Source organism: Thalassoglobus sp. JC818 (assembly GCF_040717535.1).
Taxonomy (GTDB): Bacteria; Planctomycetota; Planctomycetia; order Planctomycetales; family Planctomycetaceae; genus Thalassoglobus.
In genome coordinates this window covers 980,413-1,038,083 of the sequence record NZ_JBFEFI010000001.1, presented here as the reverse complement: position 1 = coordinate 1,038,083, position 57,671 = coordinate 980,413, and the positions used below count along the sequence as shown (strand labels likewise).

Sequence of the window (57,671 nt, the reverse complement as noted above, 5' to 3'; positions counted from 1 at the left end):
TAGTCATGGGCTGTCTTCCACGGGCCAAATTCGTTTCCGTTAAGCACATGTTGGTCGCCATACTCGGGGTAGTCCGAGGTCCTTCGGAAATCGCAATAGCTTCCAACAAAGCTAACAACGCGGCGAAAGAGATCGTTGCGGTGCCAGGCGGCAGTGAAGGCACAACTGGCCCCCGAGGAACTTCCACAAATGGCGTAATCCCAGGGGTCGTCAGAAATGGTGTACTTCTCTCGAACGACGGGAAGAATTTCTTCATCAAGGAAAGTTGCAAAACGAGGAGTGCAGGTATCGTATTCATTGCTTCGATTACTCCCGCCACTGGGCATGGTGCCAGGATTGACAAAGACAGCGATCATCACGGGGATTTTGCGAAGGTGAATGAGATTGTCGAGCACGGTGCAGGCGTTGCCTTCCCCACGGATAAACCCCCCTCCGTCATTGAAGACGATGAGCTTGGCAGGTTTGTCAGGATTGGCTTCATACTGAGCGGGAACATAAATCCACCAGTCGCGTTTCACTCCAGGAAACTGAGTTTTTCCCGTGTGCGTCGGCATCTGTGTGAGCGTGCCTTGGGGTGTTCCTGGCTGTTCGAGACTCTCTGGAAGCCACTCGTAGCTTTCGAATCCGAAGCGTCCTTCTCGTCCCCCACCAATTCGTTTTCCGTTGACATCAAAGCGAAAGTGGACCGAAGAAAAATTCGGGAACTCTTCTGCCCAGACCCACAATCCGGTATCGGGAAGTCGACGCATTTGCCATCGACGATTCTTTTCAGCGACGATGGAGACATCATCAGTTACGGGAGCTTCGAGAGCCCATAACGCGATACCTCCGCCGTTTTCGGTCCTCTGAATGAGCACACGATGCGTTCCCTTCGAGAGATCTTGTCCCTTGTAACGATTGCGAACATAGTCTGCGATCTGCTTGGCGGTCTCCGCATCGAGGTCGCCGTGATGCAGGACTTGGTGAATCTCGGCAATCGAAGTCACAGCTGCATGACTGGATCGAGGGGCAGCTGCGAAGCAGGTCATCGCAACGAGTAGAATCAATGTCGATGATTTCATGGACAGTCTCTGGAAGTTGTTGAGCATTATGATTCGCTAACCGGCTGGAGGACCGAAGACGTTTTCGATCTGCGGATCCTGTAGATCTAACCGGTACATGATTTGATTGTAGTTATATCTCGGCGTAGCTGGCGCCGATGTAAACATGTTGGTGTACGTGCCTTCGAAGTAAATCACGCGACCAGAATCTTCACTTAAGAATGGGTGCTGGCAGCTGTTGTAGAAAGACTGGCGGTGATGCGTCAGGATTTTGATTGCATGCTTGTACGGACCTTCCGGACGAAGGGCTTCTGAGTACCAGATTTCTCCGAGGTGGGACGGAGCATTTGGCCGAGTGCTAAACTCACTGGCGATCATCACCCATTGTCCACGAAACTCATTCCAGTACACGGACCCGGTATGAAGACGAATTCGTCGACCGGGCTTGTAGGCGTCCTCAGGTAGATACCATGCTTCGTTCGCGGTGATTTGTCCGTTCTCAAGCCATTCGGATTCCATTTGCGAATTCACTGGCGGGCTGTTTTGCCATTGCCAGTCCAGTTTGCCTTTTTGATTCCGTCGTGGCTGGGGCTTTTCCGAATCAGAGGACGTGTCGATACATGACCAGGATTCATATGCGTTCGGATTCATGACCGATTCATAACTGGCCGGGACACGGGTGACGGGGATTGGAATTCCGGAGTAAAGCCATTCCTTTCCGTCTGTGTTCACTTGAACTGGATGATTTTTGAGAAGCTGCCATCGCTGATTTTTGCTGAGAGACGTTGTTCTTCGAAAAACCTGTTCCTCAGAATCAAAGGTCAGCATTCCATGTGCGATTTCATTAGCAAGGTCTCGCCGCTGTGAAAATGAAGCGACGAGTTTTTCAGTCTCTTTGTGATCTTTGACAACGCAGACTCCTTCGATCCAGACCACTCCTTCTGGGTCGTCGAATTTCACCATCGGTCGGACGAATCCCGATTCGTTTTCGAAGTACGTCAGTTCGATCCCTTGATCAGGGGACCAGCTCGCCTGTTCGGGAAGAGGAGATGTGGCTCCGGCGGTTCGAAACATTCCAAGCGGATACGATAACCGGGAAGTGTCTCCCCAGAACCAATAGAGTTGATTCTGAAACTTAGCGACCTGAACCGAATCTTGTCCGACGACACCAGACTTCGCCGGGGATGATGGAACTTCCGAAGTCTTTTCGAGAAGAATGGAATCGCGGAGTAGATCGGCGCCGGTGTTCCGATAGAGACGCTCGGCGATGTTGTCTCGCCTGAGGCGAATCGTTCGACTCGCGCCAGCTTTGATTTTTACGCGAACTCCTTTCGTGCCGAATCCATCGACTGGAACTCGATAGCCGTGCGTTTCGAGTTCAAAGAAAACCGTCTGCCCATCGTGACCCGGTTCGTAGTACGCAATACGTCCCTGGTTGTCGGAAACGTAGCGAACTCCGTGAGTCGTTGTGGCTGTGATCAGCGGAATCGGGCGATCTGTTTCAGCGTCTAAGAACTGAATTTCGCAGTACTGCGAAGAGGACGTGTTTGTCGTTTCTGGCGTTTCCGTGATTGCTTGAGCGGTCGCATATTTCGGGACAGTAAGCAGCACCAATAAAACGAACACAAGCACGAGTTGAACATCGTGAACGGGAGACCGATGGTTTCGATATCGCTTCGACAACAAACTCGCCATTATCAGAAACTCCGCGTTCGTGCAGATTGAATGGATCGGCGTAAAACCATGTTCGTGGATTTGCTGCAGTCAGTGAAACACCCTTCTTATGTTGAACGGTGCGCTGAGATTGCAGTTTGCGGTTCAGAACTGGTTCAAGCGGTTGGGTACGACCAGCTTCCACGGTACTCGCGGCGGAGCATCGAGTTCGCTTCCTCATCGTTGAGGATTTTCTCGTGCTCTCCATCCCAGTCGAGGCTGCGACCGGTCTTGTAAGAGATCATTCCCAGCAACGACAGGTTCGTGGCGAGGTGACCAACTTCTGCGTTAGCGACGGGAGTATTGCCGGTTTCAATACAGGAAAGGAAGTCTCGCCAGAGCGGCGGGACGTTGTGCCCATCTTTCTCGTTGTCGAATTGTGGAGGAGTGTGAATCGGTTGGTCGCCGTTTTTGGCTGGGTAGAAGGTCCAACCATCACGCCAGCCCATGTGAAAGACACCTTTGGTGCCATAGAAGAAACACCCGAAAGGATGTCGGTCCGCACCTCTGCCGCCGAAGCGATGATGTTCCCATGTGGCAGTGAAACTCTCGAACTCATACACAGCTGTCTGATGATCGGGAGCGTCAGTTGTTTGTTCCTCATCATTCAAAACTGCAGGACCAGCGATGGGACGCCCGCCGGTTGAGTAAATTCGCTTGGGAGCTTTCTCGTCTGTCCACCATAGAACTTGGTCGAGCCAGTGAACTCCCCAGTCTCCCAGAGTTCCGTTTGCGTAATCGAGGAAGTTACGAAATCCCCCCGGATGGATCTTTCTGTTGAACGGTCGAAGCGGCGCGGGACCGCAATACAAATCCCAGTCGAGATCACGCGGCGGGGTGCTGTTGGGAGTCGGCGATTCCTGTCCTCCTCCTCCGTGGACGAACATGCGGACCATGCCGATGTCTCCCACCTCGCCCGACTTCAGAAATTCCATGCCTGAAACATGGTGTGGTCCAATTCGGCGATGCAGTCCGACTTGAACGACTCGATCGGTTTGCTCCGCCACGTTGACGATCGCGCGACTTTCCTTGACAGTATGGCCGGTCGGTTTCTCGACGAAAACGTGAGCTCCATGTTCGAGGGCAGCAATTGTATTCAACGCATGCCAGTGATCGGGAGTGGCAATGATGACGATGTCGATCTCTTCCTGATCAAACATCTCGCGGTAGTCCTGATAGAGATTCGGTTCATCGGCGGTCATTGCTGAGATTTCATCCGCACAAACTTCGGCCTGCGCCAGATCAACATCGCAGAGGGCCACCACCTTTGATTGACCCGCTTGAATCGCTTCTTTGAGGATGTTCGTTCCCCACCACCCTGAACCGATTAAAGCCGTGCGGTAAGTTTTGGGCTTCGACATCCCGTGCAGATACGGGGCTCCGAATCCGACCGTCGCAGTGGTAGCAATCGACGACTTCAGAAAGTTTCGGCGGTTCATAGACATTATTGAGTGATCCAGAGTGGATGAGGGAAGCGACAAGTCAAATCACGACGCGATGGAAATTGTGCTGTACTTCGTTCCGCGCTCGACGGGAACGAATTGGACGAAGCTTTAATGGTTGAACACAAATTCTCGGCTCGTCAGAAGTGCCCAGAAAAGGTCTTCGATGATGGCTCGTTGTTCCTCAGCTGGAGCATCCTGGAAAATGACAACGAATGCCGAGCGTTCTTTGGGCTGAGGATAACGCGACAAACAGCAGAGATAGACGTTGTCAATCAACGTGTCGACCGACATTCCATTTTGAAGTTGAGCGTACAGCGACTGAACTCGACTTTCAGTCATCTGGAGTTTTTCGTTGATCGTCGATCCGTTCGACATGTGCAGAACCTGAACCATGCTGGGCTCATTGGACCGTTCACACTCACAAACAATGTTGCGTGTGTTGCGTCCAAAGGTCTTCAGGAAATAGGACTCAACGGCAGAATCATAGAGTTGAATGGCTCGCGTTCCGAGAGGGTAGAAGTCAGTTGCTTGCCGGTCTGCACCGGGAAAGCCAATGAAATCGAACTTGGTCGGCACGTCGACCGCCTGCACGATGGAATCGTGAATGACTTCTGCAATCAGCCGTCTGGGGAAGTAGCGGGAATAAAAACGGGTGTCAGCTTCGTTGCCTTCCACAGGGAGACTTGATCGCTGATACGTATTCGATTGCAGGATCTGCCGCATCAGTGACTTGAGATTGAACTGTTCATCGACGAGATACTGGGCTGCTGCGGCTAGAAGCTCTTCATTGCTGGCGGGGTTCGACGATCGCATGTCGTCCACCGATTCAACGAGTCCAACTCCGAAGTAGTTTGCCCAGACGCGATTCGTGATCGATTTTGCGAAGTACGGATTTTCAGGCGACGTCATCCACTCAGCGAGTGGAACTCGTCGATCTTCCGTTTTCTCGAACGGAATCGGTTCTCCATCGAGCGGGGTCGGCGGCTGAGGTTGACCGGTTCGCGGTTGAACGAGTTCTCCGCGGTCGCTGACGAAGACCGTGCGGAGTCCATCCCCATTTCGTGAGTCACCACCCCAACCTTTGGCTTTGACGCGTGAGAAGAGATTCGCCATCCCGTAGTACTGGTCGTTCGTCCATTTTTCGAGCGGGTGGTTATGGCATTTCGCACATCCGATACTCAGCCCCATAAATGCCTGACAGGCATTCTCGGTCATATCTTCCGGCGTCTGGTAGAGAGAATAAAAATTCGTCGCACCGTTCTGGAATGTGCTTCCGGTCGCAGTCAGGATTTCGGTGACGAGTTGATCCCAGGGAGTGTTGTTGGCGACGTGTGCATGAATCCATTCGTAGTAAGTCTTCACTGCTTGAGGGCGGAGCAAAGTTCCGTTCAGCATCAACACGTCTGACCATTTGTAGCTCCAGTAGTCCACAAATTCCGGACGTTCAAGCAGGTGTTCAATGACGTCGTCCCGTTTGGTTTCGCCTGTGTTGGCGAGAAATTTCTGGACCTCTTCGGTCGTGGGTGGAAGCCCGATGGTGTCGAGATAGACACGTCGAATGAACGTCATGTCATCGCATTGAGGTGATGGAGGCAGGTTGAGTCTCGCGAGCTGTTCATTCACATGTTTGTCAATGAAATTGCGTGCACTCAGATTGGCAAACGTGTCAGCTGGAAGTTTGTTGTCGTACGGCACGGTGATCCGTGCGACGGAAATTTTCGAAGAGAACCAGCCGACGATGGCACCTTCGCCGGGTCCGACAATTTCAACTCGTCCGGTTTGGTCGACAGTGCAGACTGCTTCGTTGGTCGAAGTCCACTTAACCCACTGGGTGACATCACGCTCGGTCCCGTTGTGATAGTGTGCTTCGCCTAAGAGTTGTTGTTGCTCACCGGGACGGAGTTGTACGCGAGACGGGATGACTTCGATCGTCTCGATCATCGGATCGTCTTGACTCGGCGCGGTCGCGCCGGATGCAATCCATTCAGAGAGAATTCTGTAGTCCCGCGAATCGGTGTCGATTCGCAGGCCCCCTTTGTGAGGCATCGCACCTGTTGGTTTGGCCAGCAATAAGCTTCGCCCTGGGTCCTGGAATTCGACTCGGCGGCCACGATCCTGCTTCGTAATGTTGAAGTGGTCGGTCTCTGCATCGTAGCCGTGCAGTGAAAGCCGAAAGCCTCCCTTGCCAGCGAGTGCTCCGTGGCAAGAACCCATGTTGCAGCCAGATTTCGTCAGAATAGGCAGAACGTCGTTTCGGAAGCTCCATCGAAAGTCTGACATCATTCCCGAAACTTCGACGGGAATGGAAGCAGAGTGTCCACCAGACTTCACTGTGACGGTTGTCTTGCCATCAGCGTGCGGAGTGAGCTTTCCTCTTCGCGAGACGGTCACGACCGATTCGTCAGCCACGGACCACTCAATCTCTTCGGAAATTTGCCGGCCGAGAGTTTCTCCGTTCTTTTCCTGGACGAGAAGCTGAGCGGAAGATTCAGGGCCGTCGAGCGAAACTTGCGAGGGAAGAATTGCCAGATTCTCTTCGGCGGACAAGTTCTTCGAAGCGAACAGGATCATCATCGCAGCGATGATCATCAGATTCGTTTTCGAAATTCGGTAAATCATAAGAGTAGCTCTTCAATCAGGCGGGACATCAACGACTGGTGATTTGGGATGACCAATCGGAATTGGTAGATGGATATCATAGGAGATTTTTTGAGGTAGTTGGAGTCAATCGAACGATCGATTGGAGTCTTGTCGTGAAGAGGGTGAAGAATCGCGGAAATCTTAACTTTTCAGAAAGATTCACACCGGACGGGCATCTCAATCTCTCCGTCGCAGAATTTCGCACGAGTAAACGCGTGATTCACTGAAAGAAACGCATTCAGGTGAGTGCAGAGAGGCTGCGAAAATGGTCTAATCTCACCCGTGTGAGGGGCACAACGTGGAACGCTGTGCGTGAGTTCGTGAAAGGGACAGGTTGATGAGCGAGACAAAATTTTTCGATCGTGAATTGAGTTGGCTGGAATTCAATCAACGGGTACTCAACGAAGCACTGAACGACGAAGTCCCCCTGTTCGAACGACTGAAGTTTCTCGCGATCACGAGTTCGAATCTTGATGAATTCTTCCGCGTTCGTGTCGGAGCGCTCACAACGCTGATTGAGTCAAAGTCGACGTCTGTGGCTCCGTCCGGACTCTCTCCACATCAGCAGCTAGCCGCGGTCCGCGAACGCGTCGACCAGATCATTCGCGATCAATACGATTGTTTTTTGAATGAGCTTGTTCCAGCTCTGCATGATGCAGGAGTGCAGGGCGTTAAGGATGAGTTGCTGAATTCCGAACAGGAAGATCATCTCCGTCAGATTTTCGATCGCGAAGTCCTGTCGGTTCTCACTCCCATGGCTGTCGGGCGAGGTAACCCGTTCCCACTGCTGGCCAATCAGATGATGGCGATGTGTGTCCGGCTCGCACCGATCGAGACGCCGGATGACAAGTTGGGTGAAGAACTCGGCATCGAGAGCGGCGGAAAGCAGGATCCTTCTGACGATTCGCAGGAACGTTACGCGGTGATTCCGTTTGGAAGAACGCTGTCAAGATTCTATTCACTGCCGGGTGAGGGCAACTCGAACCATGTTTACATGCTTTTGGAAGATGTCGTCTCGCGATTTATTGAAGACTTCTTCCCGGGGGAAACGATTGTCGAGTGTCAGCCGTTCCGTCTGACTCGCAACGCCGATGTTGAAGTGCAGGAACTGACGCCGCACGGACTCGCTGTGAATATGGCGGACGTGTTGCGAGCGCGCACGCGGGCAGATTGTATTCGTGTCGAGATCGATGCATCCGTGTCATCGGAGATGGTTGAGTTTCTCATTTCCGAAGTCGATATCGAACCGGATCAACTCGTGAAGCTTTCCGGTCCACTCGACTTGGGAGCATTCATGGAACTCGCCACTCGCAGCGGATTTGAACAGCATCAATACGAACCGTGGCCCCCGCTGAACTCTCCTGACATCCCTGCCGAAGAGACAATGTTTGACGTCATCTCCCAGCGGGACGTCATGCTCTTTCATCCGTATGAAAGCTTTGAACCGGTCGTGCGACTCATTGATGAAGCAGCTGCCGATCCCGATGTGATCGCGATTAAGCAGACCCTTTACCGAATCAGTCGCAACAGCCCGATCATTCGAGCACTTAAGCGAGCTGTCGACAACGGCAAACATGTCACGGTTCTACTTGAGTTGAAAGCCCGTTTCGACGAAGAGCGAAACCTCAATCAGGCCCGCGAACTGGAATCGATCGGTGCACAGGTGATTCACGGGGTGAAGGGGCTGAAGACTCACGCTAAGGTGTGCATCATCGTCCGTCGAGAGCCGGAAGGAATTCAGCGATACGTGCACTTCGGGACCGGAAACTACAACGAGTCGACCGCGAAGATTTACAGCGATGTCTCTTTGTTCACAACTGACGAAGACCTCGGTGTGGACGCGATCGCCTTCTTCAACGCGATCTCCGGATATTCTCAACCGCCGCATGTTTACCGCAAAATCGAAACAGCTCCATTGCTTCTGCGGAGTGCGATCAAAGAAATGATCGATGCCGAAGCGGAGCGGGCAGCGAACGGACAGAATGCCAGAATCAAGGTGAAGCTGAATGCGCTCACGGACACTGTTTTGATTGAGTCGCTTTACAAAGCTTCACAGGCCGGTGTGAAAATCTTTCTCAACATCCGTGGAATCTGCTGCTTGAAACCGGGAGTTCCGGGAATGAGTGAGAACATTCGCGTGACGAGTATTGTCGACAGATTTCTCGAGCACGCCCGCATTATTTACGTGCATCACGGGGGAGATCCGAAGGTCTACATCTCCAGCGCAGACTGGATGCCGCGAAATCTCGATCATCGAAAAGAACTACTCGTCCCGGTCGAAGACCCGAAATGCCGCCAGCGTCTCATCCACATCATGCGAGTCTTTGAACGAGACAACGTGAAAGCAGCGACGCTCCAGCCTGATGGTTCGTACACTTACGAAAAATCGGATGATGATCCGGAATGTCGCGCACAGGAATTTCTCTACCGGGAAGCACGCCACGCGACTCGCGGAATCGCGAAAAAGCAGCGAACCATGTTCGAGCCTCACAATCTCTAGTTTGAGATCACTTCGGCGGACTCCCGACAGTTTTCAAGCTTCAGTGTCACTTCTCTCTCAATTGGTGTTCACGACAAGAGAGCTCGTGCGAGGTCATTTGAACGGCAAAAGATCCAAATCTTTCGATGCATCTCACCAATACTGAGTCGGTTCGCCACAGTTTGAACTCGCGTTCGAGATCAGTAAGAATGGAAACATGAACGATAACCTTGAAGAATACGTCTCCCAAGTCGCACATCAGGCGAAGGCAGCCTCGCGTGCCCTCGTGACAACAACTGGCGGACGGAAGAACGACTGGCTTCGTCTCTCTGCGGAAAGAATTCGAAGTCAGGAATCTGCTCTCCTCGCAGAAAACGAGCGCGACATCGCCAAAGCTCCAGAATTTGGGCTGACAAGTGCCCAGATTGACCGGTTGCGCCTCACGCCCGAGCGGCTGGAAGGGATCGCACAGGCGCTCGAAGAGGTCGCTCAGCTTCCCGATCCAATCGGCGAAATTATCGACAGCAATCCGCGTCCGAACGGATTGCTGGTCACGAAAGTTCGCGTCCCGCTGGGAGTGGTTTTCTTCATCTATGAATCACGCCCAAACGTCACTGTCGACGCAGCCGCCCTCTGCGTGAAAAGTGGAAATGCGGTGATCTTGCGTGGGGGAAAAGAAGCCTTTCACAGCAACATGGCATTCTACCGGCTCCTCTCCGAAACACTGGGTGAATGCGGTCTTCCCCAACATGCTGTCCAACTTGTCGAAACGACCGATCGGGCTGCCGTGGGAGCGTTTCTCAAGTGTCATGAAAGTATCGACGTCGCCATTCCACGCGGTGGCAAATCGTTGATCGAGCGTGTCACGCAAGAAGCAACGATGCCGGTGATCAAGCACTTCGACGGAGTCTGTCACGTTTACGTCGACCGGTCCGCAGATCTGCAGGTTGCGCGGGATATCCTCATCAACAGCAAATGTCATCGAACCGGAGTCTGTAACGCGGCCGAGTCTTTTCTCGTTCACGAAGAAATCGCCGACGAGTTTCTCAAACTGGCTGGGCCAGCCTTGTTGGAAAAGGGCGTCGAAATTCGAAGCGATGATCGTGTCCGATCCATTATTCCCGAAGCACTCGTGGCGACCGAAGAAGACTACCGGACTGAATATCTTGATCTCAAAATCTCAGCAAAAGTCGTCAACAGCATCGATGAAGCCATCGAGCACATCAACGAATACGGATCACATCATACTGATGTGATTGTGACCACAAATTTCAATTCCGCACGCCGGTTCACCAGTGAAGTCGATTCCGCAGCTGTGCTGGTGAATGCCAGCACCCGGTTCAATGACGGAGGCGAATTCGGGCTTGGGGCAGAAATTGGAATCAGCACAGACAAGTTCCATGCACGCGGACCGTGCGGTCTGAAAGAACTGACAAGCTACAAATACGTCGCTTATGGAGATGGTCAAATTCGCTGAATTTGACTGGTACTGAGTGGTCAAAATGCTCCCCTTCGATCAGTTCGGAGGGGATGTCTTTGTCGGTTCGGGTCGAGCTTCCGTTTGCTTCGGTCGAACAGTTCGAGGTTTCACGAACATCGTGCGATAAAGACCTGCCGGATATCGAATCATTCGCAGCGGTGTTACTCCGATCAGCGATGTCACGACCTGAATCGTGTCGTGCGAAGTAGGTTCATGAATCCGCGAAACGATCGGAATCGCAGCAACTCGCAGAAGCAGGCTGACCGCAAAACAGACGTGGTATCCCGTGAAAAGATGCCCTCCGAGCGACACGGACCAGCCTTGATTGAGTGAAAGGATCGCTCCGACGATGGTCGCTGTGATCCCACCCACAATCCCTGCCATCGCAGTGCCAGACGCGATAAACATCGTCCGGTTCTCCGCTGGCGAATTCTTAAGCAGGAATCCATTCGTCGCGATTGCGAATCCAGCATTCAGGGCTGCATCGACCATAAAGACCGGCACCAGAATGTAGAAAGCGGTCGTTGGGTCTTGGGGGATGGCGAGCAGAGCGATCATGTTGATCGTCTTGCAGATCACACACAGAACGAGCAGTGGCTTGTTGCCAAAGTGATTGCTCAGTCGGCCAAGCCAGCTGGCTGTCAGTGCTCCGCCGATCCAGGACCAGGTCCAAAGTGCCAGCACCGCATGCAGACTCATCCCAACATGATCGAGGAGATAGAGGCTGATGAAAGCTGCCCCGATCATTGTCGCAAAGTGCCAGAAGCACATGAATCCGATGAAGGATCGGAAACCGCGATGGCGAAATGGGGCCAGCAGGACAGTTCGGAGACGTGGTTGAGGAAGTTTCGTTACCGGAGGTTCGTCGACTTTCAGGAAGATCAAAACGTCGATCAGTCCCAGAATTCCCGCTCCAGCAGCGAGGACGGGATACCCGATACGGACTCCGAGGTCTGCTTGAGAGAGGAGCAGAGCAGCCACACACAACGATCCCGCTGCCGACCACTGCAACCATCTTTGACGATGCCCCCAATAGGTATTCAGGTCGTAGTGGGGCAAATAGTCTCCCATCCACGACAGCCAGAGCGGAGCACAAAAGTGTTGCAGCGCCTGGTTACAAGTAATCGCAGCGAGGAAAATCCAGATCCACGTCGTGTCTCCGAGTTCCGGCCAAATGATTGGTCCGAAGACGATCGGAATCAGAAACGCACGTTGAAAGAGCGAACAAACCACCCACAACGATCGACGGTAGTTGAGGTGATTGGCGATGATGGCCGCCAGAAACTGAAATCCCAGAAGCGCGACCGGAATCGCATTCAAGATGCCAACGTGTAGACCGGTTCCACCAAGTTCTCGGACATAGTCGATCGCTGCCGCTGACAGGGTCAGCTGGGTATAGGCCATCCCCAGGCAGCCAGCGATGATGATGTTTCTCTTGGCAGTTTCGAGGGGCCACACAGTGAGAACGTCCCATTCGGGTAGGCGGGGCAATCCGGCAGTTCAATTCTGGAACTGAGAAGGAGTCTGTTCTATCTCGTCCAGTCACTCTTCTGGAAGAGCCATTTTCAGAAGTCTGAAAAATTGTCCACATTCACGCAGATGGATGTTCCGTCGGCGGAGTCAATTGCTGACTCGATGCTTTCTCCAGAGCGTCAAGCAACGCGAGGCTGGCGAGCACTTCTTCGCTGACGACTCGCTCAGCACCCACTTTCTTAAGCTTGGAAACTGTACCCTGATAGCGGCAGCGGACAAGCACAAAACAATCGCTATTGAGCTTTCTGACCATCTGGACGATTTGAGTCGACATCTCGTCCGATGGGACACACACCACAATCAACCCGGTTTCGCGAACGAGTGCGAGTTCCAGAATTTCCGCCTGAGTTGCGTCTCCCGCAACGGTTCGAAATCCAAGCTGGGCAAATGGATAGAGGTTGATGGCACTCAGGTCGACGAGGCAGACATCATGTCCCATTGTTTCCAGTCGAGAGGTCACTTGTTTCCCAATCGGACCGGCACCAACCACGATCGCCCGACGTTGTGTTCCCAGAACGACTTCCTCTTCACGTTCAGTGTCGACCGAAGTCGCTGTGTCCTTCGTCCGACGAAGTCCCAGCGATAACAACATCGGAGTGACAATCAATGAGCAAATCGCCAATGTCACCAGTCGTCGATAATCGCTCACGGTGACAACCCCCGCTTCACGACCGAGAAGCGTGAGGACGAATGCAAATTCCCCGATGTGAGCCAGGCCGATTCCCATCCCGGCGGACTTCTGCCAACTCAGACCGGTGAGTTTCAGTGCAATCGTGGCTGCTAAGGCTTTCAAAGCGATGAGCCCGACCAGCATGAGTGCGGTTACGACTGGTTCGTCGATCAGGAATCGAGGATCGAAAAAGAGCCCGAGACTCGTGAAGAAGATCGCGGAGAATGTTTCTCGAAACGGAAGGACGAGTGCATCAATCTGCTTCGACCATCGGTTTCCGTTGAAAACCAACCCGGCTGCAAAGGCGCCAATCGCCGGGGGAAGTCCGAGCAGGTATGCGACGAGAGCGAGTCCGCCGAGCGAAACGAGAGTGAAGAGCACAACCAGATCCGGACTCCGAAATCTGGCGAGTCCCGGAATCACGAATTCTCCCAGCAACCTTCTGAGTCCAACGATTCCAAGCACAAAGCAGAGAGATTTCAACGCAAGCTGCACGTAATCAAAGAGTCCCGGCGGTTCTCCTTCGCCGGTCAGTAACGGGACCATCAACAGCAACGGAATCAGAGCCATGTCTTGAAAGAGGAGAATTCCAATCGCTCTGCGTCCGTGCGGCTGACTCACTTCTCCCCGTTCTGACAAGGCTTTGAAGACCAGAACCGTCGAACTGAAAGCGACCGCAGGGCCGATAATCAGCGCGCTCGACCATCCCATTCCAATCGAGACGAGAAAGGCGATGACCGGAACGGCCACCAGGAGCATTTGCACTCCACCCCCGATCAGAAGGTTGGTGCCCAACTTAAGAAGTTCGTCGAGCGAGAACTCCAGACCGATCGCAAAGAGCAGCAGGAACACGCCCGCTTCCGCCAAGTATTCGAGCTGATGGTGTTCGTCGTGAATCCAGCGAAGTCCCCCTTCGCCGAGGCAGGCACCGACAAGGAGATATCCAACCAGGACCGACAGCTGGATTCGTCGACAAATGAGTCCGGCAATCAGTCCCGCTGTCAGGATCAGTAAAAGATCATCAATGATTACGCCGGACATTCCATTCCCGTTTCATGTTGTCGGACATCCGTCCCGGCTTTTCATTGCGAACGCTGAAGCTCTCGGCGAGTGGGATTGTCCTGAAATCGATGTTTCCTCGCCAGTGCGGAAAATCTCTGATCACGACTCAGAACGCAACCCATCACACTCACGAGAACGATCTGTTCCGCGTCATTCGCCAACGTGCCATTTGCATTTGCCGATGAGATCAAGGAGCGCGTCGAAGTTCTGCGTTTGCAGTTGTTTTTCAGGTACCGCAGTGAGAATTGGCGAGAGAACCTTCGTCGCGGCGAGCAACGTGTATTTTCGGCAACATCGAAATCATTGCAAATCTAAGAATTTTCGGAATCTCGTGAAATTGTTGACCTAAGCTTCGATCGGGCTACGCCCCTCAAATCCCCCCGATGAGTGAATTCGTTTTATCCGTTTCTGTTTGATCTGGAAATATGATTGGACCGGCGAGGTTTCATCGTCAGGTGCCGATTGGTCTAGGGGAGCCTCGTCGTGAAGGTCGAGTTGAATTCTTTGAGTGACTTACTGAAGGCAACGTGTTTCGAAGACGAATTCAAGACAGCGAAAAAAAGAAAGCACCATCGGAGTAACTCACAGCTGGAATCTTTAGAGTCTCGTGAAATGCTGTCGGGAACAGCAGCTGCTGCCACTACGAACAATGCACCAACGGACGTTCGCCTCACTTCTACCGACATTGAGGACTCAGCTCCGGACAATGCCATTGTCGGAATTCTGATCGCCGTCGATGCTGATGTCTCTGATACGCATACATTCACACTGGTCGACGATGCGGGCGGAAGATTCCACATCGACGGTCGGACACTACGCATCACCGATAGCTCGTTGATCGATGCTCAAAGCAACTCATCACACACGATTCAGATCCAGGTGACCGATGCTGCCGGGGCCCAACTCGGTGCTCCCAAAGAGTTCACGATTCAGGTCCTCGGTGGAGCCAATGCCGCACCGGTCGTTGCGAATCCTCCAGGTACACTGGAATTCACACAAGGAAATTTTCAGGCGACATACGACCTATCGGACCTCTTCTCCGATCCAAACGGAGATCCACTGACACTGACTGTCGAATCGAGTTCGAACCCATTCTTCTTTCTGGCATCGATCGAGGGTTCAATTCTGACTGTTCGAGTTGCAGATCCCAACCTGATGGCATCAGTCGATTTGACGATTCGTGCGACCGATCCATCCGGAGAATTTGCCGAACATCAACTGACAGTCGCTGTCACAGAACCGAGCTCCACTCCGCCGATCGTTGTCAATCCGATCGACGATTTGAATGTCGATCAAGGAGTTCAGACGGTTGTCGTCGACCTCTCCAACGTCTTTAGTGATGCGGAAGATGCCAATCTCGATTTGAGTGTTTTTCGAAATACAAACTCGTCGCTGATTCAGACATCCATTCAAGGGACCCAACTGACGATTTCGTTCGCCGATCCATCGCTTCTTGTGACAGGTGATTTGACGATTCGCGCAACAGACTCGTCGGGACTGTTTGTCGACGAGACGTTTGCAGTCACAACCATCGAAGTCTTTAACCAACCACCGGTTGTGGTTGGGACTCTTCAGGATGTAAATGTCGACGAGGACGCCGAAGACGTTGTCATCGATCTTTCCGGTCTGTTTTCAGATGCGGAAGACGCCATTCTCTCGATCACCATCGAAGGCAACACGAATTCAGGATTGGTTTCGACAAGTATCGTCGGCGAGGAATTGCGATTGCAGTTTGCAGAGAATGGATTCGGCGACGCACAGGTCACGATCCGGGCAACGGATTCACAAGGAGACTTTGTTGAACACGTTCTGAATGTCGTCGTGAACTCGGTCAACGATCCACCAGTGGTTCAATCGCCGCTCGACGACGTGAGTGTCGACGAAGATGCTTCCCAGACAGTCATCGACTTGGGAAGCCTGTTTCAGGATGTCGAAGACCAAAGCCTGACACTGACTGTGCAGTCGCTTTCAGAAACAGGAGTGATCGAGACCAGTCTGGACGGGAACCAACTGACACTCAGTTACCTGCCGAATCAATTCGGTGTGGTTGAAGTGACCATCCGGGCGACTGATTCCGATGGAGAATTTGTCGACCACACATTCCTGGTGACCGTTCATTCGGTGAATGATCTTCCGACTGTTGTTTCACCGATTAACGATGTCTCCGTCGAAGAAGGAACAGCCACTTCTACGATTGACCTTTCCGGAGTCTTTACCGACATCGAAACCTCTGGCCTCGCTTTGACAATTGTCGGGAATACCAACAGCGGGCTCGTTGGCACGTCACTTAATGGATCGCAGTTGACGTTGAATTACCTCGATGGCCAGGTCGGAACGACCGAAATTACTGTTCGTGCGACTGATGCAGACGGCGGTTACGTCGAAGAAACCTTCGAAGTGACAGTCAACGCCGATCCCGATCAGGGGTCTGGTGAGGATGATTGCGAGCAGCACAACTTTTGGAAGCGAGTTCGGAGAGTCATCGTGCATGTCGCCAATGTCGTTGAAGAGCACACCGGTCATTCACTGAATGTCCGTGGCTTGTACTCACACATCCAGCAGAGTTTTTGCCGCATCCAGAACCTTGCAAGAGGTTTCTCAGGATTCCGCTGGTAGAGTCGAAGTTTCCTCCGTCGCCGGCAGGTTAGGTCAATGGCCCGCAGTCACATTGACTAGCCTGCTGGCGCCCCAACGGGAGAGACATCCAGAATCTCCGCTGTCGTGCGATCGATCGTGTCGCAGAGTGATTCGAGATTGAGATCGTCAAGATCGGTGCCGAATGGTTCTTCGACATCGTCAGCGATGGTTTCCAATCCGATCATGACGTAGCCAACAATCATCGTGACTGGAATCGTTAGGAGACCGAAGTCTTCAACCAATCCCCAAGGCAAGGACAGCAGGTACAGAAGTAAGCACTTGATCGCGTAGGACCGATACGAACCCGCGATCAATGTGTTTCGAATTCGCTCACAGCCTCCGCAGACATTCAGAAAGTCGTGTGAGTCGGTATCGCAGATTCGAAGCTCATCCGACGAGAGCCGGTTTTGATGAAGCAAAGCAGTCATCTGAGCGTAAATCTGTTGAGTGATCCATGCAGGAACATGCTTGGGATCTTCGGATGCGTCCGTCCATCCGGGAATCTCACGCAATTTTGCTTTCGATCGGAGATGGTCTTTCAAAGCGTAAGCAAAGCCAGCGATCGACTTCTGAAGATGTTGTCGTTCCCCATGTTCGAGGGCAGCGAACTGGTTGACTTTGATGGCCAGATTGCGGCTGATATTGACCTGCTTGCCCCAGAGTGTGCGGGCTTCCCACCACCGGTCGTAAGCGCGGTTTGTTCGGAACACGAGAATGATCGACAAGATCGCTCCGAAGAGAGCGAAAATGTCAGACGGCAGATCGAGCAGAGTCGCGAATTGTGAATACTCTTTCAAAACCGCGAAGGAACTATACAGCCCCAGAATGAGAACGAAGATCCAGATTCGCCGCAGCGTATGAGCTGTTTCGATGAGGCGATGAATGTCTCGCTTCGCCGTGAATCGCCACTTCTGAAGGCTTTGTTCGCTCATGACTTTTCAGTGACTGGGCAATTTCCGTGATATCGGAAGCTCAACGAATCGTCGCTTCAAGCGCCGAAGTGTCTTATCAATTCACGCGGCAATCATGATCGATTGCTCGTGAACTCGTCTCTCTGTCGCCGAACAACAAACGCGACTCTACACGACGAGTTTCGGAAACGGTTCACGAGCCGACCAACTGACAGCTTCAACACTATTCGTCGGTCACGCAGCCTTCGCTAGCGCTCTTCACATTCTTGATGTACTTGTAGAGCGTTCCACGCTGGGCTTTGAAAGGAGGAGCCGACCATTTTGCTCGACGTTGCTCAAGTTCTTCCGCCGAGATATCGACGTTGATTTCATTCGATTCTGCGTCGATGGTGATTGAGTCCCCGTTTTGAAGCAGGGCAATCGGGCCACCGTCTTGTGCTTCCGGCGTCACATGTCCAATGATGAAACCGTGCGATCCGCCGGAGAATCGACCGTCTGTCATTAATGCGACTTTGTCTCCCAACCCGGCACCCATAATTGCAGAAGTTGGAGTCAACATCTCCGGCATACCGGGGCCGCCTTTAGGACCCTCATACCGAATCACGATCACCTCGCCCCCTTTGATCTCTCCGTCCTCGAGACCTTTGAGCATGTCTTCTTCGCTATCGTAGCAGAGAGCGGTTCCGGTGAAGATCAAACCTTCTTTCCCGGTGATCTTGGCCACTGACCCTTCAGGGCTGACGTTGCCGCGCAGGATTCGCAAGTGCCCCGATTTCTTGATCGGATGCTCGACGTCGTGGACGATCTCCTGACCTTCATCGAGAGCCGGAACTGATTCGAGATTCTCAGCGAGTGTTTTTCCGGTGACGGTGAGACAATCGCCGTCGATCAGTCCTTTGCCAAGCAGATACTTCAGCACAGCGGGCGTTCCACCCACGCGGTGCAGATCTTCCATGACATATTTTCCGGACGGTTTGAGATCGGCCAGATAAGGAATCCGATCAGAGACAGCCTGGAAGTCATCGATTGTCAATTCAACGTCTGCACTGCGAGCAATCGCAATCAAATGGAGGACCGCATTCGTCGATCCGCCGGTCGCCATGATGAGAACAATCGCGTTTTCCAGCGACTGACGAGTAATGATGTCGCGGGGTTTGATGTCTTTCTCGAGGAGGTTTCGAATCGCTTTCCCTGCGTCGAGACACTCCTGCAATTTCGCAGGGTCTTCGGCTGGAATCGATGAGGAATACGGAAGCGTCATTCCCATTGTCTCGATCGCTGATGCCATTGTGTTTGCGGTGTACATTCCGCCGCAGGCTCCGGCTCCCGGACATGACCGTTTCACGATTTCCTTACGCTCTTCGTCGGTAATGCGACCAGCCAGGTACTCACCGTACGACTGAAATGCGGAAACAATGTCGAGTTTCTCATTGTTCAAACCGCAGCCCGGCTTGATCGTTCCACCGTAAACCATGATCGACGGTCGATTCTGACGCGCCATGGCCATCACCACGCCGGGCATGTTCTTATCGCAACCGGGCAGAGCGATCAGAGCATCATACCACTGTGCTCCCATGACCGTTTCGATGGAGTCAGCAATCAAATCCCGGGACTGCAGGGAAAAACTCATTCCCTCGGTTCCCATTGAGATTCCGTCGCTGACGCCAATTGTGTTAAATCTCATACCCAGTAAATCGGCTGCATCGACGCCTTCTTTGACCTGAGCCGCCAAGTCGAGCAGGTGCATGTTGCACGAATTGCCTTCGTACCAGCAGGAAGCAATTCCGACTTGAGCTTTGTTCATGTCCTCCTCAGTCATGCCTGTTGCATAAAGCATGGCCTGAGAGGCGCCTTGGGAACGAGGTTGGGTGATTCGTGCTGAGTATTTGTTCAGTTCTGGCATTGGTCGATACTGCAAACGTCAACGGGTTTTGTTGGGAAATCGAAAGTGTGACGACTTGCAGTGCATGAGTCGAGCGAACAAAGAAAAGTTCGCATTTCAAATTCAGAATTGGACCGAACTTGCGGGCTTCGAGCGACACTTCAGGGGTTGCGGGGAGCTATCTCGCGAGTCGGATTCCCGTAAACTGCCAGCGTTTGTCCGGATGGAAGAAGTTGCGATACGAGGGGCGAATGTGCGTTCTGGATGTCGCACATGATCCGCCCTTTAAGACCCACTGGCTGCTCATGAACTTTCCGTTGTATTCCCCAATCGCACCGGGAGCTGGCTGATACCCCGGGTAAGCGACGTATGGACTTGCCGTCCATTCCCAGACGTCTCCGTAAAACTGATGAATCCCGCTCGCTGTCTGCCCGGACTTTTGCGCTTCAGGATGCCAGGCAATGGGGTGCAGGAAATCATCTTCTGCAAAGTTTCCAACGAAGGAATTCGATTGAGCAACTGACTCAATTTGCCCAACGGTCTCCCACTCCGCTTCAGTGGCGAGTCGACAGTTGGACCATCTCGCGAAGGCGTCTGCTTCGAAATAGCTGACATGAGTGACCGGAGCATGCGGATCGAGCGGCCGCATGCCCCCCAAAGTGAACTCTTGCCATTCTCCATCGATGCGTTCCCAGTACAGCGGTGCTTTCCAGTGACAGGCCTGTACCTGATCCCAACCTTCGGAAAGCCACAGCGACGGGTTCTGATATCCGTCGGACTCGACAAACTGCAGATACTCACCGTTGGTAGTTAATCGACTCGCGAGTTCAAAGTCGCGATTCAGCACTTCGTGCCGAGGCGATTCGTTGTCGAAATGAAATCCGTCGCCTTCCACTCCAATTTCGGTGATGCCGCCAGCGAAGGAAATCCAGATCAAGGGGGCAGTCTCGCTGGCTTTGAACTCGTTCAGATTCACCCGGTAGGCGGGCCGGAGCGGATTGCAACTGAGAACGTGCTTGATGTCGGTCAGCATCAATTCCTGATGTTGCTGTTCATGATTGATTCCGATTTCGATTAAGTCGCCGACCTCGTTTGACGGAGGTTGTTGCAGAAAGTCCTCGAGAGCCTGATCGACATAGGTTCGATACTCAAGAACTTCGCGGACTGTTGGTCGAGACAGAACACCGCGCTGCATCCGGGGATGGCGTTCCCCGACCGCGTTGTAATAAGAGTTGAAGAGAAATGAGAACTGGGGATGGAAGACGCGATACCCCGGCATCGACGGCTTCAGAATAAACTGCTCGAAGAACCAAGTGGTGTGTGCGAGATGCCATTTCGTGGGACTCACGTCAGGCATCGTTTGAATCACGAAATCTTCGGTTTCCAGTGGATCGACGATCTTCGCTGAAAACTGGCGGACTGCCATAAGCCGATCGAGGAGACTTGCAATCGTTTTGGTTGAGTCGTTCATCGATGTTCCTGACAGGCTGGCGTTGTCGTCGTACAACCGTATCGCAATAGAAATTGAAAGTAAGCACGTCCGTTCATCGATCACAGCGAAGTGATGAAGCGGCGAACGGCTTTTGGCTTGCCTTAACCGCTGCTCGGAGTTTCCGAAGCTGTTGATTCGCCTGGAGTCAACAGAAGGACTGCAAACCAGTCATTCGTGTCGGTCCAGGATTGGGCGACATCAAAGTCCGCTTCGGCAGCGAGCGTTCTAAAGCGATCGATCGTGTACTTGTGCGAATGCTCAGTGCAGATGAACTCGCCCGATTGGAATCGGAACTCCCGATCCGCAACGGTGACTGTCTGATCTGTCAGACTGACGAGATGCATTTCGATTCGATGTGCTGTCTCGTTGTAGACAGCTCGATGTTCGAATTGATTCAAATCGAAGTTCGCGTTCAACTCCCGATTGATTCGTCGCAGCAAGTTGAGGTTGAAGGCTGCCGTGACGCCTTCGCGATCGTTGTAAGCGTTCAACAAAACGGAGCGGTCTTTCTCGAGGTCGACTCCGATTAGCAGGTCGGATTGTTCGTCGACACGACGGATTCGCTGCAGCAATTCGACAGCTTTATCGTGAGTCAGGTTCCCAATCGTTGATCCGGGGAAGTAGGTCACCGATCCGGAATAGTCGACATTGAGTTCTGGAATAGAGATCTCTTGCATAAAGTCCCCGCAAACGGGATGGATATGCAGGTGCGGAAACTCTTCGCTCAGTTTGGTGACCGCTTCTTCGAGCGCAGATTCTGAAATGTCGAACGGGACGTAAGCAGCTAGATGTGACAACGACTGCAACAACAGACGAGTTTTGACACTTGCTCCGCTACCGAGTTCGAGAAGAACATGATCGGGACCGATCGTGCGACTCATCTCTTCGATGTGAGTCTCCATGATCGAGAGTTCCGTCCGGGTCGGATAGTACTCGTCGAGCTGGCAGATTTCTTCAAAGAGTTCAGAGCCCAACTTGTCGTATAAGTATTTCGAAGGAAGAGTTTTCTGATCTTGCCCCAAGCCGATAATGACGTCTTCGAGAAATTCGACATCGTGAGCGACTTGCAATTGTGAACCTGGCATCCATTTCCTCCGACGAGCGCGATAGTTGTTCCGACTTCCCCATCCTGCACGCTAACTCTTTCACGACAACCCTTGATCGACGGGAATCTCTCAAATTCATCAGTTCTTCTTACCAAGTGTGAACTGTCTCACACCCGACTCGAATTCTCTGCGGTTGTCGATCAATTTGCTCAAGCAACGGGCTGTGAGAAAGCAGAGAGACGTTCTCAAGCTGATTGCAGCGTCATGACTTGTTGGTTGACGGTGGCTCCAACTCAGGCGGGGGCATTCAGGGGGATTTGACTGTGTCGAGGTGCATAAGCAACTCTCTGACCAATTCTGGATTTTCTTCCCAGAGGTTTTTGGTTTCTCCGAGATCATTGGAAAGATTGTAGAGCTGACCCTCAGGAAGTCCCGGCTCGTGTTTCACTTTCTTCGGAGGACTGAAGCCTCCCGAACCAAGATGATTGATCAGCTTCCAGGGTCCTTTTCGCACGACAGTTCCGCTGTGGTGGAGGACAATTGTCTCTCGCGGGCTGGTCGCAGCTTCTCCGGTCATGGAGTCGAGGAAGCTCACGCTGTTCGGACCAGCTGTGGCAGGCAGTTCCACGTTCAACAAATCTCCGACAGTTGCGATGAGATCGACGAACCCGATTAAGTGGTCACACTCCGATCCCGGAGCAACTTTTCCCGGCCAGCGAACGATGAACGGCACCCGGTGTCCACCTTCCCAGGAATCGCCTTTCATCCCGCGCAGTGGTCCTGCGGAGAAATGCTGGAAGCGTTCTTCATCTTCGTCATACCAAACCGGTCCGTTGTCACTTGTGAAAATGACCATTGTCTCATCCGACTTTCCGCGACGTTCCAGCTCGTTGAGAATTCGGCCTACGACATTATCAACATGTGCCACGAATTCGCTGTAGAGTCCCGCCTCTCCGCTGCCGCGAAATTTCTCAGCTGGAACCCATGGAGTGTGTGGCGATGGGAGTGTGACGAACAGAAAGAATGGTTTGTCATTCCCACTGATTTTCTCCAGTGTGCTCTCTGCTTCGGATGCAAACCGGTCCAGAACCTGATCGTGCTGAAAGTCGGGAGCGATTGGTCCGCCCCTCCAGAAAGCTCCCTGAATCGGACTCCAGCCTTCAGTGTTGTTGTCACCCACAGTCTCCGTCGGAGCGGCAGTGGCCCGATCGTCTTCCATGTAGAAGTACGGTGGGATATCGAGAGAGGCATGCATCCCGAAGAACGAATCGAACCCTCTGTGTACTGGTCCGCCCAGGAGCGGCTTGGAATAGTCGTAGTCTGGACCATCTTCAAAACCAAGATGCCACTTCCCGACCATCGCTGTCTGATATCCGTTCTGCTGCAATAGCTGCGGAACCGTCAGTTGGTCTTCCGGGATGACTGCTTGTCGTCGCCAGTCAAGCTTCGCGAGAAACGGATACTTGCCAGTCAACAGCCCGAATCGTGACGGAACACACACCGAGCCCGCCGTGTGTGCGTCTGTGAATTTCATTCCCTGCGAAGCGAGTTCGTTGAGATACGGAGTCTCGCACTTCGATTCGCTGTTGTAACAGCCCGGATCGCCATAGCCCATGTCGTCTGCGAGAATGAAGACGATGTTCGGCGAAGTGGCCTCCGCTTTTTCAAGACCCCAGACGGAAGCGGAAAAAGTGCTTCCACCCAAGAGAGAAAACAGAATGGCGAATTGGATGATCTTCGAAGGCATCGATGCTCCGGTTCTGAGTGCGAGAAGTCGTTGCTGAAAACGGCTCTTCATTAGACCATTTTTCTCACAGCTTTGCACAATCGCAGAAGTTTGAGAATTTGAATCGTCTGAGAAGAGACCCTCTGCCGTATGGGCGGAAAGACTCGCTTTGCTTTATAAAAACCACTTTCCTTTATACTGTCCGTTCATGGTCCACTCTCTGTGACACTTCGAGCACGATTCCTTCAATCTATGAATACTGACGATCCTCAAACTCCTGTCGAACAGAAGGTCTTTCTATCGAATACAGCGCAGTTTCAGCGCTGGTTTCCGTGGCTCAGGATCTTTCGCAGCGCACGCTTCGCGGTCGATTATCAAATTCTATTGACTGCGTTGATCGCTGTGTTGCTTTGGTCAATCGGCCTGTCAGCCAGTCATCGCATCTTTTCAAAGACAGCTCCGGAACAGATATTCGAGGCTGTTTCTGAAGAGACTGATCAAGCTGAAGTCTCAATTTCTCTCGAGGAGGAGATCGATGCGGAAGTCGCGCAACTCGAGTCAGAAACTTCTCTCGTCGAGACGCGACGTTATTTGAACGGTCTCTTCGTCTCTGGAGACGAACTGCATCCGATCGAAGAGATGCGCGGCGACTCGAAATTCGTCAGTCCACTCTTTCCGGTGACCACAGTCACTGGGAGTTCACTGCGTTTCTTGAGGCATGCGTCGCTTCAAGGGTTTGTCGAGTTGATATTCGGTCTATCGATCTGCGCCTTCTTCGGAGGAGCGATCAGTCGCATGGCTGCCCGGGAATTCACAGCCAACCGTCGATGGGTTGCGAGGGACATGAAATTCGCAGGCGGTCAGTTTCCCATGGCGATCTGTGCTCCGTTGATCCCGGCACTCGGATTGATGTTCTTCTGGGGAATCGGGTGGTTCTCAGGCTTGCTGGGACGGATTCCGTACATTGGAGAATGGGGAGTTGCCCTCGCCTGGATTCCGTTGATTGTGGTCGGTCTGTTGATGGCTGTAATTCTGATCGGATTGCTTGTTGGGTGGCCTCTGATGTTCGTTTCTTCTTCTGTGGAACGGAACGATTCGTTCGATGCTTTCAGCCGCACGTTCAGCTACTTGTGGAATCGTCCGTGGTATGCCGTCTTTCTCATTGTGCTGACACTGACCATCGGTTGGGTTTCGCTGGCAGTGGTCTATTGGGCAACGGAATTCACCCTGCTCATGACTCTCCGTTCGGTCGGAGCGGGCCTAGGATTCGAGTCCACGTTGACAGGCTGGGAATCGCTGACGGAATTGTCTCAGTCTTCGCTGTCAGAGAACCCAAATGCACCCTCGCAGCATGTTCTTCGCTTCTGTTCCGGAATCGTCGCGATGATTCCGGTCGCATACGCATTCAGCTTTTTCTGGTCTTCCGCGACGGTCATTTATTTCCTGCTACGACGTTACGAAGACGGAACACCACTCGACGTCATTGATTTGAGCGACTCTCCACTCCATCGACATACTGATCTTCCGCTGGTCGGAGTTCCTGCCGCCGAAAAACGAGAGTCCGAGAATCAGGCTGCGGCTACATCGACTTCCGGTTCCGAAACAACAATCGACGAAACAACTCCCGCTGACTCCAAAGAAGAAAGCCAAGAATGAGAGACGCTCAGAACCGATCAGTCCGCGTGGTTGCTTTAATTCTCGCAGTTGTTGGTTTGCTGGTGATATCGGCAGCGGACTCTTTCGCAGAAGACAAATCGACTGCAAAGGACGTTTCGCCGGTCGACGCTGCGAAGATTCTGGGGAACGCAGATGGAGTTCGAATCGATGGGATGGTTCTGCTGTTCGAAATCAATGATCCCAAGTTGAAGCAGGAATTGAGAATTCCCCGATTGCACAGCCGCTTGAAGACGGTCTCTTGGCAGCAAGATTCCGACATGGAACTCAAATTCGTGCCAGAGCCGGAGGAATGGGTCATCAGTCTGGCAAGTCCTCCGGAGCAGGGGCCTCAAACTGTTCGCGTCGAACTACTCGATCCGCCGGTACTCGGGACCGAGAAGATCGTCACAGTTCTCAAAACAGATGCTGAAACAGTTCTGCCCGCTCACAACGCAGATGTCACCGGGACCAAACTTCGGTTTGAACCGCAGCCGCACAAGAACACAATTGGGTACTGGACGAACCCTCAAGATTGGGTCTCTTGGACGATTCAAGTTGATCAAGCTTGCTCAGCTCAGCTGGAAGTGTTTCAGGGGTGCGGAAAAGGGCAGGGGGGAAGCGACGTCAATTTTGTGCTCACACATGAGGATGATGTTCTTCAAACTATTGAATATGTCGTCGAAGAGACGGGGCACTTCCAGAACTTCAAACTTCGCTCGGTCGGAGAACTCAAGTTTCCGAAAGCTGGCAGGTATCAAATCGAGATTCGTCCTCAACGACTGGCAGCCAAAGCCGTCATGGATGTGCGACAACTGGTGCTCAAGCCGTAGAGCTTGATTGGACGACTGTTCTCGGGTGTTTTCTAGAAATTCCACCAGAAGGGGATGACAAGAACTGACACCAGCCAGAGCAGCAGGCTGAGTGGACCTCCGAATCTCAAATAGTCGGCATAGCGATAACCTCCGGGCCCCTGAACCATAAGGTTCGTTTGATAGCCGACGGGAGTCGCAAAGCTCGCTGCTGCCGCAATCATCACCGCGACCACAAACGGCATTGCGTTCGCATCGAGTGATCCAGCCGTTGAGATGGCAACTGGGAAGAGGAGCGTCGCTGCCGCTTTCGCGGTGATGAGATTCGTGAACACCATCGTGATTCCATAGATGATCGCCAGCGCGATGATTGGTTCTCCATTCGCGAAACCGGTGAGGTACTCAGCTACAAACGGCCCAGCTCCGCTGTGCTCTGCCTTCATCGCTTCGCCAATTCCGATCCCTGCAGCAATCGTAATTAGAACGCTCCAGTCGATGCTCGCTCGAGCTTCCGCCGGTTTGACGCATCCGGTGAGTATTAGAATCACCGCAGCCAACAGTGCTGACGGAAGGATTTCCCACTGAAACACCGTGTTGAGAAGCACCAGGCCGATCAATACAAGCTGTGCGATCCAGGCTTTTTCTCTTCGAAGCGGCGTCGAATTCGCGACTCGGCTGACCAGATAAAAATCACGCGAGTTGCGTTGAACATCGACAAAAGTGGTGTGAGCTTCGAGGAGAAGCGTGTCACCAGCGTGCAGCGTGATATCGCCAATCTTGCCGCGCAACCGTTGTCCGTTTCGTGAGACAGCAATGACGACCGCGTTGTATCGGGTCCGAAATCGAGCTTCGCGAATGGTCATGTTAACAACGGGACAACTGTCCGAAGCGACTGCTTCAATGAGGCAGCGTTCGGACCGCGGGCTGTCCAGCTTGAAGACCTGATTTGTGGCTGGAGTCAAACCCGGCAGCTTCTGCAAGTCCACGACAGATTCGACCACACCGACAAAAACAAGGCGGTCGCCAGCTACAATTCGCTCATTCGGACCGACCGCCGGCAGGATGTGTCCTTCGCGATCAATCTCCATCAGGAACATGCCAGGCAGGTGTCGAAGCCCCGCGTCTTCGATCGTCTTGCCGACGAGAGGGCTTGTCGATTCGACCAGCATCTCAATCGTATATTCACGCGGGTCATCGAACTGCATCGACGCCGGTTTTCGGTCGGGAAGGAGAATTTTGCTCGTGAGCAAAATGTAAGTCAGCCCGACCAGACAGCAGGGAAGCCCGATCAACCCCGGCTCGAACAGACTCAAGGGGCGAAGTCCCTCATCACGAACGAGTTCATTCACAACGACGGTTGTGCTTGTTCCGAGAACAGTGCAGAGTCCTCCCAGGATTGTCGCAAAGCTGAGAGGCATCATCAGCTGAGAGGCAGCCAGTCTGCATTTCTTGGCCCAGTCATCGAGGACCGGCAACATGATCGCCACGACGGGGGTGTTGTTCAAAAACGCGCTCATGGCCGCTGTTGGAAACATGAGCCGCATCAAAGCGTTGAGCCGCGACTTGGGAAGTCCCAGCATGCGTTGAATCAAGTGCCCAATCGCGCCTGTCTGCTCCAGTCCTTCAGCGACGATGAACAAGACAGCGACTGTGATGAGTCCTTCGTTCGCGAATCCCGACACCGCCGCCTTCGACGGGACGACGCCCGCGATAATTAAGACCGTCAGTCCGGCCAGCAGAATCAGGTCGGGACCCGCTCGCGAGACCATCATGGCTATGATGGCGGCGATGACGACCCCGAGAGTCAGGACGATTGCAAACGGTTCCATGGAGGTAACAAAGTCCACAGCAGGTGAATGTGAACGGGGAACAAGTCAGGGACGACTCGCCGATTCTTTCAAGATGTCAGGCAAGCATGCGAGTCGTGATCGATACGTTACTCATCCGATTGGGAAGGAAGATTTGAACGAATCAAGCTTCTGCTGTCGGAGCTTCCGCACTGGATTGAACAGCGGCGAGAATGTCATCATGCAAGAGCCCATTCGTTGCAACAACTCCTCGGTTTGACTTGAGAGTCGTTCCCTGAGAAAAGTCGAGCGGCTTGCCGTCAATGTCCGTGACGGTTCCCCCAGCTTCCTCCACAACCAGCACTCCACCCGCGTGGTCCCAGATTTTCTCTGCGTAGTCTTTTCGAACTGGAAGTCGGAGATAAACATCCGCTTCTCCGCGAGCGAGAACGCCATACTTGGCTTGGCTGTCGAGGCGAACTGCGTCGGAAGTCGACCCGAGAGCTGTGAGAATTCGCGAAGACCAGTCGTGAGAGCTGTGTCCCGATTCCACTGATTCACACATCCGTGCGGCAGAAGCTGATCGAGTTCCGGAGACTCGGACAGTATGCGGCGTGACTTCTGGGAGATCGAGGGGACACAATCGAGCGCCCATGCCTCGGACTGCTGTAAAGATGACTCCACGAGCATTGTCCCAAGCATCCGTGGCACGCAGGTTAGGGCACGCCAGTGCAGCGACTTGGATCTCGCCGTCGACAATAAGCGCCAATGAAATGGCGTACTGTTCTTTTCGCAGGAAACCTTTGGTGCCGTCAATTGGGTCGAGCGTCCAGAAGCGAGAGGTTGCGCCAGTATGATTTCCGAAGTCGATCCAATCGAGAACCTGTTCAGCGGTGGGGGAGTCTTCAACCGCTTTTACTTCTTCAACAATTTGATCGAGGAACGGAGCACATTCGCCCGTCCGCAGATCGCGTGCATCTTCTTCTGCAACGATGAGGTCTTCAGGAAAACTGGCTCGCAGCGTCGAGCAAATGATCGCCTGGCTTGCGTAGTCCGCGATCGTCACCGGGGAACGATCAGCTTTGTCCATCTTTTCGCCATCGATTCTTCCCTGAACGGATCGACAGATCTGTGATGCCTTGCGAACGGCTTCGATTGCTGTTTGTAATTCGGCTTCATAAATCTGCGACATCTGCACCTCCTTCGTGCGTAGGGCTCTCTCGTATCGACTTTCCGAAGTCGTCTTCTCTTCATCGTTGGCCCTCAGGATCTCAGCGAACCATTCCGGTACGCCATCCCGAGGTAAGCCGGATTCTAAAGATCCATCGCCTGACCGACAATGAGGGGCTTTGTTCTCTCGTCAAAGCGATCTTCTGAGTCAGATCAAACGCTGAGACTCACAATCTCGAAACCGAATCAGTCACAAGTTTTCGAAGTGTGTGAGAAACTGCGGAAGAGAGTCCGAGTGAATCGAGAATCCCGAGAGCACCAGCTTCTGCTCTTTTTTACGAAACTGGCGCTCTGTTTGCTGAGACTGAATGTGTGTTCGAGTCAAGGTTACCGCTGAGATGACGTTGATGCTCAAGAAGCGTCCTGATTGTGCTGTTTGATCCGATCAGGCAATTGACGACGCTTCGGGCAGCTTCGCATCTCAGTGAAGACTGTTGACACGGACAGATAGCGCAAGTCTAATCTTTAGCTTTGGACGGTGCCGTGTTGAAGGACTGCACCTACTTTTGACAATCGATTTGGCGGCATTCCATGCCATCTGCCGAAGATTACACCGTCGAACTGCAACTCATGAAGCTTGGAGGAATTTGAATGAAGAAGGCGTTGACATTTGTGGCTCTTTTCGGAGTGATTGGATTGTTTGCGGCTGCTCCGAAGCAAGCTGAAGCTCGACCTCAGTACTTGAAGGCCTTCCTGGTCAAGTACGATATCGCTGAAGCAAAAGAGCTGAAATGCGGTGTTTGTCACGGTGAAGGTGGCAAAAACAAGAAAGTTGTGAGCGACTACGGCAAGGCGCTCGGAAAAGCTCTTGGCGAAAAGAACGTCAAAGACGCTGACAAAATTGCAGAAGCTCTTGGAGAAGCTGCAAAAGCCAAAAACGGCGACGACGGCTCTTACGGCGATCTGCTCGACAAAGGCAAATTGCCACCAGCTGCTGAATAAGACTCATGACGTCATCTTGACGTCATGTGCTCTCATATCGATCTCGGGACGCTCTCATCAATTGAGGGCGTCCCGTTTTTTTTGCCGATTGCTCACTGTTCGAGTGCGGTGATATTTGCCTTCTCAGTCACACACTGAGTGTCCTTTCGATGTTTGCTCCCGTTCCACGGTTTCTGTGGTGGTCATTGAACGATAAGCTGCGTTGAGCTCGCTGCGAATGATCTTCAAAGGATTCACGTGATGGCCGAACCCAAAAAAATTCAGGAACTTCGCAAAGACCCGATCGTGGGGCGGTGGGTCATTATCGCCCCCGAACGACTGGCTCGACCACAAGGAGTTGCTGAAGAAAGCGAACTGCCAACGGATGGGTTTGATCCCTTTCTCGAGGGAAATGAAGATGCGACGACACCCGAAATTCTGGCATATCGCAATTCCGGCGGTCCGAATGAACCGGGCTGGCGAGTCCGCGTCATCCCCAACAAATTCCCAGCTGTGACGATCGATGGCGACCTCGATAAACGGGGCGTCGGCATCTACGACATGATGAACGCGATCGGTGCTCACGAAGTGATTGTCGAGTGTCCGCACCGTGAAATGAATATGTCGCGACTCAGTGTCGAGAACATTCGAGAAGTGCTCTGGGTCTACCACGATCGGCTCGTCGATCTGAAACGCGATATGCGGCTCGTTCACGGTTTGATCTTCAAGAACAAGGGAGCCCGGGCCGGTGCGTCGCTTGATCACTCGCACTCACAACTGATCGTCAGCCCGATTGTACCGGTGACCATTCAGGAAGAGTTGAATGGTTCGAAGTCCTTCTATGACTATCGCGGCCGCTGCATCTTTGCAGATATGATTCAACAGGAGCTGGCGACCGAGACCCGCATCGTGCTTGAAAGCGAGCACTTTGTTGTCTTCTGCCCGTTTGCGAGCCGTTTCCCGTTTGAGACCTGGATTCTTCCGAGGCAGCAGTCCAGCCACTACGAAAGCATCACCAAGCCGATGGTCGAAGATCTCGGGAACGTGATGAAGACAGTTCTGACGAAAATGGAGTTGGGGCTCGACGATCCGCCGTATAACTACGTCATCCACTCCGCTCCGTTTTCGAGCCAGGATCTCCCTCACTACCGCTGGCACATCGAACTTTTCCCGAGGTTGAGTCGGGTCGCTGGGTTTGAGTGGGGCAGCGGGTTCTACATCAACACCGTCGCGCCGGAGAACGCCGCAAAATTTCTGCGTGAAACCGAAATCGACGAGGTTTAGAGCAAGTTGCTCTGTCCAATGCACTCGCTTGTGAGGTCTCTTTCATTCGAAAGCTGAGTTTGCTCGTGCGAGTCAGTGCAAACCAAATTTGAAAGAGCTCCCGGACTGCTCTGCTACTCGCAATGCTTGCTTGAGCTCGCGTCATTCGTTCAATGAGTGACGCGAGTTGCTCATGCAGGCGAGATCACCTTCCTAAAGCTGTCGCTTACAGCAGGTCACTGGCAAGTTCGGCCAATTCAGAGCGTTCGCTCTTTTGCAGGCTGATGTGAGCGTAGATTGGCTGATCAATCATGCGGTTGATGAGATAGGTCAACCCGTTCGAACGAGAGTCGAGATAGGGATGATCGATCTGCCGGATGTCTCCGGTCAGAATGATCTTCGTCCCTTCTCCTGATCGGGTAATAATCGTTTTGATTTCGTGCGGCGTGAGGTTCTGAGCTTCGTCGACGATGAAGAAGACTCGCTGCAAGCTTCGTCCGCGAATGTAAGCGAGGGGAGTGATTTCAAGCTTTTGCCGATCGAGCAGTTCCTGAATCTTGTCGCCGCTTTCGCCTCCTCCGTTTTCTTGTCGAATGACTGACAAATTGTCGAAGAGCGGCTGCATGTACGGGTCGAGTTTCGCAGAGATATCTCCGGGCAAGAATCCGAGATCGCGATTGCTCAACGGAACCGTCGGGCGACTGAGAAGGATTTGTCGATACTCTTTGCGGCACTCAAGTCCCGCAGCGAGTGCAAGAATTGTCTTCCCCGAGCCAGCTTTGCCGGTGATCGTGACAAGTTTGATCGAATCATCGAGCAGGGCAGACATGGCGAAGGCCTGCTCCGCGTTCCGGGCAGTAATTCCGAAGGCAGACGGTTTCGGGATGCGGGTCAGAAATGGACTCATTCCCGGTCGACGTACGAGTGCGGATTTTGAGCCATTCTTGAGGACAAAGTTTTCGTTCGAAATCGGATTTGAGAGTTCAGGAATGTCGGCCAGATCGACCTCTCCAGGCGTCTCGTAAAACCTGTCGATCAATGCACCGGGAAGATCGCAAACAGTGCGGGTGCCTGAGTAAAGCGAGTCGACGCTGGCGACTTTGTCTGTGTGGTAGTCCTGAGCAGGCAGTTCGAAAGCTTTGGCTTTCAGGCGAAGGTTGGAATCCTTCGAGATCAGAATCACCTGACGATCAGGTTCCGCAGCTTGCAGCGACAAAGCGGAGTTGAGAATGCGATGGTCAGCTGAATCACTGATGAGAAGTTCTTTGAGCCGAGGCTTCATCGGCTCACCGAGCAGAACCCGGATGTTTCCGAGAGTGGGGCCAATCGACGCCCCTTCAGGGCACATGACGTCGCCGGTGAGTTCGTCCAGCGATCGAAGAAACTCGCGAGCATGGAAGTGGATGTCTCCACTCCCTTTTTTGAACTGATCCAGTTCCTCGAGAACCGTGATCGGCAGGGCGATGTCGTTCTCTTCAAACTGAGTCAGGCACGAGGAATCGTGAAGGATGACATTCGTGTCAAGGACAAAGAGTTTTGGAACCGCATCCCTGCGTTCTGCCATCATCGAGCCTCCACCTTCGTCAAGGGGATGAAATCTCTTAATGAGAATCCATCAAGTATGAACGCCTCCAATTTGTCTTTATTTTCGGCGTGCTCGTCAAGGTACTTTTGAACGGATCACTTTGCTTCATGAGAAATTCTCGAGGATTGTTGTCACCGAGAAATGAGTGTTAGGTCTTTGCGAATAACAGCCTCAGCCCGACAAGAATCGCGGTCGCCAGTGCCAGAATTCCAAAATTCCTGCGGAGCTGTTGCGAGCCAAGACGTTGTCCCAGGCTGGAACCAAACCTCGCTCCGATCGTTCCACCGGTCAGCAAGGCAGCCACGAGTTTCAGGTCAATATTGCCATGCAGGGCATGTGCGAGCGTGGCTTGAGCGGACACGATCCAGACCACAACCATTGAACTGGCCACAGTGGCTTGGGCGGGTAAGCCGAAGAGATACAGGAATCCGGGTACGACCAGCAGTCCTCCACTGATCCCCAGTAGTCCCGAAAGAAAGCCGACAAAAACTCCGAACCAGGCGAGGACAGGAATCGACATCTTCTGGCGATTCCATTCTGGAAGAGTGACAATGGGAGGAATGGAAATCTCTTTCAACCATCCACGCGGGACAGGTCGAAATTGCAATGCACGCTCCGTCTCCCAAAGTGAGAAGAACCCCAGTGTCGTCAGCAGTACAAGGTAAGTTCCGAGCACAACTGACTCGGCTCCTCCTTGTCCACTTGAAGAGTTCGCCAATCGGTTCAGGGTATTGCTTCCCAGCAAGACGCCGGTGAACAATCCGCCGGCAACGATCAGAGGCAGACGCCAGTCGAGCAACTTTGTCTGACGGTAAAGCATCGCCGTTGTGGCTGGGCCCAGAACATAGCAAACCGTGGAACCGACAATGATGGGGGTTGGGAAGTCGAGGATGGTTGTCAAAACCGGAACCAGAATGAACCCGCCGCCAACTCCGAAAATTGCGGACAGGGTTCCGACTCCGAAGGAAACAATAATCGCGACAATCCACTCCACTTTCGGCCTGTTCGTATCTCTCAGCGGTTCATGTTCTGGCGAGCCGGTTCCATGATGACCAATCACAGAATTTGTTCAACTTGGACCGTTCACAATTTGGTGGTGAACGGTGAACTCTCGCAAGAATCAATTCAACCGTCGAGCAGGCAGAATCTCCTAAAGCTCGCCACAGTTCCAACTTGAATATGAGCTCGAAAGAGAACTCGACGAGTGAGATTCACATGATGGTACCATGTGATCGACGCCGAGTGTGTGAAGCGACGCAGAAGGAGTGAGTTGAAGGCCTGAACTCTGCGTAGTGTTGTTACTCACTCGAGCCGTGTGGAATACGAATGAAGAGGCCCGCACTCAGATCTGATAGTCGGGGAACTTGCTCTCGGTACGTTCTGTCCCGCTGTAGAACTTCTTCTCGATCAGGTCGAAGACTCGATGCACAATGACTCCCCAAACGACGGGGAGTGCCAGGCAGGTCAGAGCAAACAGAACTTGATTGACCACTTGCCTATTTCATTTCTCTGAAGGCATCCCATCCCATGTAGCCGACGATGGCTGCACAGATCAGGAACATGATGTCCATCATGAACGTGTGTTCGCCGGAAAACGGGATTCCGAGAACCATATCCGAGATTGCTGCCACCGCGACCAGTCCAGCCACGACCATTGAAGCGACAACAACTCGTTTGGGCAATTCCTGCATTGTGAAGGCTCGATTCGGCATACAGACTTGACGACTGGGAACGGCATTTCTGCGTCCGCTCTACCGTTTCCGCGCATGAGCGACCGGAAACTCAGCATAACTATAGTCTCGCACAAATGATAAGAGCCAGTTCAACAGAAATTTTCGTCCCGTCAAAACTCAAAAATCTGTTGATTGATTCGGACCTACAAGGCTCGCGGTCGTTGCTACCGTCAGAATCAAGAATAGCTGAACAACTCAACCAAGTTCGAATCGGGGTCGAAGATGTACAACTGCGTTGGCCCATCCGGTCGAGACTTTGGACCCGCTTGAATAGTGATGTCGCGAGATCTCAGGACTTCGGCTGACTCGTGAGCGTTGTCGACTTCGAATGCGAAGTGATGCGTCCGGCTGATGGTGCAGTTTTCCGGAACTGATGTCTGCGATGGTCCGGACTCAGCGTGTTCTTCGATCAGGTGGATTTGCGTTGTGCCAGCCTGAAACCAGAGTCCGGGAAATCGAAATCCGGGGCGACTCACTTCTTCCATGCCGAGCAAGTCGACGTAAAAGCTTCGTGAAACGTCGAGGTCTTTGACGACCAGGGTGACATGATCGATTCGCTTCACGCTGATTGGACTGGCAGGCATCTCAGGGCCTCTCACGTATGCGGAGTGGAGTGAGTCTTGGCGGTCGAAGGTCGTTCCTGACTGTTATTCAATGTTCTGAACGATCTCACGCATCTTCTCGATGCAAGCTTTCATGTCGACAATCAGATGCGAAATTCGGACGTCGTTGGCTTTGGAACCAATCGTATTCAGTTCGCGGAACATTTCCTGACCGAGAAAGTCGAGCTTACGACCAGAAGAGCCATCGGAGGCGATGAGAGTGTCGTATTGATTCAAGTGAGACCGCAGTCGAGTCACCTCCTCAGTGATGTCGCAACGGTCAGCGAAAATGCTGACTTCACGAATGAGATCGTTCGAGTCGACTTCTGCCTGACTTCCTTCGAGCAAGTCGCTGATACGCTGAGTGAGTCGGTCACGATAGCTGATCACAACATCGGGAGCGTGCCGTTCGATGACGGTGAGGTTCTCCCGAATTTGGTTCGCCAGGTCCTGCATTTCTGAACGCATTGACTCACCCTCTTCCTTACGGAAGGCTTCGAGTGTGTCGAGGGCTTCGCCCAGCACAGATTCGAAGAGCGGCCAGTCCGATTCTTCGACGGTGCGATCCGTTCGTTCTTCGACGATCCCAGGAAGGCTGAGCAGGGGCGTCAGTTCGGTCGGAGGCTGAACATTCAGGGCAGTCGCGATCTCACTGAGTTGTCGCCAGTACTCCTGAATCGCGAGGCGATTCATTTCGACAGCCGGTCTCTCTTCAATGAGTCGAACATTGATCGAAACGGAGACTGTCCCGCGCGCGACTCGTTCGCGAACGAGTTTTTCGACGCGAGATTCGAGCGACAAGAACGCCACAGGGCAGCGGACCGCCACTTTCAGGTGGCGATTGTTCACGCTTCTGACTTCGACGGTCAGACTGACTCTTTCGTTGTGTCCACGGGCTTCCCCATGGCCAGTCATGCTCAGCAACACGGTCGATGATTTCAGTTCGGGGAGTCAGCTTCAGTCTGTGCTTTGACAGACTCCGGCTCGGCTGCCCCAGAGGTTCTTGTGAAACGGGGAGTGCTCTCGCTGAAGCAGCGAGTTAAACAGCGAGAGTCTTTACTCTGACGGCGGCGAAGTCGTTGAGTCGTCACCATCTGAGGATCCTTCTGCGGAATCATTCGACGGTGTTGCCGAGTCAGTTTCGTTTTCGAGATTTTCACCTGCTGGAGTGGTTTCCTCGTCGGCGTCGCCTTCGGTTGTTTCTCCGGTTGTCAGTGCGGCGCCGTCATCTGCTGCTCCGCTGGCAAACTGCTTCTCAGCGTATCCGGTTCCCGCTTTACGCATCGCACATCCGCCGATTCCAGCGAGGAGCACCCAGACCGTCGCTGTCACGACGGTGATCCAGGTGAAAACGTCGCCAGCTTTGGTTCCGAATGCGCTTTGCCCGCCCATTCCTCCAAACGCTCCCGCCAGGCCACCACCGCGGCCCCGTTGGAGCAGGATGATGATCATCAGGAAAATTCCTGTCAGCAAGAGCAGGACTTGGAGGATGATTGCCAGTGTTCCCACGATGTCTTCCTTTCGCAGCTTCTGAAACAGTCCGTGTCTCGGAACTGATCGCGCTCGTTGACCAATTGTTAAGTGGTTTCGAAGGGTGTATTGAATCGAAAACTGATTGTCACTGCTTCAATTTCTATCGATAGTCAACAGGATCGGAATCGTGCTGCCGGATCGCAAGAATGAATTCATCACGATCGACGAATGAAATTGCAGGGACTGGTTAAATTCAGGCTCTACTTCGAGAGACTTGCTCCCGCTTCAATGATCGGAACGAAATTCTCTGCAGTGAGGCTTGCTCCACCGACCAGAGCACCATCGACATTCTCTTGCGAGAGGAGTTCAACGGCGTTGGCTGGCTTCACACTTCCCCCGTAGAGGATTCGCATTCCATTCGCAATTTCCGAAGTGTAGTGACTTTCCAGCCACTTGCGAAGATGGGCATGAGCAGAATCTGCCTGTTCCGGGCTGGCGGTTTTGCCTGTCCCAATCGCCCATACAGGTTCGTAAGCAATGACCACGTTTGCCATCTGCTCTGCAGAGACATTGGCCAGTCCGCCTGCCATCTGTTCGTCGAGAACGTCGTTGGTCTTTTCTGCTTCGCGTTCTTCCAGTAGTTCGCCAACGCAAAGGACGACTTGAAGTCCTTTCTCCAATGACTTCAACGTTTTACGGTTGATGACTTCGTCGGTTTCTCCGAGCACATGACGCCGTTCGCTGTGTCCGAGGATGACAGATTGAACGCCGAGATCAGCGAGCATTTCCGCTGCAACTTCTCCGGTGAATGCTCCCGGCTCTTCGAAGTAGCAATTCTGTGCACCGACGGTGACCTGTGTTCCTGAAACGGCATCTTGAACTGGAATCAGGTAAGGGAATGGTGGACAGACGAGCACGTCCACTGATTCCGCAGCTGCCTGGCTTCCGTCAGCAATTGACTTCGCCAGCGAGACGGCTGAGTCTCGGTTGGTGTTCATTTTCCAGTTTCCGGCGATCAAATAACGTCGCATCGTCTTCAATCCTCTTGTGTCGACTACTTGAGTTTTATGTGGTTTCCGTGGAAATTCGGATTCGATGATTCATTGGTATTTCGACGAGGCTCTTGAGAACTCAGACCCGAGTCCCGAAGAGGGACTTTTCCATCAATTCTGAGTTGGCTCGAGTCGGGATTGCATGTTTTCAGCTGCCCCGACCGAGACAATCGGCGCTCATTCAGTGCTGCCTCGCTTGCGGGATATTAGCAAGCGTTCTGCGACCGGGCGAGTGGTTGCGGGGTGAATCAACTAATTCAATAAGCATTTCACCAAGACCATTGTCTCTTTCAGTTGCAGTCGGCTCTTGAAGTCTTCGATGTTCTTGGCTGTTTCTTAGCGTGTTTTACGAATTCAATGTTTTCGCGAGGGCGTTTTCAGTTCGATGAATGTTGCATCGATTCTCGGTTGATCGATACGAATCCAGGTGACAGCGTGGTCGCGGATGCTGACCGGAAACTTCTGCGAATCAAACGACCGGTCTGTAAATCGCTCAATTCTGTGACTCGTCGACTATGATCTCAGAAGCTGCAGCAGTTTGTTTTCGTAAACTCGCATGTGCGATCGAGCCACCAGCAGAACACATCCGTCCGCACGATTGCGGAGGAACGGATCTCGGAGAAACGGTGAGAAACTGAAGGAGATGTCTTGTCGAAAAGGGCAAAACGTGGACTGGCGACATGGTTGACGGGGAGCACCCTGCCAATCTTCGTGCTCGATGACCGGAATGTCCTTCTCGTGTTTAATCGTGGGTGCGAGGAACTCACTGAATGGCCTGCGTCCGAGATGATCGGCCGCAAGTGCGAGTACATCGCAGTCGCCAATTCATCGCTCCCTGAATCTGTCACAGGAGCGTTGTGTCCGCCGAAACTGAGTGAATCCGAAATCTCGAAGTCGGTGCTATCCGTCATCCCGAGCCAGTCCGGGAAGTCCACGCGAAAACGGATCGAGTTCTTTCCGTTGCGAGAGGAACGAGATGAAACGTCCTTTCGAATGATGGGAGTCATTCTCGACGAAGCTGAAAGCGAACCGGCTCGACCCACGAACTCGCATTATCGACTCGCTGAGCTTCAAGCAGAGTTGCAGCGTCGATTTCGAGTGAGCCGGATTGTGGCAGCATCGCCTCTCATGGAGCGCGTCGTTTCGCAAGTTCGGCTCGCTGCCGAGTCACGGCTGCCTGTGTTTCTGCAAGGCGAACGCGGAGTTGGAAGGGAGTACATTGCTCGAGCCATCCACAATGCCACAACCTTCGCTGATCGCCGGTTCGTTCAGATCGATTGCGAAACGCTCTCGCGGTTTGAGATTCATCGAAGCTTTCGTCGGCTTCTTGATCAGGAGACTGAAGAGCCATTTTCGGGGACTGTGCTGCTCAGAAATGTTGACCATCTTCCCCTCGATTTGCAGATGGAACTCTCGCGGGCTTTGCAGCAGTTATTGCGAAGCCGCTGGATGTCGACGTCGCGATACAAGATCGATGAACTCGATCCCGAGAAGTTCGAGCCGGTACTTGCAGCTCAGCTGACTCCCATTTCAATCTTCATTCCACCGTTGCGGCAGCGTCGAGAGGATCTTCCGATTCTCGTGCAGAGTCTCGTCGAAGATGCAAACTTCGGGCGTGAAGTTCAACGAGAAGGGGTGAGTCCTGAGGTCGAACAGGAATTCGCCAGCTATTCGTGGCCCGGAAACGTCTCCGAACTGGTTCGAACGCTCGAGAAAGCGTTTCGGAACAGCTCAGATTCGGTCATCGAATTGGAAGATCTGCCTGCCGATTTTCGGATTGGACAGGACGCAGCGACGGCTCGTCCGCGAAAACCGAGTCTTCCCCTCGAGGAATACTTGAAGCAGATCGAAGAGAAGCGGGTTCGGGAAGTGCTGGAGCAATGCGGAGGAAATAAGACCGCAGCTGCGGAGATTTTGGGACTTCCTCGGCCGAAACTCTATCGTCGTCTCGCTCAGCTGGGGATTGACGTTGCCCAGGATGCTCCATCGGAAGAGAAAGATGGGGCGTAAAGACGAACACTCAAAGGATTTGAAGCGAATTAGACGGGGATCGACATGTTGTCTTCCGAATCGGCATGCAGCGGCGACTGGCAGTCGATCATCTCTTCAATTTCAGCGTTAGAAATTGGAGTGAGCGTAAATCCAACACTCGAAAGGGAGTGCGTATGACGCTCCAGACGTCTCTCAATGGAGGCGACGTTTTCTTCTTTTTCTTTCTGAGATCGCCGGGCTGCGGTCAGGTCGAGTGCCAGAAACGCGAGAAATCCCGATAGACCACCCGCGAGAAGAAATGGCGACAATTCGTTGCCTGAATATTTTCCAACTGTCAGCCCGATCATGAATCCACTCATAATCAGAATTGAAGTGGAACTGATGAGCGTCGGATTGTTGGCGTTGCGGGCCATGACGGTCTCACTGCGGACAGATGCGAAAAAAAAGACTTCTGGACCCTACTTTACGAATCTCGACATGTCAAAAAATGTGATTCATTTGCAACGGTTGATCCAATCCCGCTAAGCTCAACATTGGAATTCACGGCGATCGATTTCCACCCGCTGCTTTGACCTTCCGAAAAACCTACCCCAGAAGGAAATCTCTATGTCTTTGACAAGGCGTTATTTCTTGAAATCGACAGCTGCGGCCACTGCAGCTGTGGCTACGACTCAGTCGATTCAGGCCTTTCAGCAGCCACGCAGCTCGAGCCCGAATGAGAAGATCGGTGTGGCGGTCATTGGAGCCGGGGGACGGGGCAGCTCGCACCTGGGAGCTTTTTCCGGAGGTGCTGACTCAGAAGTCCTTTACATCTGTGATGTCGACACAAACGCCGCCAAGAAAATTAAAGGTGTCGAAGAAAAACAGGGACGCGCACCGCAGTTCCTTCAGGATTTCCGGAAAGTTCTGGAAGATCCCAACGTGGATGCCATCAGTACCGCCACTCCCAACCACTGGCACTCTCTGGTTTCGATTCTGGCAATGCAGGCCGGAAAACACGTATACGTCGAAAAACCGGTTTCTCACAACGTGTGGGAAGGCCGACAAGTGGTCAAGTGGGCCCGCGAGCTCAACAAGATTTGTCAGTGTGGTACGCAGTCACGTTCAAGCCCCAGCTTGAAGAGTGCTGTCGAGTACGTTCGCAGCGGAAAGCTTGGCCCGATTCAGTATGCGATCGGAACTTGCTACAAGCCGCGAAAGAGCATCGGCAAACTTGATAAGCCACTGCAAATTCCTGACTCGATCGACTACGACATGTGGTGCGGTCCTGCGGAAATGGTCGACATCTACCGACCTCGTTTGCATTACGACTGGCATTGGGATTTCAACACCGGCAACGGTGATATGGGGAATCAGGGGATTCACCAGATGGATATCGCTCGCTGGTTCCTCGGCGAGGGCAAGCTGTCTCCTCGAGTGATGAGTATCGGTGGCCGAGTCGGCTATGACGACGCTGGCGACACTCCGAATACTCAGATTGTCTATCACGACTTCGAAGCAGCTCCGCTGATCTTCGAAACACGTGGCCTTCCCCACAAAGATCTCGATTGGGGAACTGGAATGGACGAGTACCGAGGATCACGAATCGGCGTCATCGTTCAGTGCGAAAATGGCTACGTGGTCATTCCGTCGTACACAAAGGCAGAAGCTTTCGACAACGACGGAAACTCGCTGCAAGCCTGGTCTGGCGGCGGAGATCACTTCCAGAACTTCCTCGATGCTGTCCGTTCTGGTGATCGAAATGATCTGAACGCCGATATCCTCGAAGGTCATCTCTCGAGTGCATTATGTCACACCGGGGCGATAAGCCATCAACTCGGTTCGACACAAACGTCCGAGCAGATCGGTAAAGAGGTTGCGGGAGATCCGCTGTGGAGTGACTCCTGGGAGCGAATGGAGAAACATCTCGCTGCCAATGGTGTCGACGTCAGTGATCCAAAACTGTCCGTTGGTCCATGGCTCACGATGGATCCGGATTCGGAAACCTTCCCAGGGAACGAGAGTGCCAATGCACTGCTGACTCGCCCATACCGCGAAGGTTACGTTGTTCCTGATGCGGACGCGTAAGCGGAAATTGATAAGACTCGATAAGAAACGGTCGGATTCCGAATGGTTTTCGACCGTTTTTTCATTGTTACACTGAAGCTCCGCGAGACACTTGAAGTGTCTCTCAAAAGCGGATAACACGCTTCTCGCGTGAGGCCGCAACCGGGTGATTGCGTGCGCCGAAACACCGCCAACTGTCAAAACTTTGCGAATTACGTCGGACGAATTGAAATGTCACAACAGTACATCATGTCCATCGAAGGACTCACGCGGATTTATGATGAGACCGCAGTTCTCGAAAACATCTGGCTCTCGTTCTATCCGGGAGCGAAAATTGGAGTCCTGGGCGACAACGGATCGGGAAAGAGTACGTTGTTGCGGATCATGGCTGGTGTCGACAAAGACTACATGGGCGAAGTTCGTCCGCAGAAGGGCATCAAAATCGGCTACTTCCAACAAGAGCCGCAATTGAACCCGGATCAAACTGTTGACGAAGCGGTCGCTGAAGCCGTTGCGGAGTCGCAAGCGGTTATCGATCGTTACAACGCTGTGAATGAAAAATTCGCGGAAGTGACAACTGACGAAGAGATGAATGCTCTGCTGGAAGAGCAGGGGACTCTCCAAGATCAGATTGACGCTGGTAACTTGTGGGAACTCGAACGCATTGTCGACATGGCGGCCGATGCACTGCGACTCCCACCGGGTGAATCAAAAATCGAAAACCTTTCCGGGGGAGAAAAACGACGAGTCGCCCTGTGTCGCCTGCTGCTTCAGAACCCGGACATGCTGCTTCTGGACGAACCGACCAACCATCTCGATGCTGAGTCGGTCGCGTGGCTTGAGAGATATCTCCACGACTTCAAAGGAACTGTTGTCGCGGTGACTCACGACCGGTACTTCCTCGACAACGTGGCAGGTTGGATTCTGGAACTCGACCGAGGTCGCGGGTATCCATACGAAGGCAACTACACAGCCTGGCTTGAACAGAAAGAAGCTCGACTGGGAGTTGAACAGAAGAAAGAAGCCCGCCGCCAGCGAATGCTTCGCCAGGAACTCGAGTGGGTCCGGCTGTCGCCAAAAGCGCGAGCAACCAAGAACAAAGCGCGTCTGCAGCGGTACAACGAACTCGCGTCACAAGGGTTCGACGAAAGAGACGAAGCTGCTCAAATTCAGATTCCCGTTTCCAAGCCGCTGGGAGATCTGGTCGTGCGTGCGAAGGGGTTGTCGAAAGCGTTTGGCGATCGATTGCTGTTCGAGAATCTCGATTTCAATCTGCCTCCCGGCGGAATCGTGGGCGTGATCGGTCCGAACGGAGCCGGAAAGACAACGCTGTTCAAAATGATTGTGGGACAGGAAGAGCCGACCAGTGGAGAACTTGTCGTTGGCGATACCGTTGACCTGTCTTATGTTGATCAGTCTCGAGATGCACTCGACCCCAAGAAAACCGTCTACGAGGAAATTTCTGGCGGCCTCGATCAGCTTGAAGTTGGTCGAACAAAAATTCACGCACGAGCCTATTGCGGTCGCTTCAACTTTAAGGGAAGTGAGCAGCAGAAGTTTGTCGGAGATCTCTCAGGGGGGGAACGAAATCGCGTTCACCTGGCGAAGCTTCTTCGATCCGGCGGCAATCTGATCCTGCTCGATGAACCGACAAACGACCTCGATGTGGAAACCCTTCGCGCCCTTGAAGAAGGACTTTCCGACTTCGGCGGTTGTGCGGTGGTCACGTCACACGATCGATGGTTTCTCGATCGAATCGCAACGCACATCCTTGCGTTCGAAGGCGACAGTCAGGTCGTCTGGTTCGAAGGAAATTACAAGATGTACGAAGTCCAGCGACGTGAACGACTCGGCGATGCAGCCCAGAATCCGCATCGCATCAAGTACCGTCCTCTTAAGTAGTCCTGGCTGGCCAAGTGCAGGCGCATTTTCATCCTTATCGAGATGGCTACAGTTTGCTTCCGAAGTTGAGAAAGATTTCACTTGATGAAGTCTTCCTCGCTTCTGAGGGAAGTGGAGATCGTTACCGTCGTGAGAAGCAACTGGCGATGGAGCAACAGACTCATCTCGTCGAGGAAAACCTGTCGACTGAGTTGCGCACGGCGGTGACGGAATTTCTCATCGAGCGTCATCCTCAACTGAAGGGCCGAACTGGTCCGCTGGAACAACTCGTAACCGAAATCGAAGAAGACATCGTCATTCACTCGCTTGATGCGGATCGTGACTGGATGTCGTTCGGACACGTCTGTTTCCCAAGCGGCTGGCGACCGGAAGAGAAGATCGGCCGCCCATTAGCGGAGATCCACCAACCGATCCCCGGGATGGACCTCTCAAACAGTCGACGACTCGTCGAGACAATGGTCAATCACGGTCCATTCGAACGGTTTGTGTGGAGTGTTGTCTTCGAGGATGAGTTGAACTTCCACCCTGACCGGACGCGATGTGACTTTGACCCGGTTGCGCCTGTCGTCTTTGTGAAAGTGGAACGTCAGGTGACGGTAGGGGTCCCCGACTCTGGAGGAGCGTTGTTTGTGCTTCACCAGTCTTTGATTCCGTTCGATCAAATCGAACGCGGTCCGCTCGTCGCTGCTCTGCGATCCATGTCTCCCGAGCAACTGGAATACAAAGGGCTTTCTGGCTCAGCTCCGAAAATTATTGAGTGGCTGACGAGTCTTCCCTCTTAGGGAATGACCCGTTCGCGAGGTGCCTTTGATCCGAGCGACCAGTGCAATTTCGCGGAACTCGAAGATTTCTACACCCTTCGAAAATCATCTGTGACAACAAGCTGTCACACCTGTTTCGAAACTCCTGCATGTCGGGATTCCTCTCCGTCTGGAATTCCAAACGATTGCTCGAGCACAACGTTCCTAAGATGCACTTACGTGTGGAATTTTCATCGCACGATGCGGTGTTCCCCTGTGAGAGTGCGCGACGAGGAACGCGAGACATGCTGCAGGTTTCGGAATATGAAAACTTATGAACAGCACTCTTCAGACAATCGCCCGTCTGAGGGGCTTCGTGAATTTGAGCAGAAGGAGTCTGCCTCAAATTTAACTTCGGCGGCGGCGCCCTTTTCCGGTTCTGGAGCCGACAGTTCGTCACTGACCGTGCACGAGGTGAACACTCGTCCCAAGCCGATTTCGCCCGTCGATCGTCAGTTGCCCGTCTTTTGTCCCCAGTGTGGAGTTCAAGTCCAGATTCAGAAGGGGCTCTGCGGAAATCGACTCATCGATGCGATTTTACTGCAGGCCAGACATTGCGGCACGGAATTGGAGTGCCATCACTGTCGAACTCGTTTCGTCTTCCAGAAGCTCACGGAATTAACGACTCGATGAGGATGTCACAAACAGACAGAAGCTCAGACTTGCCGGACTAACCACTTCAGGAGAGTGCTCAGCTAGAAAACATTTGGGGCGATTGGATCGACCTTATTCGGAAACCGTGCGGGACTACTGGGATCACGTGTGATTTCGGAACGAGGATGGAGTGCACACTTTGAAAGTGTGTTTACAGAACGCTGTCAGCGAGAGATGACGATGCTCCAGAGCATTTTCTGATTCGGTATGCACTCACTCGTACGAGCGAACTCAGCCTTTGAACTGATGACAAAGTTCAAGCGAGCGCACAGGAAAGAGCAACTTGCTCTAAGTGAGAGTTGTGATGTTATCGATGCGGATCTCTTCGCGCGAAGCGAAGGGTTCACCGAAGGCACGATCGATCGACCATCCCCAATACCTTGCCCGATCACGAATATCATCGAGAAGCGTGGGAAACTCGCTGCTTCGACCCTCAACGACCTGACTCTCGTAGCAGCGGACAGATTCCATCTTTTGATCGATGTGATTCGAGATGTCGACCACGAAGGCTGGTTTGGGGTGAATTCGGAGGTGGATGCTCCAGTAATAGTAGATTTTGGGAGGATGAAACGGGTCGCCGGGAAGGTCGCTGCGGCTCAATTTTGCCCAGAATCTCGCAGCATCGGCGAGCGCACTGGCAGCCACGTGATCGGGGTGCGCATCTTCCCAATATGGTGCCAAAATGACTTTCGGGCGTGTTTTTCGGAAGAGGCCAGCGAGTTTTCGGCGGCCATCCAGGTCGTTGATGAGCGATCTGTTCGGCAGATTCAGCTGAAACCGCTGAGTCAATCCGAGCACTTCTGTCGAGCGATCGGTCTCCTTCTGTCGACGTTCAACAGTGCCACGAGGAGTTGGTTCACCGTTGGTTAATTCGACGACTCCTACGCGTTTTCCCTGCGAGAGCGTCTTGAGGATGGTTCCACCGACACTGATTTCTGCGTCATCTGGGTGAGGAGCAACGACGAGAATATCGAGTGATTCAGCAAGTTGGTCCATCGTTCTGGTCTTTACGTCTTCGAAAGGAAAAGGCTATACGTCCTAGCACTTTCTAACCTCTCAACCATTCCCTTCCAACTCGCCATCCTCAATTGCTGGTCAAATTGCCCCAATGTTGACCACGGAGGCCCCCGTTATGTTTCGTTCGAATGCCGTTTGGCTCAGTCTGGCGGTGATGATGTCCGTCGGATGCCAATCGTCGATGTTTCCCCAAAAAGTTCATCGGATGGTCGGCTTTCGAGGCGAAGATGGTGGACGTGAAAATCCCGCAGAGCAAACAGTCGATCCGTGGGTGCAGGATGCGGGAACGATCGCCCGAGCTGAGCATCAACCTGAGCCGATTCACGACCCACTCAAGATCCGGGACTTCTTCGTTTCTTCAAAAGCCCGCGACATTGAACGCAATCTTGGTGTCGGAGACTGACGGCTCGCGTTAGCGCTCTCAACAACTGAAATCGATAGCAGGCTGAATCACGATCTCTCAATGCGGAGATCGGGCTTTCAACGAAGACTCATCTTTGCAGCGAGTTTTGCGTTTGGGCTCTCATTCTGCCGCGTTGAATTCGTTTGCAGTTGTGAAACGTTCAAAGTGGTCAGCGACTGTTCGTCAAGCGTGAATGAGGCAAAAAACAGAGTTGCCAGATTCCTTTAGAAATGGGCCGATCTGTCGTAGCAATTATTTGGTACCAGAGGCATACTCCACGAAATCAGTGAACCATTCACTACTCAATTCGGGGTCTGCTGCATGTCTGAAGTTGCGTACGAAAATCAGATGGATTCTATTCCGTCTGAAGACACGCGATGCACTTTGAAACTGCGTGCGTCTCGGGAGCATGAACGCTCTGCTTCTTGCGGTCGATACCTCTCCGAAGTTGGAGAAACATTCTGCGAAATTGTGTCGTCGGCGAGTCAATTCTGTTGCTGTGCAGCGTTGCGATTGACACAGAAGTGGAGTAGAAGATGGTTCAGTGCTTGGAGCCAGGCGGATGAGATTCGAAACAAAGGGGGGAAGTCAGACGGGATGTTGGTTCCTCAAGCGTTGGTCTTGCACTAGCGAAACCCATCTCATGATCTCTCATCGACAGTCATTGTCGACGGGCTAGACGTTACCGTGAATGCAGGAGTTTGATTTTCTGCACGCATCGAACATTCGACTCCAAGATGGTCGAAGTCGGGCACAACTCGCAAACGATCACTTGATATTCCCTCTGAGGCTACCGAACGTGTTTCAACAATTTCTGTCATTTCGTGACCAGTTCGCTCCAAACATTTCCAAGGCAAAACTGAAGACCACGAACTCGATCGAAACGCCTCTCTGGCCGGACGCATCCGCAGATGTTCTGCGTTCCGATTCGTTTCTGCACCGATTGGCGTTGAACCAACTTGTCACCGTGCGTTGGTCACTCGACGAAGATCTGGAAGCCTATCGCGAGAAGTCGATTCCGGCGATTGGGATCAGTTGGCGAAAGCTGTGTGAGTCCGGAGTGCAGCAGGGCATCCGAAAGATTCAGCGCTCAGGGATGGCGGTTTCGAACCTGAGCTGGGTGGGTGGATTCACTGGTCAACACGGGTACGGACTTCGTGAAACATTGCTCGAAGCACGTCGGGCGATTCGCGTTGCTGCGCAGCTACGGGCCGAGTCAGTCACGGTCATCACCGGAGCACAGAATCGCCATATCGATTCCCATGCGTGTCGTCTCGTGACTCAGTCGATGCGCGAACTGGCAGAACTGGCGGCGATCTACAACGTCAAACTGGCGCTGCAGCCAATGCATGCGATTTATGCCCAGAATTGGACGTTCCTGCAGTCGCTGGATGATGCGTTGGAGATGCTCGATCGGATCGATCATCCTTCTGTCGGGCTTGCTCTGGGAACATACCATCTCGGTGAAGAAGACAAAGTCATCGAGCGAGTTCGTGACATCATCGATCGAATTGTCATCGTGCAACTCGCCGATCGCCAATGTTCGCCCAAGAACGAGAACGATCAATGCCTCCCCGGTGAAGGTGTTCTGCCGATCAGAGAACTCGTCGCATCGCTGGAAGCTCATGGGTACGATGGTTGGTATCAGACAGAAGTTTGGTCACAAGACTTGTGGAAACTTGATCATCACGATTTAATTGACCGTTGTCGAACTGCACATTTACGATGCATGCCTTAGGCGCACGAGGAGATGCATTGGAAGTTGAGTGTGGTTTGCATAACACCTGCCCACTCTCCTGTCGATGACTCTCCGAACCTATGGCTCACGAATGGTATTCAATCGATGAACTTGCCCGACAACTCGGGCGTGATCGTCGCGAAATTGAACGGCTTGCATCACGAGGACGAATTCCCGCTCACAAGCGTGGTCAGGACTGGCAGTTTCATGCTGCCGAGATCACACAGTGGCTTGAGCAGGAAATGAGAGAGTATTCCGACAGCCAGCTCGCAGCTCTCGAAGTGGCTCAAGCATCTCCGGAAATCGTCGCGGATGTTCCCGTCACATCGCTTCTCAAGCCGGAACTCGTTCAGGTTCCACTCGAAGCTCGAACGAAGCGTTCGGTGCTGGAGTGCATGATCGAAGTGGCTGGGCGAACGTGGCAGGTTTGGGAGCCCGCTACAATTCTCAAAGCTGTCCAGGAACGTGAGAAGCTGCACTCTACTGCGTTCGACAATGGAGTTGCGATTCCCCACCCTCGAAATCCACTTCCTGATGCCGTCGGTGCTCCGATCGTTGCCTTCGGTCGCACGATGTCTGGAATTCCGTTTGGTGCCAGCAACAACTCTCTGTCCGACTGCTTCTTTCTGGTGCTTTGCCAGGATACGCGGAGCCATCTGCAGGTGATTGCACGACTCGCCCGCATGGTCCAACTGCCTGACTTCTTGCCTGAACTTCGAGCTGCTGAAGATTCTGAAGCTGCCTACTCTGTCATCCTTTCGGCAGAAAGCCAATTCGGATAGGTTGATGCGTTCTTGAACAATTGTCTTTCTTGATCAGGAACTCAAATGATGAAGTTGGTTTCAGCGCTCTGCGTCGTGCTCTCTGTTGTCTACTCTGGACTGACGGCTTCTCCTCTGAATGCACAGGACACACTGAACTTTCCGACACTCGGTGAACTTGTGGTTTCCGATCCCAAGTTTCATTCGCTGGTGGCCGAAGATGCAAAGATCGAAGTTCTGACGGGCGGTTACGAATGGACGGAAGGTCCGGTCTGGGTTCCCAGAGAGGGTGGAAAAGGTGTTCTTCTTTTTTCGGACATTCCGAACAACTCAATCTTTCAATGGGAAGAAGGGCGAGGAGCTTCGCTGTTCATGAAGCCGTCCGGCTACACCGGCGTCGCTGACTACGGAGGAGAACCAGGTTCAAATGGTCTGATGCTTGACGCATCTGGACGATTGACGATGTGTGAACATGGGGATCGCAGAGTTTCCGTGCTGACTGTTGATGGTGGGAAGCAAACTCTTGTCGACAACTACCAGGGCAAAAGACTCAACAGCCCGAACGACCTCGTTTTCCATTCGAATGGTGATCTCTACTTCACCGATCCGCCTTACGGTCTCCCAAACCGGTATGAAGATCCTCTTCGCGAACTCGATTTCTGCGGTGTGTATCGACTCTCCAAGGATGGGGAACTCACACTTCTCACGAAAGAAATGACGCGACCCAACGGGATTGCGTTCTCACCTGATGAGAAGACTCTCTACGTCGCGCAGTCCGATCCAGAAGCTGCGTTATGGAAGTCATTCCCCTTGAAGGCAGACGGCACACTTGGCGAAAGCAAAGTTCTTTATGATGCTACTGCTCATGCGAAAGATGGATGGCCGGGTTTGCCAGATGGAATGGCTGTCGACAAGGAAGGGAACGTCTTTGCGACCGGTCCCGGTGGAGTGTACGTCTTCTCGAAGAGTGGTGATTTGCTCGGTCGAATCAGCACCGGAGAGCGGACCGCCAACTGCACGTTCGGGGGAGAAGATGGCTCAGTGCTGTTTTTGACTGCCGACATGTACGTTTGTCGGATTCAGACGAAGACGGTCGGCATGAATCACTAGAGCAAGTTGCTCTTTCCTGCGAACTCGCTTGCGCTGGCTCGCAAGTCAAAAGACAATGCTTGCTCGTGCGAGATCGTGCACACCAAATAAAAAATGCTCTAAACGACTTCGTACGTCTCTTTGGATTCGCTTGCTCCATCAAAAATCGCGACAAGCTCTGATTAACATTTCTTACGGGCTGCATCTTCCATATCAACAGTCGGGAGATGCAGCTGCTTTTTCGAATATTGGGAACCGCTTCGAAGTGGGGACTCGACTCTCAGTCAAGACGTGCGTTGACGGCGGTATCCTGTTGCTCTAACTCAGCTTCTTCCGCTTTCTGAGCTTCAATCGATTCACGAACGAGGCGGGCTTCGTCCCTCAGTTCTTCGATCTCTTTTTGTTTCTCAGCGATTTGTTCTTCAAGCATCCGCAGGCGTTTTTCCTGATCTCGGTGAAGAATTCGATCGACGATCTGCAGGATCAGAATGGCGCGCCAGGCACGCATCGCAAGTCCGCGTAATCGAAAGACACGCGCCGATTTGCTCAACCGACTGAGTCGGGCTGCTCCTGTCAGTCGAAATGCACGCATGAACGCGATCATCGGAAGGCAGATGATCGCCAGGTCGAGTAAATGTTCTTTGACGAACTTCAGTTTCTTGGAGACGAGGCTGATCGTCAGAATAAATTCCGCTGCGAATGCGAACCAAATAAACGCCTGCGCAATTTGAACAGCCATCCCCAGCGAGCGAACTTCCTTGATCTTGGCTTCGAAGTAGAACTCAAACCCGAGCAGTGGAAGGATGAGCAGCGCAATGGCGATCATCGTGTAGCCAAGACGCAATTCAATGTCGTTGGCGAGTTCATCGCTCGCGGTCTTCCAACCCATCCATGGCAGCCAGACCGTTTTTCCATCGATATGATCTCTGGCTCCCAGCCGCAGCGGCGGAAACAGGCAATACAACAGATCAGAACGACGGGTCTGGCCACGATCCCGCATGTGCATGATGGCTTCGAAAACGTAGACCGTCCAGAGGCCGACCAAGGTCCAACCACACACATGAGCTGCGTGCGTGAACCGGTTTTCAGAGTCCTGCAGTACGTGCATTCCCACACCGGCGATCGCGAGGAACGCCAGAGTTACGAAGAACATGATCGGAGCAAATTTGCGATCGAGTTCTGTTTGTTGAGCACTGTTCATTTGTACCTGTGCATGTCTTTGAAGTCGGAATTCGGATTGTTGAATCACGGAATCCATCGGACTGCCTTACAAGTCAAAAGAAGCCTACAGTTGTTCTTTGTGCGAATCCATCTTAACTTGACTATGACAACGGCGGTGAACTTCATTCGGACGACAATTTATGGCTATTTCGTACAAGGATTCCGGAGTCGATCTCGATTCCTATGCTGAGGCAATGGGACGGATTCCGGCATTGCTACAGAGGACACAATCGGCCCGTGTCATGCCGTTGAATGGGGGATTTGCGGGATTATTCCGCTTGTTCGGAGAGGGGCACAGCTATCGAGATCCCGTTCTGGTTTCGGGATCGGATGGCGTTGGGACTAAATTGAAAGTCGCCATTCTTGCCCGATGCTACGACACCGTCGGGACGGACCTGGTGGCGATGTGCGTCAACGACTGCCTGTGTTTGGGGGCAGAGCCACTGTTCTTTCTCGATTACCTAGCGCTTCCGAAGGACGATCCCGATCTCGTCGCGAGTCTTGTACAAGGTGTCTCAGACGGTTGTGTCGAGGCAGGTGCTGCCCTTTTGGGGGGCGAAACTGCCATCATGCCGGATCTGTATTCTCCGGGTGAATTTGATATGGCGGGGTTCTGTGTCGCTGTTGTTGAGCGTGATGAGATTATTGATGGAAACCAGATTCAAGACGGTGATGTTCTGATTGGAATTCCGAGCAACGGATTTCACTCAAACGGATACAGTCTGGTCCGCAAAGTCGTCTTCGACCATGCTGGCCTGTCGGTCGACTCCGAAGTTGCAGAGCTGGGAGCGACAGTCGGAGAAGTTCTACTGAAACCGACTCGTATCTACTCGAAACTTGTTTCTGAACTTCTGGGAGACAAGGAACTCAAACCTCAAGTCACCGGAATTGCACACATTACCGGTGGTGGGCTCGATGAGAATGTGAGCCGCATTCTTCCGAATGGTTTGGAATTGAATGTCGATCGGTCAGCCTGGACAGTTCCGCCAGTCTTTGACTGGCTGCAGAAGCTGGGAGACGTTGATACTGAAGAGATGTTTCGTGTCTTCAATATGGGAATCGGTCTCAGCCTTCTAGTTCGGCCGGAAGCTGTCGATGCGGTTCTCAAGAAGCTACGCGATGCGGGAGACGATGCAAAAGTCATCGGTCAGGTCAGTCGCAGCACGGGGACGTAATTGCTCTTCAGGATTCTCTGCAGTTGAGACTGTCACTCTGCTTGCGGTTTAGTAGGTGCTTTGTCGCCCGGTCAATTCAACGTTTTCTGTCCGCACAGAACTCCGCAATGGATGAGTGTCGGAGTGGGACCGGTGACAGTTAGGTCAGCCGCTGACAGCCATTGAGTGTATTCCTGAACGCTGTAAGCGCGTCCCTCAGTCATTGAGAAAAGAGCTGTCGAATAAAGAGCGATGGGCAATGGTCCGGAGAGGTCGTCATTCAAGAAGACGTCGTGGATCAGAAGACGACCATCAACGGGAAGCGATTGGGCACAACGGTTCACCAGTTGCGTGCATTCGGGGACGTCCCAGTCGTGAAGGACATTTGAAAGAAGAATGACGTCTGCGGTCGGCAACGGGTCTTTGAACATATCGGCTGATCGAACTTCGAGCCGGTCTTCAACACCATAGTGTCGGGCACATTCGACGGCGACCGGGAGGACTTCAGGACGGTCGAGAACGATCGCGCGGAGATTGTGATTTCTCGCGAGATAGCAAATCGAATAGATTCCAGAACCTCCTCCGATATCCAGGAGCAGTTTGGCGTCATCGAGTTGGAAGCGATCGGCCAAAACCGGAGCGACATTTCTCGCACGACCAGCGAGAGACATCGTGAAATACCTCGCCAGTTCTGATTCTTCCATCGCTGATCGAATTCCATCGCGATAGATAAAAGCGACGCCGTCTTCGTCGGTCGCCATCCCTGCTGGACGGTTAGTTTTCAGGCGTTCGAGCAATCCGAGAACTTCTGAAGTTTCGGCAGCGAGACCGATATAGTCAGCGATTCCCGTTGAGTCTTGATGTTGAAAGTGCTCACGGGCAGTGGGAGTCATGTCAATCTGGCCGGACGAATCTTCCGTCAACAATTCCATTGCTTTTAGCCCGGTGAGAAGGACGTTGAACGGGCGATCTTGTAGCTGTAATTGAGATTGCAGGAATCCGCGCGTCGGTCGAATTCCGTTGAAGTTGTCGAAGACATTCAAGTGAGCGACAGCGACGGTGAGCAGCTGCGTCGAATACGTGCCTCGAAAATGTTCGAACAGAGGAGTGGGGTCATGAACCGGTTGTTTCAATGCAGCCAGTTGAGCTTGCGAACGCAGCAGGTCATCTTTGAGTTCGTCGACCGATCCGATGATCTCGTTCGGTGATTCGAATTCCTGAAAATCGGGCGGAGGAGCGGTTCGAAATCCCTCGCGAATGACATCGACCGAATGTCCTTCCAGAGTTGACCATCCGGGGATGGCGAACAGGTCGTTGTCTTCCTGCGAACATTTCAGCCAGGTGGTCGACTCGTCGGAGATGTCGAGCAGTAGATAGAATTCTTTGTGCCCCTCTTCGATGCGTCGCAACCATCGGTCGAACAGTACTGTGAGCTTTTCGGGAATCGAAAGTTCGCCGGACTTGCCCGAGTCAGTCCTTGAGAGCGTGAGGTAATAGGAATCGCCGACGTTGATGGAATTTCCGACCTGAACGGTCAAATCGTTGTGGCTGGTTCCGTTGTCGTCATAAGTGATTCGCAGCATCACGGTCTCTTTCCGTCTCTTTCGAAATCTGCTCACCAATTCCCGTCGATGAAGTTTAGACCATTTGTATGGTTTCTCTGTTCTCGCCTGAACTCGCTTCTCTGCATGCAGATCTGAGTTGGCGAAACTTGGTCACTGTTTCGATACGATCGATGTCGCAAAACGGCATTTGAACCGATGAGTGTCTTGGAAAACAATTCGATTCGCTGATTTTGCGGCCACTTCCAGGACAATTCGATGGCATTTTCTGCCCACACTGAACATTTCGCTCAGTCAACATGCAGATGGGTGCGTGAGCGACTGCAAAGGCGGCTTGTCAAAATTACGCTCGAAGAACATTCTGCAGATTCTGATTCCATTCCGAGAACAGTCTCTCGCTGGTGAAACTCGATGACCTCTCTTCTCAATTTTCGTCTGGTCCGATATCGTTCTTAAGTGAACAAACTGTAAAACGTTTTCATGATCGGTGATCAGACTCCTTTGGGATAGTGACTGAAGGATGTCTTCGAAGAGAATTCGCGGTCTTTCCACCGCGTGCTCTGTAAGATCCGACACAGAAAGATGATGGTGACGTGCATGGAACCCGATGAAGTTCTCATTGATGCTGAAGATCGTATGAAGAAAGCGGTCGACGTTTTCAAAGACGCGCTGCAAGGATTGCGAACAGGCCGAGCGACTCCCGGTCTTGTCGACTCAGTTCGCGTCAATTACCACGGTTCTCCAACGCCGCTGAAGCAACTGGCGAATATCAGCGTTCCGGAACCGCAACAGCTCGTGATTCGTCCATTCGATCAGTCTATTCTGACTGAGATTGTTAAAGCGATTCAGTCCAGCGATGCAGGAATGGCTCCGAATTCAGATGGACGGCTGATTCGAATCAATGTCCCAGCCCTGTCGACAGAACGCCGACGAGAACTCGTCCAACGCGTCGGGAAGTTTGCGGAAGACGCACGCGTTTCGATCAGAAACATTCGCCGCGATGCGAACAAGCACGTCGAGCAGGCTGAGAAAGACAAAGCGATCTCCGAAGATCAAATGAAGACCGCCAAGGACGAGATTCAAGAGTTGACGAAGAAGTTCGAAGGAGTCGTCAACGATCAGGCGAAACATAAAGAAGAAGAAGTCATGAACGAATAGACGATCGATCTTTTCATCGACTGAAGTTCAATATGCTTTCACAGTCCCGGTTCGCTAGTTGCGGATCGGGACTGTTTTGTTTTTGGAATTCAGCGTTGTCTAAGAAATGAGACCGATTGGCAAAAATGGGATGTCTTTGATTAGGCAAAGTGCATCCGCGTGAGATCACATTCTTCGAGTTGAGGATTTTGGCACCGCACGTTGACTCATCGGCATTCTTTGAAATGATAGAGGGTGAAAATCAATTTCCGGGAGCAGATCGATGGTGTCAACGAACGATGTGCAAAGAGTGGTGATTGTCGGAGGTGGGGTTGCGGGAATGGCCGTTGCCTGTCGTCTCGCTCAAGCCGGCCTGGCAGTGACGGTGTTGGAATCGACAACTCTCGGTGCCGAGGCCACAACTCGAAATCAGGGTTGGTTTCACAGTGGCGCCTGGTTTGCCAGACAGCAGCCAGACCTCGCTCGACTCTGCTATGAGTCCCTGCAACAAACGATTCAGTTTGCCCCGAACTCTTTCGAACCGAATCAACAGGGGATGTACTACCTCTTCTCGAATCCGGAGACCGACGTCACGCTTTGGACTCGCCGCTGGGAAGAAGTTGGAATCCCCTTTGAAGACGTCTCACCGACCGAAGTTTCAAACGCCATTCCAAACTTGCACACTGAGCGAATCGCCTCAGCGTTTCTACTTCCTGATCGCAGTTTTCGTTCTGATCTGCTTCTCGAAGTTCTCGCTTCGACTGCACGAAATTGTGGAGCGGAGATCCGCACACAGGCGCCGGTCACTTCGCTGATTCGAGAAGGGACGACGGTGAATGGCGTTGTCGTTGCAGGGAAAGAACAGATTCTTGCGAGCCGAGTCGTTCTGGCGATTGGAGCGTTTCTCAACGACTTCGCTTCAGAATTGTTTTCTCAAACGCTGGGTGAGGGAGAGTCGTATACGCCGGTCATTCAAAAGCATCAGTTGATGGCGCTGCAGCCCAGCGTGTGTGAAGTTCCATTTTGTGTTGTCGACGATGAAGGGTTCAATCACATTCCTCACCATGCGACTTCGATTCTTGGGTCACTCCCAGCACGAATCACTCACGAGCCGCTAGACCGAACTGTAGATCCTGAATTCAGCGACAAGCTGTGGGACAAGCTTTCCAAATACTTCCACGGGATCGATCGACATCGCTGGAAGAAGCCATGCGAATGGGCTGGGACGACGCTTGAAATGCTGAGCGTTGATCAGGTCGAACCGGGAATCACACCGACACCCACGGTCATCAACCATCGCTTGGAAGGGCAGGGGTTTGAAAATTTGTGGAGCGTCTTCCCCGGACGTTCGTCGCTTTGGGCGTGTCTTGCAGAGCGGGCTCGCGAACAAATTATCGAAGACCTCGACGTCGAAGCGATTGAGACCAGTTCACCTCCCTGGACAACATGAGACGAGTTCACTTCAGTGGACTACACAGCTTGGTCCAGAAAACGCGAACACATCCCGAAGCGCCTGTGAATGACATCGTTTGAATCGAGAGAGAAGACGCTTATCCGATGACGTCTGTGACGTTGCCATCGTTGTCGGTGATCTCTGTCGGTTCGATGATCAGTGTGAGACCTTCAAGATCCGGGAAGGTAAACGTGCCAGCTTTGGGCGTAAGGGCAGAGACGAGAGACTCTGCCTGAGACGGTTTGAGTCGGACGGACGTTAATCCTTCTTCGACTTCAATGGAGAAGCGATCGGCCGGAACGAATCGCAGTTCGCCTGCGTCACCGAAAACAGAAAAGCTGCGCTGGAAAGGGATGCGTCCTCGCAGCCTCTGTCCGAGTCCGGGAGCAAGCAATGCCCCAATCGTGAGAGCAAACGTTCCCACAGACGGATGACCGATCACGCGAAACTGATCCGCGGTCATAATGCCAGCGGAGGCACCTTCCTCGCGTGTCAGTTCTTCAACGTGTTTCGCAAACTCGGTGTCATTCAAGTATGACGATCTCTTGAGATCGGTGAGCAGCAGCGGATTCTTTTGTTTGGTCATTAACTCGGTGAAGTGCTCCGCGTTCCATGACTGCGTCGCGTCGAGTTCATCATCTGTTAAGCCGACAACCTGCAAGAACTCAACCTGCCCGTTGGGTGTGTCGATTAATCCCAACTCGGGATCTCGCACGAAAGTGATCGATCGAATTTGTGTTTCTGACTCGCGACAAATCGGGCTGTTGAGTGGCATCGTGTGTCCCACACCGAAGCCTCGGCCTGTCTCGAAGACATAGCGAGCAAGATTCTGAAGTAAACTCACAACCCAGATCGGGGCTTCAGCATGGGTGTTC

44 protein-coding genes (2 of these 44 only partly in view) are annotated in these 57,671 nt (G+C 52.8%); 18 read left to right on the top strand and 26 right to left on the bottom strand.

Annotation, left to right across the window (positions count from 1 at the left end):
• From AB1L42_RS03715 to AB1L42_RS03700, 4 genes are all read right to left on the bottom strand, one after another.
• A protein-coding gene (locus tag AB1L42_RS03715) for an alpha/beta hydrolase-fold protein (RefSeq protein ID WP_367051335.1) crosses the window boundary here: on the bottom strand, positions 1-1,061 show its 5' portion. It extends 268 nt beyond the left edge of the window; the window shows 1,061 of its 1,329 coding nt (coding positions 1-1,061); it begins with the start codon at positions 1,059-1,061; the stop codon falls past the left edge of the window.
• Between the two features lie 36 nt (positions 1,062-1,097).
• Positions 1,098-2,735, bottom strand: coding sequence for a hypothetical protein (locus AB1L42_RS03710; protein ID WP_367051333.1), 1,638 nt, complete (start codon positions 2,733-2,735; stop codon positions 1,098-1,100).
• Between the two features lie 134 nt (positions 2,736-2,869).
• Positions 2,870-4,198, bottom strand: a complete 1,329-nt coding sequence (locus AB1L42_RS03705) for a Gfo/Idh/MocA family oxidoreductase (RefSeq protein WP_367051331.1) — start codon at positions 4,196-4,198, stop codon at positions 2,870-2,872.
• Between the two features lie 108 nt (positions 4,199-4,306).
• Positions 4,307-6,817 carry a DUF1549 domain-containing protein gene (locus AB1L42_RS03700; RefSeq protein ID WP_367051329.1) on the bottom strand — a complete coding sequence of 837 codons (2,511 nt, stop codon included), beginning with the start codon at positions 6,815-6,817 and terminating at the stop codon, positions 4,307-4,309.
• Between the two features lie 358 nt (positions 6,818-7,175).
• Between AB1L42_RS03700 and ppk1 the strand changes: the two genes are divergently transcribed.
• Positions 7,176-9,338, top strand: coding sequence for a polyphosphate kinase 1 (gene ppk1 / locus AB1L42_RS03695; protein ID WP_367051327.1), 2,163 nt, complete (start codon positions 7,176-7,178; stop codon positions 9,336-9,338).
• 196 nt (positions 9,339-9,534) lie between these two features.
• Positions 9,535-10,794, top strand: a complete 1,260-nt coding sequence (locus AB1L42_RS03690) for a glutamate-5-semialdehyde dehydrogenase (RefSeq protein WP_367051324.1) — start codon at positions 9,535-9,537, stop codon at positions 10,792-10,794.
• A gap of 39 nt (positions 10,795-10,833) precedes the next feature.
• Here AB1L42_RS03690 and AB1L42_RS03685 read toward each other — a convergent pair whose 3' ends face one another.
• Together AB1L42_RS03685 and AB1L42_RS03680 are read right to left on the bottom strand one after the other, a co-directional pair.
• Positions 10,834-12,288 carry an MFS transporter gene (locus AB1L42_RS03685; RefSeq protein WP_367051321.1) on the bottom strand — a complete coding sequence of 485 codons (1,455 nt, stop codon included), beginning with the start codon at positions 12,286-12,288 and terminating at the stop codon, positions 10,834-10,836.
• Positions 12,289-12,388: 100 nt separating this feature from the next.
• Positions 12,389-14,041, bottom strand: a complete 1,653-nt coding sequence (locus AB1L42_RS03680) for a cation:proton antiporter (protein WP_367051318.1) — start codon at positions 14,039-14,041, stop codon at positions 12,389-12,391.
• Positions 14,042-14,674: 633 nt separating this feature from the next.
• Between AB1L42_RS03680 and AB1L42_RS03675 the strand changes: the two genes are divergently transcribed.
• On the top strand, positions 14,675-16,678 hold the full coding sequence (locus tag AB1L42_RS03675) for a hypothetical protein (protein WP_367051315.1): 2,004 nt from the start codon (positions 14,675-14,677) through the stop codon (positions 16,676-16,678).
• A gap of 56 nt (positions 16,679-16,734) precedes the next feature.
• Here the strand turns inward: AB1L42_RS03675 and AB1L42_RS03670 are convergent, their stop codons facing one another.
• The 5 genes from AB1L42_RS03670 to AB1L42_RS03650 form a co-directional block, all read right to left on the bottom strand.
• Positions 16,735-17,631 carry a bestrophin family ion channel gene (locus AB1L42_RS03670; RefSeq protein ID WP_367051311.1) on the bottom strand — a complete coding sequence of 299 codons (897 nt, stop codon included), beginning with the start codon at positions 17,629-17,631 and terminating at the stop codon, positions 16,735-16,737.
• A 202-nt stretch (positions 17,632-17,833) separates the two neighbouring features.
• Positions 17,834-19,513, bottom strand: coding sequence for a dihydroxy-acid dehydratase (gene ilvD / locus AB1L42_RS03665; RefSeq protein ID WP_367051307.1), 1,680 nt, complete (start codon positions 19,511-19,513; stop codon positions 17,834-17,836).
• Positions 19,514-19,670: 157 nt separating this feature from the next.
• A complete protein-coding gene (egtB, locus tag AB1L42_RS03660; RefSeq protein WP_367051303.1) occupies positions 19,671-20,963 on the bottom strand; it encodes an ergothioneine biosynthesis protein EgtB in 1,293 nt (430 codons plus the stop codon).
• A gap of 122 nt (positions 20,964-21,085) precedes the next feature.
• On the bottom strand, positions 21,086-22,069 hold the full coding sequence (gene egtD, locus AB1L42_RS03655; RefSeq protein WP_367051298.1) for an L-histidine N(alpha)-methyltransferase: 984 nt from the start codon (positions 22,067-22,069) through the stop codon (positions 21,086-21,088).
• Positions 22,070-22,337: 268 nt separating this feature from the next.
• Positions 22,338-23,828: an arylsulfatase gene (locus AB1L42_RS03650; RefSeq protein WP_367051294.1), complete on the bottom strand. Its 1,491-nt coding sequence runs from the start codon at positions 23,826-23,828 to the stop codon at positions 22,338-22,340.
• Between the two features lie 180 nt (positions 23,829-24,008).
• On the opposite strand from AB1L42_RS03650, the gene AB1L42_RS03645 reads away from it, so the two are divergent.
• Positions 24,009-25,412 carry a hypothetical protein gene (locus tag AB1L42_RS03645; protein WP_367051290.1) on the top strand — a complete coding sequence of 468 codons (1,404 nt, stop codon included), beginning with the start codon at positions 24,009-24,011 and terminating at the stop codon, positions 25,410-25,412.
• Positions 25,409-26,242 (top strand): hypothetical protein, encoded by an 834-nt coding sequence (locus tag AB1L42_RS03640; RefSeq protein WP_367051286.1) that lies wholly within the window; start codon positions 25,409-25,411, stop codon positions 26,240-26,242. The genes AB1L42_RS03645 and AB1L42_RS03640 overlap by 4 nt, the downstream gene beginning before the upstream one ends.
• Positions 26,243-26,274: 32 nt before the next feature.
• Here the strand turns inward: AB1L42_RS03640 and AB1L42_RS03635 are convergent, their stop codons facing one another.
• Positions 26,275-28,050, bottom strand: a complete 1,776-nt coding sequence (locus AB1L42_RS03635; RefSeq protein ID WP_367051282.1) for an SLC13 family permease — start codon at positions 28,048-28,050, stop codon at positions 26,275-26,277.
• A gap of 142 nt (positions 28,051-28,192) precedes the next feature.
• Positions 28,193-29,200 carry a 3'(2'),5'-bisphosphate nucleotidase gene (locus tag AB1L42_RS03630; protein WP_367051280.1) on the bottom strand — a complete coding sequence of 336 codons (1,008 nt, stop codon included), beginning with the start codon at positions 29,198-29,200 and terminating at the stop codon, positions 28,193-28,195.
• Positions 29,201-29,829: 629 nt separating this feature from the next.
• Between AB1L42_RS03630 and AB1L42_RS03625 the strand changes: the two genes are divergently transcribed.
• Both AB1L42_RS03625 and galT read left to right on the top strand, forming a co-directional pair.
• Positions 29,830-30,180 (top strand): hypothetical protein, encoded by a 351-nt coding sequence (locus AB1L42_RS03625; RefSeq protein ID WP_367051278.1) that lies wholly within the window; start codon positions 29,830-29,832, stop codon positions 30,178-30,180.
• 240 nt (positions 30,181-30,420) lie between these two features.
• Positions 30,421-31,443: a galactose-1-phosphate uridylyltransferase gene (gene galT, locus AB1L42_RS03620; RefSeq protein ID WP_367051276.1), complete on the top strand. Its 1,023-nt coding sequence runs from the start codon at positions 30,421-30,423 to the stop codon at positions 31,441-31,443.
• Between the two features lie 205 nt (positions 31,444-31,648).
• Here galT and AB1L42_RS03615 read toward each other — a convergent pair whose 3' ends face one another.
• The 8 genes from AB1L42_RS03615 to tpiA all read right to left on the bottom strand — a co-directional run bounded on the left by AB1L42_RS03615 (position 31,649) and on the right by tpiA (position 37,846).
• A complete protein-coding gene (locus tag AB1L42_RS03615; protein WP_367051705.1) occupies positions 31,649-32,986 on the bottom strand; it encodes a PhoH family protein in 1,338 nt (445 codons plus the stop codon).
• Positions 32,987-33,155: 169 nt separating this feature from the next.
• Entirely contained in the window at positions 33,156-34,001 is an 846-nt protein-coding gene (locus tag AB1L42_RS03610) for a sulfite exporter TauE/SafE family protein (protein WP_367051274.1), read from the bottom strand.
• A 348-nt stretch (positions 34,002-34,349) separates the two neighbouring features.
• Entirely contained in the window at positions 34,350-34,499 is a 150-nt protein-coding gene (locus tag AB1L42_RS03605) for a hypothetical protein (protein WP_367051273.1), read from the bottom strand.
• A gap of 4 nt (positions 34,500-34,503) precedes the next feature.
• Complete coding sequence (locus AB1L42_RS03600; RefSeq protein WP_367051272.1) at positions 34,504-34,698, bottom strand: hypothetical protein; 195 nt, start codon at positions 34,696-34,698, stop codon at positions 34,504-34,506.
• Positions 34,699-34,916: 218 nt separating this feature from the next.
• On the bottom strand, positions 34,917-35,324 hold the full coding sequence (locus AB1L42_RS03595; RefSeq protein WP_367051271.1) for a VOC family protein: 408 nt from the start codon (positions 35,322-35,324) through the stop codon (positions 34,917-34,919).
• Between the two features lie 63 nt (positions 35,325-35,387).
• Positions 35,388-36,257: a YicC/YloC family endoribonuclease gene (locus tag AB1L42_RS03590; RefSeq protein WP_367051269.1), complete on the bottom strand. Its 870-nt coding sequence runs from the start codon at positions 36,255-36,257 to the stop codon at positions 35,388-35,390.
• 141 nt (positions 36,258-36,398) lie between these two features.
• On the bottom strand, positions 36,399-36,851 hold the full coding sequence (gene secG / locus AB1L42_RS03585; RefSeq protein ID WP_367051267.1) for a preprotein translocase subunit SecG: 453 nt from the start codon (positions 36,849-36,851) through the stop codon (positions 36,399-36,401).
• Positions 36,852-37,075: 224 nt separating this feature from the next.
• Entirely contained in the window at positions 37,076-37,846 is a 771-nt protein-coding gene (gene tpiA / locus AB1L42_RS03580; RefSeq protein ID WP_367051265.1) for a triose-phosphate isomerase, read from the bottom strand.
• A 669-nt stretch (positions 37,847-38,515) separates the two neighbouring features.
• Between tpiA and AB1L42_RS03575 the strand changes: the two genes are divergently transcribed.
• Positions 38,516-39,877: a sigma 54-interacting transcriptional regulator gene (locus AB1L42_RS03575; RefSeq protein ID WP_367051263.1), complete on the top strand. Its 1,362-nt coding sequence runs from the start codon at positions 38,516-38,518 to the stop codon at positions 39,875-39,877.
• Between the two features lie 29 nt (positions 39,878-39,906).
• Here AB1L42_RS03575 and AB1L42_RS03570 read toward each other — a convergent pair whose 3' ends face one another.
• Positions 39,907-40,272 carry a hypothetical protein gene (locus tag AB1L42_RS03570; protein ID WP_367051261.1) on the bottom strand — a complete coding sequence of 122 codons (366 nt, stop codon included), beginning with the start codon at positions 40,270-40,272 and terminating at the stop codon, positions 39,907-39,909.
• Positions 40,273-40,465: 193 nt separating this feature from the next.
• Here AB1L42_RS03570 and AB1L42_RS03565 point away from each other — a divergent pair, with 193 nt between their 5' ends.
• From AB1L42_RS03565 to AB1L42_RS03555, 3 genes are all read left to right on the top strand, one after another.
• Positions 40,466-41,926 (top strand): Gfo/Idh/MocA family oxidoreductase, encoded by a 1,461-nt coding sequence (locus AB1L42_RS03565; protein WP_367051259.1) that lies wholly within the window; start codon positions 40,466-40,468, stop codon positions 41,924-41,926.
• A gap of 210 nt (positions 41,927-42,136) precedes the next feature.
• Positions 42,137-43,807, top strand: a complete 1,671-nt coding sequence (gene ettA / locus AB1L42_RS03560; protein ID WP_367051257.1) for an energy-dependent translational throttle protein EttA — start codon at positions 42,137-42,139, stop codon at positions 43,805-43,807.
• 14 nt (positions 43,808-43,821) lie between these two features.
• Positions 43,822-44,589 carry a heme-dependent oxidative N-demethylase subunit alpha family protein gene (locus AB1L42_RS03555; protein WP_367051255.1) on the top strand — a complete coding sequence of 256 codons (768 nt, stop codon included), beginning with the start codon at positions 43,822-43,824 and terminating at the stop codon, positions 44,587-44,589.
• Positions 44,590-45,549: 960 nt separating this feature from the next.
• Here AB1L42_RS03555 and bshB1 read toward each other — a convergent pair.
• Positions 45,550-46,257: a bacillithiol biosynthesis deacetylase BshB1 gene (gene bshB1 / locus AB1L42_RS03550; RefSeq protein WP_367051253.1), complete on the bottom strand. Its 708-nt coding sequence runs from the start codon at positions 46,255-46,257 to the stop codon at positions 45,550-45,552.
• Positions 46,258-46,393: 136 nt separating this feature from the next.
• Between bshB1 and AB1L42_RS03545 the strand changes: the two genes are divergently transcribed.
• The 4 genes from AB1L42_RS03545 (at position 46,394) to AB1L42_RS03530 (ending at position 50,290) form a co-directional block, all read left to right on the top strand.
• Positions 46,394-46,681 carry a hypothetical protein gene (locus tag AB1L42_RS03545; protein ID WP_367051251.1) on the top strand — a complete coding sequence of 96 codons (288 nt, stop codon included), beginning with the start codon at positions 46,394-46,396 and terminating at the stop codon, positions 46,679-46,681.
• Between the two features lie 799 nt (positions 46,682-47,480).
• On the top strand, positions 47,481-48,419 hold the full coding sequence (locus tag AB1L42_RS03540) for a sugar phosphate isomerase/epimerase family protein (protein WP_367051249.1): 939 nt from the start codon (positions 47,481-47,483) through the stop codon (positions 48,417-48,419).
• 80 nt (positions 48,420-48,499) lie between these two features.
• The gene (locus tag AB1L42_RS03535; protein WP_367051247.1) at positions 48,500-49,201 is read left to right on the top strand and encodes a PTS sugar transporter subunit IIA; all 702 of its coding nucleotides are present in this window, start codon (positions 48,500-48,502) and stop codon (positions 49,199-49,201) included.
• 48 nt (positions 49,202-49,249) lie between these two features.
• On the top strand, positions 49,250-50,290 hold the full coding sequence (locus tag AB1L42_RS03530; RefSeq protein WP_367051703.1) for an SMP-30/gluconolactonase/LRE family protein: 1,041 nt from the start codon (positions 49,250-49,252) through the stop codon (positions 50,288-50,290).
• A 259-nt stretch (positions 50,291-50,549) separates the two neighbouring features.
• On the opposite strand, the gene AB1L42_RS03525 is transcribed toward AB1L42_RS03530, so the two are convergent.
• Positions 50,550-51,527 (bottom strand): hypothetical protein, encoded by a 978-nt coding sequence (locus AB1L42_RS03525; protein WP_367051245.1) that lies wholly within the window; start codon positions 51,525-51,527, stop codon positions 50,550-50,552.
• 103 nt (positions 51,528-51,630) lie between these two features.
• On the opposite strand from AB1L42_RS03525, the gene purM reads away from it, so the two are divergent.
• Complete coding sequence (gene purM / locus AB1L42_RS03520) at positions 51,631-52,665, top strand: phosphoribosylformylglycinamidine cyclo-ligase (protein ID WP_367051243.1); 1,035 nt, start codon at positions 51,631-51,633, stop codon at positions 52,663-52,665.
• A 71-nt stretch (positions 52,666-52,736) separates the two neighbouring features.
• Here the strand turns inward: purM and AB1L42_RS03515 are convergent, their stop codons facing one another.
• Positions 52,737-54,227 (bottom strand): methyltransferase, encoded by a 1,491-nt coding sequence (locus AB1L42_RS03515; protein WP_367051241.1) that lies wholly within the window; start codon positions 54,225-54,227, stop codon positions 52,737-52,739.
• Between the two features lie 576 nt (positions 54,228-54,803).
• On the opposite strand from AB1L42_RS03515, the gene frr reads away from it, so the two are divergent.
• Both frr and AB1L42_RS03505 read left to right on the top strand, forming a co-directional pair.
• Positions 54,804-55,364 carry a ribosome recycling factor gene (frr, locus tag AB1L42_RS03510; RefSeq protein ID WP_367051239.1) on the top strand — a complete coding sequence of 187 codons (561 nt, stop codon included), beginning with the start codon at positions 54,804-54,806 and terminating at the stop codon, positions 55,362-55,364.
• Between the two features lie 262 nt (positions 55,365-55,626).
• Positions 55,627-56,793, top strand: a complete 1,167-nt coding sequence (locus AB1L42_RS03505; RefSeq protein WP_367051237.1) for an FAD-dependent oxidoreductase — start codon at positions 55,627-55,629, stop codon at positions 56,791-56,793.
• A 100-nt stretch (positions 56,794-56,893) separates the two neighbouring features.
• Here AB1L42_RS03505 and AB1L42_RS03500 read toward each other — a convergent pair whose 3' ends face one another.
• Positions 56,894-57,671 carry the 3' portion of a suppressor of fused domain protein gene (locus AB1L42_RS03500; protein WP_367051235.1) on the bottom strand. 293 nt of this gene lie beyond the right edge of the window, so only the last 778 of its 1,071 coding nucleotides appear in the window; the start codon falls outside the window, past its right edge; it ends in the stop codon at positions 56,894-56,896.

What these genes read in the sequence shown, in the direction of transcription:
- AB1L42_RS03710 (WP_367051333.1), bottom strand. Translation starts at nt 2,735, where the DNA reads ATGGCGAGTTTGTTGTCGAAGCGATATCGAAACCATCGGTCTCCCGTT.
- AB1L42_RS03705 (WP_367051331.1), bottom strand. Translation starts at nt 4,198, where the DNA reads ATGTCTATGAACCGCCGAAACTTTCTGAAGTCGTCGATTGCTACCACT.
- AB1L42_RS03700 (WP_367051329.1), bottom strand. Translation starts at nt 6,817, where the DNA reads ATGATTTACCGAATTTCGAAAACGAATCTGATGATCATCGCTGCGATG.
- ppk1 (WP_367051327.1), top strand. Translation starts at nt 7,176, where the DNA reads ATGAGCGAGACAAAATTTTTCGATCGTGAATTGAGTTGGCTGGAATTC.
- AB1L42_RS03690 (WP_367051324.1), top strand. Translation starts at nt 9,535, where the DNA reads ATGAACGATAACCTTGAAGAATACGTCTCCCAAGTCGCACATCAGGCG.
- AB1L42_RS03680 (WP_367051318.1), bottom strand. Translation starts at nt 14,041, where the DNA reads ATGTCCGGCGTAATCATTGATGATCTTTTACTGATCCTGACAGCGGGA.
- AB1L42_RS03675 (WP_367051315.1), top strand. Translation starts at nt 14,675, where the DNA reads ATGCTGTCGGGAACAGCAGCTGCTGCCACTACGAACAATGCACCAACG.
- AB1L42_RS03670 (WP_367051311.1), bottom strand. Translation starts at nt 17,631, where the DNA reads ATGAGCGAACAAAGCCTTCAGAAGTGGCGATTCACGGCGAAGCGAGAC.
- ilvD (WP_367051307.1), bottom strand. Translation starts at nt 19,513, where the DNA reads ATGCCAGAACTGAACAAATACTCAGCACGAATCACCCAACCTCGTTCC.
- egtB (WP_367051303.1), bottom strand. Translation starts at nt 20,963, where the DNA reads ATGAACGACTCAACCAAAACGATTGCAAGTCTCCTCGATCGGCTTATG.
- egtD (WP_367051298.1), bottom strand. Translation starts at nt 22,069, where the DNA reads ATGCCAGGTTCACAATTGCAAGTCGCTCACGATGTCGAATTTCTCGAA.
- AB1L42_RS03650 (WP_367051294.1), bottom strand. Translation starts at nt 23,828, where the DNA reads ATGAAGAGCCGTTTTCAGCAACGACTTCTCGCACTCAGAACCGGAGCA.
- AB1L42_RS03645 (WP_367051290.1), top strand. Translation starts at nt 24,009, where the DNA reads ATGAATACTGACGATCCTCAAACTCCTGTCGAACAGAAGGTCTTTCTA.
- AB1L42_RS03640 (WP_367051286.1), top strand. Translation starts at nt 25,409, where the DNA reads ATGAGAGACGCTCAGAACCGATCAGTCCGCGTGGTTGCTTTAATTCTC.
- AB1L42_RS03635 (WP_367051282.1), bottom strand. Translation starts at nt 28,050, where the DNA reads ATGGAACCGTTTGCAATCGTCCTGACTCTCGGGGTCGTCATCGCCGCC.
- AB1L42_RS03630 (WP_367051280.1), bottom strand. Translation starts at nt 29,200, where the DNA reads ATGTCGCAGATTTATGAAGCCGAATTACAAACAGCAATCGAAGCCGTT.
- AB1L42_RS03625 (WP_367051278.1), top strand. Translation starts at nt 29,830, where the DNA reads ATGAAGAAGGCGTTGACATTTGTGGCTCTTTTCGGAGTGATTGGATTG.
- galT (WP_367051276.1), top strand. Translation starts at nt 30,421, where the DNA reads ATGGCCGAACCCAAAAAAATTCAGGAACTTCGCAAAGACCCGATCGTG.
- AB1L42_RS03615 (WP_367051705.1), bottom strand. Translation starts at nt 32,986, where the DNA reads ATGGCAGAACGCAGGGATGCGGTTCCAAAACTCTTTGTCCTTGACACG.
- AB1L42_RS03600 (WP_367051272.1), bottom strand. Translation starts at nt 34,698, where the DNA reads ATGCAGGAATTGCCCAAACGAGTTGTTGTCGCTTCAATGGTCGTGGCT.
- AB1L42_RS03595 (WP_367051271.1), bottom strand. Translation starts at nt 35,324, where the DNA reads ATGCCTGCCAGTCCAATCAGCGTGAAGCGAATCGATCATGTCACCCTG.
- AB1L42_RS03590 (WP_367051269.1), bottom strand. Translation starts at nt 36,257, where the DNA reads ATGACTGGCCATGGGGAAGCCCGTGGACACAACGAAAGAGTCAGTCTG.
- tpiA (WP_367051265.1), bottom strand. Translation starts at nt 37,846, where the DNA reads ATGCGACGTTATTTGATCGCCGGAAACTGGAAAATGAACACCAACCGA.
- AB1L42_RS03570 (WP_367051261.1), bottom strand. Translation starts at nt 40,272, where the DNA reads ATGGCCCGCAACGCCAACAATCCGACGCTCATCAGTTCCACTTCAATT.
- AB1L42_RS03565 (WP_367051259.1), top strand. Translation starts at nt 40,466, where the DNA reads ATGTCTTTGACAAGGCGTTATTTCTTGAAATCGACAGCTGCGGCCACT.
- ettA (WP_367051257.1), top strand. Translation starts at nt 42,137, where the DNA reads ATGTCACAACAGTACATCATGTCCATCGAAGGACTCACGCGGATTTAT.
- bshB1 (WP_367051253.1), bottom strand. Translation starts at nt 46,257, where the DNA reads ATGGACCAACTTGCTGAATCACTCGATATTCTCGTCGTTGCTCCTCAC.
- AB1L42_RS03545 (WP_367051251.1), top strand. Translation starts at nt 46,394, where the DNA reads ATGTTTCGTTCGAATGCCGTTTGGCTCAGTCTGGCGGTGATGATGTCC.
- AB1L42_RS03535 (WP_367051247.1), top strand. Translation starts at nt 48,500, where the DNA reads ATGGCTCACGAATGGTATTCAATCGATGAACTTGCCCGACAACTCGGG.
- AB1L42_RS03530 (WP_367051703.1), top strand. Translation starts at nt 49,250, where the DNA reads ATGAAGTTGGTTTCAGCGCTCTGCGTCGTGCTCTCTGTTGTCTACTCT.
- AB1L42_RS03525 (WP_367051245.1), bottom strand. Translation starts at nt 51,527, where the DNA reads ATGGATTCCGTGATTCAACAATCCGAATTCCGACTTCAAAGACATGCA.
- purM (WP_367051243.1), top strand. Translation starts at nt 51,631, where the DNA reads ATGGCTATTTCGTACAAGGATTCCGGAGTCGATCTCGATTCCTATGCT.
- AB1L42_RS03515 (WP_367051241.1), bottom strand. Translation starts at nt 54,227, where the DNA reads ATGCTGCGAATCACTTATGACGACAACGGAACCAGCCACAACGATTTG.
- frr (WP_367051239.1), top strand. Translation starts at nt 54,804, where the DNA reads ATGGAACCCGATGAAGTTCTCATTGATGCTGAAGATCGTATGAAGAAA.
- AB1L42_RS03505 (WP_367051237.1), top strand. Translation starts at nt 55,627, where the DNA reads ATGGTGTCAACGAACGATGTGCAAAGAGTGGTGATTGTCGGAGGTGGG.